34 protein-coding genes and 1 pseudogene (2 of these 35 running past the window's edge) are annotated in these 57,671 nt (G+C 53.7%); 22 read left to right on the plus strand and 13 right to left on the minus strand.

Translation table 11 applies throughout. The annotated features are described in order from the left end of the window. The 6 genes and pseudogenes from IX84_RS31350 to IX84_RS34195 all read left to right on the plus strand — a co-directional run. Positions 1–569, plus strand: partial view of an alpha-L-fucosidase gene (locus tag IX84_RS31350; protein ID WP_052516287.1) — the 3' portion only. The gene continues 562 nt to the left of window position 1, outside the view; 569 of the gene's 1,131 nt are visible here — the last part of the coding sequence; its start codon lies beyond the left edge, outside the window; the stop codon is at positions 567–569. A gap of 10 nt (positions 570–579) precedes the next feature. Then, a complete protein-coding gene (locus tag IX84_RS21780) occupies positions 580–2,535 on the plus strand; it encodes an FAD-dependent oxidoreductase (protein WP_081968882.1) in 1,956 nt (651 codons plus the stop codon). Continuing rightward, positions 2,435–4,249, plus strand: coding sequence for a hypothetical protein (locus IX84_RS21785; RefSeq protein WP_152605188.1), 1,815 nt, complete (start codon positions 2,435–2,437; stop codon positions 4,247–4,249). The genes IX84_RS21780 and IX84_RS21785 overlap by 101 nt, the downstream gene beginning before the upstream one ends. A gap of 57 nt (positions 4,250–4,306) precedes the next feature. Continuing rightward, on the plus strand, positions 4,307–4,657 hold the full coding sequence (locus IX84_RS21790) for a hypothetical protein (protein ID WP_044225806.1): 351 nt from the start codon (positions 4,307–4,309) through the stop codon (positions 4,655–4,657). A gap of 86 nt (positions 4,658–4,743) precedes the next feature. Continuing rightward, positions 4,744–5,904, plus strand: a pseudogene (locus IX84_RS34190) (beta-galactosidase); the annotation flags it as partial. Positions 5,905–5,949: 45 nt separating this feature from the next. Next, positions 5,950–6,762 (plus strand): beta-galactosidase trimerization domain-containing protein, encoded by an 813-nt coding sequence (locus IX84_RS34195; RefSeq protein WP_238578320.1) that lies wholly within the window; start codon positions 5,950–5,952, stop codon positions 6,760–6,762. 82 nt (positions 6,763–6,844) lie between these two features. Here the strand turns inward: IX84_RS34195 and IX84_RS21800 are convergent, their stop codons facing one another. Next, positions 6,845–8,248, minus strand: a complete 1,404-nt coding sequence (locus IX84_RS21800) for a Gfo/Idh/MocA family oxidoreductase (RefSeq protein ID WP_044225808.1) — start codon at positions 8,246–8,248, stop codon at positions 6,845–6,847. Positions 8,249–8,279: 31 nt separating this feature from the next. Continuing rightward, positions 8,280–9,521: a DUF4861 family protein gene (locus IX84_RS21805; protein WP_160213874.1), complete on the minus strand. Its 1,242-nt coding sequence runs from the start codon at positions 9,519–9,521 to the stop codon at positions 8,280–8,282. A 347-nt stretch (positions 9,522–9,868) separates the two neighbouring features. Here IX84_RS21805 and IX84_RS21815 point away from each other — a divergent pair, with 347 nt between their 5' ends. Beyond that, on the plus strand, positions 9,869–10,930 hold the full coding sequence (locus IX84_RS21815) for a hypothetical protein (protein ID WP_044225816.1): 1,062 nt from the start codon (positions 9,869–9,871) through the stop codon (positions 10,928–10,930). A gap of 338 nt (positions 10,931–11,268) precedes the next feature. After that, on the plus strand, positions 11,269–12,318 hold the full coding sequence (locus IX84_RS21820; protein WP_044225823.1) for a hypothetical protein: 1,050 nt from the start codon (positions 11,269–11,271) through the stop codon (positions 12,316–12,318). 29 nt (positions 12,319–12,347) lie between these two features. Here IX84_RS21820 and IX84_RS21825 read toward each other — a convergent pair whose 3' ends face one another. The 6 genes from IX84_RS21825 to IX84_RS21850 form a co-directional block, all read right to left on the minus strand. After that, positions 12,348–12,710: a hypothetical protein gene (locus IX84_RS21825; RefSeq protein WP_044225825.1), complete on the minus strand. Its 363-nt coding sequence runs from the start codon at positions 12,708–12,710 to the stop codon at positions 12,348–12,350. Continuing rightward, the gene (locus IX84_RS21830) at positions 12,671–14,215 is read right to left on the minus strand and encodes a right-handed parallel beta-helix repeat-containing protein (RefSeq protein ID WP_044225827.1); all 1,545 of its coding nucleotides are present in this window, start codon (positions 14,213–14,215) and stop codon (positions 12,671–12,673) included. The genes IX84_RS21825 and IX84_RS21830 overlap by 40 nt, the downstream gene beginning before the upstream one ends. 454 nt (positions 14,216–14,669) lie before the next feature. Next, positions 14,670–16,952, minus strand: a complete 2,283-nt coding sequence (bglX, locus tag IX84_RS21835; protein WP_052516290.1) for a beta-glucosidase BglX — start codon at positions 16,950–16,952, stop codon at positions 14,670–14,672. A 20-nt stretch (positions 16,953–16,972) separates the two neighbouring features. Further along, positions 16,973–18,814, minus strand: coding sequence for a glycoside hydrolase family 88/105 protein (locus IX84_RS21840; RefSeq protein ID WP_052516291.1), 1,842 nt, complete (start codon positions 18,812–18,814; stop codon positions 16,973–16,975). 6 nt (positions 18,815–18,820) lie between these two features. After that, the gene (locus tag IX84_RS31360; RefSeq protein WP_052516292.1) at positions 18,821–21,142 is read right to left on the minus strand and encodes a hypothetical protein; all 2,322 of its coding nucleotides are present in this window, start codon (positions 21,140–21,142) and stop codon (positions 18,821–18,823) included. Positions 21,143–21,310: 168 nt separating this feature from the next. Beyond that, positions 21,311–26,584, minus strand: a complete 5,274-nt coding sequence (locus tag IX84_RS21850; protein ID WP_044225829.1) for a DNRLRE domain-containing protein — start codon at positions 26,582–26,584, stop codon at positions 21,311–21,313. Between the two features lie 265 nt (positions 26,585–26,849). On the opposite strand from IX84_RS21850, the gene IX84_RS21855 reads away from it, so the two are divergent. The 6 genes from IX84_RS21855 to IX84_RS34360 all read left to right on the plus strand — a co-directional run bounded on the left by IX84_RS21855 (position 26,850) and on the right by IX84_RS34360 (position 37,447). Further along, positions 26,850–30,053, plus strand: coding sequence for a SusC/RagA family TonB-linked outer membrane protein (locus tag IX84_RS21855; RefSeq protein WP_044225831.1), 3,204 nt, complete (start codon positions 26,850–26,852; stop codon positions 30,051–30,053). A gap of 18 nt (positions 30,054–30,071) precedes the next feature. Then, positions 30,072–31,628, plus strand: coding sequence for a RagB/SusD family nutrient uptake outer membrane protein (locus IX84_RS21860; RefSeq protein WP_044225832.1), 1,557 nt, complete (start codon positions 30,072–30,074; stop codon positions 31,626–31,628). A 7-nt stretch (positions 31,629–31,635) separates the two neighbouring features. After that, the gene (locus tag IX84_RS21865) at positions 31,636–32,757 is read left to right on the plus strand and encodes an FISUMP domain-containing protein (RefSeq protein ID WP_044225833.1); all 1,122 of its coding nucleotides are present in this window, start codon (positions 31,636–31,638) and stop codon (positions 32,755–32,757) included. 176 nt (positions 32,758–32,933) lie between these two features. Continuing rightward, the gene (locus IX84_RS21870) at positions 32,934–35,111 is read left to right on the plus strand and encodes a ligand-binding sensor domain-containing protein (protein ID WP_044225834.1); all 2,178 of its coding nucleotides are present in this window, start codon (positions 32,934–32,936) and stop codon (positions 35,109–35,111) included. A 9-nt stretch (positions 35,112–35,120) separates the two neighbouring features. Next, positions 35,121–37,241 carry a hybrid sensor histidine kinase/response regulator transcription factor gene (locus IX84_RS21875; RefSeq protein ID WP_044225835.1) on the plus strand — a complete coding sequence of 707 codons (2,121 nt, stop codon included), beginning with the start codon at positions 35,121–35,123 and terminating at the stop codon, positions 37,239–37,241. 71 nt (positions 37,242–37,312) lie between these two features. Then, positions 37,313–37,447 carry a hypothetical protein gene (locus tag IX84_RS34360; protein ID WP_262501664.1) on the plus strand — a complete coding sequence of 45 codons (135 nt, stop codon included), beginning with the start codon at positions 37,313–37,315 and terminating at the stop codon, positions 37,445–37,447. 44 nt (positions 37,448–37,491) lie between these two features. Here the strand turns inward: IX84_RS34360 and IX84_RS21880 are convergent, their stop codons facing one another. Continuing rightward, positions 37,492–39,123, minus strand: coding sequence for a glycoside hydrolase family 28 protein (locus IX84_RS21880; protein ID WP_152605189.1), 1,632 nt, complete (start codon positions 39,121–39,123; stop codon positions 37,492–37,494). 189 nt (positions 39,124–39,312) lie between these two features. On the opposite strand from IX84_RS21880, the gene IX84_RS21885 reads away from it, so the two are divergent. From IX84_RS21885 to IX84_RS21920, 8 genes are all read left to right on the plus strand, one after another. Then, positions 39,313–40,185: an SMP-30/gluconolactonase/LRE family protein gene (locus IX84_RS21885; protein WP_044225839.1), complete on the plus strand. Its 873-nt coding sequence runs from the start codon at positions 39,313–39,315 to the stop codon at positions 40,183–40,185. A gap of 20 nt (positions 40,186–40,205) precedes the next feature. Continuing rightward, the gene (locus tag IX84_RS21890; RefSeq protein WP_044225841.1) at positions 40,206–41,405 is read left to right on the plus strand and encodes an AGE family epimerase/isomerase; all 1,200 of its coding nucleotides are present in this window, start codon (positions 40,206–40,208) and stop codon (positions 41,403–41,405) included. Then, a complete protein-coding gene (locus IX84_RS21895) occupies positions 41,402–43,405 on the plus strand; it encodes a beta-galactosidase trimerization domain-containing protein (RefSeq protein WP_052516294.1) in 2,004 nt (667 codons plus the stop codon). Before IX84_RS21890 ends, IX84_RS21895 begins: the two co-directional genes overlap by 4 nt. Positions 43,406–43,409: 4 nt before the next feature. Then, entirely contained in the window at positions 43,410–45,776 is a 2,367-nt protein-coding gene (locus tag IX84_RS21900) for an alpha-L-rhamnosidase-related protein (protein ID WP_052516295.1), read from the plus strand. After that, the gene (locus tag IX84_RS21905; protein ID WP_152605191.1) at positions 45,773–47,356 is read left to right on the plus strand and encodes a sugar porter family MFS transporter; all 1,584 of its coding nucleotides are present in this window, start codon (positions 45,773–45,775) and stop codon (positions 47,354–47,356) included. The genes IX84_RS21900 and IX84_RS21905 overlap by 4 nt, the downstream gene beginning before the upstream one ends. Beyond that, on the plus strand, positions 47,349–48,941 hold the full coding sequence (locus IX84_RS21910) for a glycoside hydrolase family 43 protein (RefSeq protein ID WP_044225844.1): 1,593 nt from the start codon (positions 47,349–47,351) through the stop codon (positions 48,939–48,941). The genes IX84_RS21905 and IX84_RS21910 overlap by 8 nt, the downstream gene beginning before the upstream one ends. A gap of 66 nt (positions 48,942–49,007) precedes the next feature. Continuing rightward, complete coding sequence (locus IX84_RS21915; RefSeq protein ID WP_052516296.1) at positions 49,008–52,208, plus strand: glycoside hydrolase family 2 TIM barrel-domain containing protein; 3,201 nt, start codon at positions 49,008–49,010, stop codon at positions 52,206–52,208. A gap of 1 nt (position 52,209) precedes the next feature. Then, complete coding sequence (locus tag IX84_RS21920; RefSeq protein ID WP_052516297.1) at positions 52,210–53,037, plus strand: glycoside hydrolase family 16 protein; 828 nt, start codon at positions 52,210–52,212, stop codon at positions 53,035–53,037. Here IX84_RS21920 and IX84_RS21925 read toward each other — a convergent pair. From IX84_RS21925 to IX84_RS21940, 4 genes are all read right to left on the minus strand, one after another. Beyond that, on the minus strand, positions 53,031–54,653 hold the full coding sequence (locus tag IX84_RS21925; protein ID WP_052516298.1) for an alkaline phosphatase D family protein: 1,623 nt from the start codon (positions 54,651–54,653) through the stop codon (positions 53,031–53,033). The genes IX84_RS21920 and IX84_RS21925 overlap by 7 nt on opposite strands. Positions 54,654–54,662: 9 nt before the next feature. Continuing rightward, entirely contained in the window at positions 54,663–54,980 is a 318-nt protein-coding gene (locus IX84_RS21930; RefSeq protein ID WP_044225846.1) for a T9SS type A sorting domain-containing protein, read from the minus strand. Further along, positions 54,934–55,935 carry a hypothetical protein gene (locus IX84_RS33590; RefSeq protein ID WP_044225853.1) on the minus strand — a complete coding sequence of 334 codons (1,002 nt, stop codon included), beginning with the start codon at positions 55,933–55,935 and terminating at the stop codon, positions 54,934–54,936. The genes IX84_RS21930 and IX84_RS33590 overlap by 47 nt, the downstream gene beginning before the upstream one ends. Before the next feature lie 116 nt (positions 55,936–56,051). Further along, positions 56,052–57,671 carry the 3' portion of a hypothetical protein gene (locus IX84_RS21940; RefSeq protein WP_044225856.1) on the minus strand. It continues 63 nt past the right edge of the window, so 1,620 of the gene's 1,683 nt are visible here — the last part of the coding sequence; its start codon lies off the right edge, out of view; its stop codon occupies positions 56,052–56,054.

The following is a 57,671-nucleotide window of genomic DNA, read 5'->3' on the forward strand; positions in this document are numbered from 1 at the left end:
TCGTGGAAATGTGGTTTGACGGCTTTTGGAAAAAACAGCAGACCGGCTGGTCAAAGAAAAATAAGGAACTGGAAGGCGAGGCCGAAAAGGAAGCCTTCAACGCCGCCCGCAATCAAAAATTCATTGAGGCCTGGCGCATGGAAGGTGCCTACCGCTGGCAGATGGACCATGTCTATCAGTTCATCAAAAGCCTGCAGCCGGATTGCCTGGTCATGAATAATTCCACCACCGCTTATCCCGGTGTGCCCCTGCATCCGGTTGATATCCGCAGCGGCGAGAAGTACACCGAAGTGGCGGATGACCAGAAAGTCTGGAACTGGCTGGGCAAAGACCGTTACCTGCCGCTTCAGATTGAGACCACGATGTCTACCAAAGGCGACAAAAAATTCCCTTCCGGCAACTGGTTCTGGCACGATTGGGACAAATCCGTCCTGGAAAAGGAGAAAATCCTGCACTACCTGAGCGTGGCCCAAAAGATGAAAGCCAACCTGCCGCTCAACGTAGGCCCAAGTGATCAGGGGCTGCTGCGGGAGGTGGATGAGCAGACGCTGAAAGGATTACGAAGCTAAAAACCGAGTGATGAAAAACGTTTGCCAATACTGGATATTTGCATTGTTGTTATGTAGCAGCGTGTTTCAGAGCACCGCACAGGAAGGCATTCTGCTGGAAGCCGAAAGCTTTCTGTACCCCGGTGGCTGGGTGGTCGACCCCCAGTTCGTGCAGCAAATGGGTTCACCCTACCTGATGGCGCACGGCATGGGGCAGCCGGTGGACCCGGCAAAAACTGCAGTTAAAATCGATAAAGCAGGGACTTATAATGTCTGGGCAGGTACCAAAAATTGGGCGCCTGGCAATTGGGCACCACCCGGTCAATTCCTTCTAAAAGTAAACGGCGAGGCTCTGCCTGACACACTGGGGAGAAACCCCGGCTGGGGCTGGGCGTACGCTGGCAAAGCCAAACTTCAAGCCGGGACTGCCAACCTTGAGCTGGTCGACCTGACCGGCTTCAACGGTCGCTGCGATGCCATATTCCTGAGCCAGGGAGAGGTGCCGCCGCCCGACTACGGCAAAAAGCTAGCCGAATGGCGCCGCCAAATGCATCAGGAACCTTTGGCTCCGGAAAGGGAGAAATCCTATGACCTGGTGGTAACCGGTGGGGGCATTGCGGGTTGTGCGGCTGCCATTGGCGCAGCCGAGCAAGGTTTAAAAGTTGCCCTGATTCACGATCGCCCCGTGTTGGGTGGAAATGCCAGCAGCGAAATCCGGGTGCACACCCTCGGGATTTACGGAAAATTCGAACGCATACTTCGCCTGCTGGATACCGAGCACTACCCGAATGGCTCTGCGGAAGCCAAAAAAGATCAGGAGAAGCGGGACAAAAACGTCAAAGCCTATAAAAATATCGACCTCTTTCTCAACTGGCGTGCCTATGATGCCGTATCCGAAGACAGCACCATTCAGTACGTGGACGCCCGGCATACTGCAACGAATGAAAGAATGCGATTCGGTGCCCCCTTATTTGTCGATGCCACGGGCGATGGCTGGATTGGCTACTGGGCGGGGGCGGAGTATTCCTACGGACGGGAAAGCGTCAACAAATACGGTGAAGAATGGGACGAGTGGGGCGAACTGTGGAGCCCGGAAGAAGCTGACAATTTTGTCATGGGCTCTTCCATACTCTGGCAAACCCATCAGGGAGAGGAGGCGACCGACTTCCCCCAACAGCCCTGGGCTGTTGCCGTTGCACGGGAACACAAGGCTACAGCCGGGGAGTGGTACTGGGAATTCTCCCGCAATGACTTGCACCAAATCGAAGATGGAGAAGAAATCCGCGATCACCTGCTGAAAGCCATTTACGGTTCCTTTGCCAATGCCAAGGCACTCCCGGAAAACAGCCACTATCAGCTGACCTGGGTGTCCTATCTGCTGGGGAAACGGGAATCCCGCCGGTTGCTGGGCGATCATATTTTCACTTTTCAGGATGTGGTCAATAATACCCCCTTCCCAGACTCCGTGGTAATGGAAGACCGGGCCGTAGACGTCCATTATCAGCGTAACCTGAGGGACGAAGAGAAGCCGGATTTTCTATCCGAAGCTCTTTTTTACCGGACCGACCGGTACTACATTCCCTACCGGAGTTTGTACTCCAGAAATATAGACAACCTGTTTATGGCTGGCCGCTGCTTTAGCTGTTCTCACATTGGGCTGGGCAGTCCCCGTGTTATGCGGACCACCGGGCAAATGGGCGCGGCTGTTGCCCCAGTATCATTTGATGACCCAAAATCAGCTAAAGGCCTATTTGTCTTTCTGGGAAGACCGGAAACTGCCGGCGGATGTCCGGAATCAATTGACCGAAGCGAGCCACAATCCAAATTACCCCTACGCCTATCTCATCGAACGATTTTTAGAAGCTCAGAAGACGCCTTAAACAATTATGACGAAATCAATCCTACTCAGCTTATGCCTGCTAATTGCAGTGGGCAGCCTACTGCCTGCACAGTCCGCCGTTTGGTCCGTAGACAGCTACCCCGATGAGCCCGGGCTGCAAATGCGCATGGCCCCTATGCTGCCCCGGATCGCTGCCGAAGGCTTTGCCAAACGCAGCCTGGCCAACTCCAAATGCCCGGACACCGGGCTGCCGCTAAAAACCTGGGCGGTAAAGGGCGAAACGATTTACTCGCCTTATACCGGCAGGGCCTATCAGCAGGGAGATACCGGCTACTTCGGCCCAAAGGCACGCAATGAAGAGGGTGAAATTTCTGCCTTCGGTGGCGACCCCCTGAAATACGAATTACAATCGGCTACGGCGCAGCTGCTGCTCCATCCTGGTGATGCACTTGCCCGCGGATTTCTAAGCATTCCCGGCAATCTCCGGCAGCAGTACCACTTTGCCTGCAACAACTGGGCGCGGTTCTATCCGTACCTGGCTGACGAAATGGGGGAGGACTGGAAAGCCCGATTCCATGATGCAGTAGCGGACTATGAGGAAACACGCCGTCCTTCCGATGGCAACCGGGAGTATGCACCGATGAGCCATCCCCATGATTTGGTAGGAGAGGAGGGGACTTTGCTCGGCGGCAATACCATTGAAGGAGGGACGGAAAACCACAAAACCATGTGGCGCACATCCTGCCTGGTGTACAGCCAATGGATGCCCGAAGGGGCCAAAATTTCCGGTTACGATTTGCCGGAAGCAGAGACGAGGGTGCGGGCTTTTCTCACCGAATACGCCGAACGCATGTTGCAAACCGGTAACGGAGAGTACGACTCCCAGATTTATTACCCCTATTCCATCGAAGGGTATATGAACCTTTACGATTTTGCCAAAAAGCCGGAGGACCGGGCATTGGCGAAATTCACCCTCGACTACTACTTCGCCACCACTGCCCTGAAGCTGGTAGACGGGCATATCGCTGGTGGGATGAAGCGTGGCTATTTGCCGAAAGGCGAGCCCGACAAAATGGAAAAGCTGTTCTGGGGCTATTTTGATGACGTCAGCCGCGATATGTCGGAAGCGGTGACCACCGTGCATCAGGCCACAACGCGCTACTGGCCCAATACCATTATTTCGAAGATTGCACGAGGAGAAGTAGCATTGCCCTACGAGGCCCGAATGCCCCGCCCGTTCTACCACATGGACCGTAAAAATGGTTTTCAGGAGTCCTTCTACCGGTCGAACACCTTCGGGTTGGGCAATGTGTACATGAGCATCGTCGACAACCCCAATCAGCAGATGGTCTGGTCCCTCATGGTGGAAGGGGAGGACGACCCGCTGGGCTTTACCGGTGGTCAGCCGCTGCGGTTGACGACCTCCGGGCACAGCCCGTACACGCAGACCCTGCACAGCAAAAACACCCTCCTTCTCCTGTCCGCTCCATCCGAATTGGATGAAAAACAGCATCCGGAATTTAATATTTCTGATAAGCGGATCAACCCCTGGCATCTGCCCGATAGCGCACAGGCCCGTGAGTTTGAGCTGGCCAACCGCTGGAAGTACGCCACGGAGCCCTTACAACCGGTAAGCCCACCCGCTGAAGATGAATTGGAAGCCTTTTGGGAGCAAAAGAAATACAGCGCTGCCTCCTGGCTGCTCATCCCCAAACAAGTGGAGCTGGTCAAGGAAACCGACCGGCAGCTGATTTGGAAAGCCCCGAATACCTGGGTGGCGGTCTGGCCCATAGGTACTGATTACTTTATGATTGACGCCTCTGCTGAAGCCATTGCCAAGGTGGAGGACAAAACCTGGTGAAGCGTACTGGAACAGTACATCGTCCTGGTCGTCACGGGGCAGCAGTCCGGGTACGCTTTGGAGGTGCTGGAAGGAGCCGGCCATCCGGATTTGAACGCCGTGCTGGCGAGCCTGAAAACTGCTGATTTGGAAACTCAGGGGCTCAAAAAGAACAAGACCCTCACTTACCAATCCACACTAGGCGAAAAGCTGGAAATGACCTACCGCCCTGACCGCCTGAAAGCCTACGGGCGCATTGATGGCACGCCTTTGGATTTTGAGAACTGGGCAGGGGGCGCTGTGTATGAAAGCCCCTACCTTCGCGTCAAAGACGGTGTAATGGACGTGGAAGACGGCACCGAAGGCTACTGGGTGTTTTTCCGGGACGGACAGCCCGTTTACGAATTACTGAACGAGAAAAACGACTAAGGTCCATGAAAAAGTTATTCCTTGCATGGTGTTTGATTTTTGGCTACAGCCTGCTATCGGCACAGCCCTATGATTTTGGGCATCCCATGCCCGTGGGGGCCTACTACTACCCGGAGCACTGGCCCGAAGCACAGTGGGACCGTGACCTGGATAAAATGGCGGAACTGGGCTTTCAGTTTACCCACTTCGGAGAATTCGCCTGGGCGATGATGGAACCGGAGGAAGGGCAGTTTGACTTTGAATGGCTGGACAAAGCGGTAGGGCTTGCGGACAAGCACGGGCTAAAAGTCATCATGTGCACCCCCACGCCAATGCCCCCCGCCTGACTCACCGAAAAGCACCCGGAAATCCTGACGGTCAACGATCAGGGTCTGACGCAGCACCGCGGGAGCCGCCTGCACGTATCCTACAACCATCCCACTTACCGCTACTACACGGAGCGCATCGTGCGCAAGCTGGCAGAACGCTACGGAAAGGACGAGCGCATCTGGGGCTGGCAGGTGGACAATGAGCCGCACTATGGCGTATTGTATGATTATTCCGAAGGGCACGAGCGGGCTTTTCAGGATTGGCTCAGAGAGAAGTACGGCAGCATCGATAGCCTTAATACTGCATGGGGCGCTGTCTTTTGCAGCCAATCCTACAACCATTTTGGACAAATCGAAATTCCCAATAAGAACCGGGCGCCACAGGGCGCGAATCCTCATGCGCTGCTTGATTTTCAGCGCTTCAATGCAGAGGAACTGGCCGAAGCCCTGAGGTTTCAGGCCGATCTGCTCAAAAGGTTGGTGGACAAGCGGCAGTGGGTGACCACGAACTACGCTTATTTCAAATTCCTGCCTTCTGTCGATCCCTCCCTGAATCAGGAGGACTTTGATTTTGCTGCCCACACCATGTACCTGACAAGCGGATATTTGAGCGATGAGGGCGGTCCCCTTGCCCATCGGTTGGGGAGTGGGCTGGAGCTGGCTTTTTCCCAGGAATTTGCGGCGTCGGTCAACGGCTACACCGGCATCATGGAGTTGCAACCCGGCCAAATCAACTGGGGCGTCATCAATCCGCAGCCGCTGCCCGGGGCGGTGCGTATGTGGGGCTGGCACGCCTTTGGGCTGGGCGATGAATTTGTATGCACCTACCGGTTCCGGCAGCCCCTCTTTGGCGGAGAACAAACCCACAAAGGCGTCATGGAAACCGATGGGGTGACGGTAGCCCGCGGCGGGAAAGAGTACGTACAGTTTATTGAAGAATTGCAACAGCTTACGAAAAGCGGCGACCTGAAAGCCGATGCGACTATGCCTGCCGCGCTTAAAGCCTGCAAAACCGCCTTTTACTGGGAACAGGACAACCTCTGGAGCCTGGGCAATCAGCCCCACCACAGCGACTGGGACAGCTGGGCCCACCACTATACCTACTACCAAAACCTAAAGCGGCTGGGCGCTCCGGTTACCTTCGTTAGCCCCGGCGAAGCGGTTGACCCTGAGGAATATCCTTTTTGGGTGGTCCCCGCCGCGCACATGATTGATCCGTCGCAGGTAAACATCTGGGAAGACTATGCAAGGGCAGGCGGCCAACTGATCCTGAGCGTGCGCACCGGTACGAAAGACCACAACAGCCATATTTGGGAAGCCCTGCTGCAGGAGCCCATCTGGGATTTGATCGGTGCCCGGGTGGAATACTACGACCACCTCCCAGCCAAATACCCCGCACAGGTGAGCATGGATGGCGAGACCTACCCCTGGCACATCTGGGGCGATGTACTGACTCCGATGGAAGGCACAACGGTACTGGCTAGTCACGATAGCGAGTACTACAAAGGCGCACCGGCGGTTGTTTCCCGCGATCTGGGCGCAGGCAGCGTGACCTACACCGGCGTATGGTCGGACAACTGGGAGCTGGAATACGAGGTGTTGCGGGCAGTCTATGGTAAGGCTGGTGCTAAAATCCTCAATCTACCCCCTTACGTCTTCACCGAATGGCGGGATGGGGTTTACATCGCCGTCAACTACAGTTCGAAGGCCGTGGAAGCGCCGGTGCCGGATGGTGCGAAAGTGCTGTTGGGCGGGCGGCAGTTGGAGCCGGGTGGTGTGACGGTTTGGGTGGAGTAGGGGGCTTCGTTTATTAAACAAACCCAAAACGGGCATCCGAAAGCCTTCGGATGCCCGCTGTTATTGTAGCTCAAAAAAAGTTTTAAATCCGCTTTGCCCGCGGCTGCAGGTCCGTTAGCTCGGCGATCCGTACCGGGCGGTCGGATTCAATGCTGTTGCGGGCGGCCACGCCAATGAGTACGGACATGGCGCCATCGCGTACGCCTGCGGCTCTTTCGTAGGGGTCTTCTTTTTCCGGGTGGACAAAGATTTTATCGTGCAGGCGCTTGTCGCCACCGCCGTGGCCGCCACGTTCGTAGCCGACCATGATACGCTCGTAGTCATTCCACAGGTTGTGCGCGATGAGGGGCTTGTAGTTGATTTCGCCGGCATTCTGATTCATTTCCTGTGCGTGCAGCTCTGCCTGACTCACATCCTGTTCTTCCACGTAGGGGATGTCCTGCCAGGCTTCCAGGCGGCCGTCGGTGCCGTTGAAGGCAATGCGCCAGCCTTCGAAGGGGGAGTAGGTGGTCAGGGAGTAGTTCACGAAGACGTTGTTGGCGTATTTGATCTGTGCCGACATTTTATCGTAAATGTTGATCTCCTCCCGGAACAGGCAGTTGTCCCGGATGTACCCGTCGTGGTGCTCGTTTTTGGTGTAGAGGTTGGTCAGGAACTCGTTTTTGGTGATATCCCAGTGGAATGCGCATTTGTCTTTGTGGGCGCAATCGCGGCAATTGTTGCCCCGGAAGGGCCCGTTGCTTCCGTAGTGCTCCAGGTCGCCGTAGGCAAAGACTTCCTCAGGGTCGGAATCGAGCCACCAGTTAAGCAAATCAAAATGGTGGGTGGCTTTGTGCACCCATAGCGTACCACCTGCCTGCCGCAGCCCGTGCCAGCGCCGGAAGTAGGACGCCCCGTGGTAGGTGTTCAGGTACCAGTTGAAGTCCACCGAGGTGACCTTGCCGATCTTTTCCTCCATCAGGAGTTCCTTGATCTTGGTCATGTACGGGCTCCAGCGGTAGTTGAAGCCAACGATCAGGTTCTTGTTGGACCGGCGCTCGGCATCAATGATCTCCTGGCATTTGAACTCATCGGTAGTCATGGGCTTTTCCGTTAGCACATCACAGCCCATATCGAGCCCCTTAATGATAAACTCGTGGTGGTTGGAGTCTTTGGTGGTGACAATCACCAGGTCGGGCTTCCTTTCCTGCACCATCTTTTCGAAATTGGCGTAGGTCGGGCAGCTCACCTGCATTTCCTTCAGGGCAAACTCCAGCCGGCCCGGGTTGATATCGCAAAGCCCCACAAATTCAAGGATGTCGGAATATTTTTCCACCAGCCTCCGCCCCCAGAAGGTGATGCCGCGGATGCCGGTGCCCACGAGGGCAATTTTGAGTTTTTCACCTTTTAGAATAGGGCTCCAAAGGGTGCTGCCCGCCACGGCGGTACCTGCGGAAAGGCTGCTGAGCATGGTCAGAAAATGTCTTCGGTTGATTTCGGTTGGCATAATTTGAATCGGTTTAGCTGTTTTCAAGGCACTATTTATTGCTTTCCATCCGGAAGGCTGTCCCCCACTGTGCTGCTTCCTGCTCCAGGTGTTCCCGGAATTCCCGGATGCCGCGTATTTGCATGGGGTCTTCTTCCCAAACCGCCATAAAACGATAGGTTGCGGCTTCGTTGCTGGCATTAAGGATCATTAGGTGGTCGAGTTCGCTATCGTAGAGTACGGGTTCCTGGGATTCCTTAGCCATTAGTGCGAAGCCGAGCTGCTGCCCGTGGTAGGACTGATTGTCCCAGTTGTAGTAGGTCTGTACGCCATCATACCGCTTGGCATTAATTTGGTCGGTATGCTTGACGATGCCGGTGGCAAACTTCATCCCGTCCGGCAGGGGTGTTTTAGATTGCATCCGCACCTCCGTCCACTGATGGCCGGCCTGTATTTCAAAATCCACCGTGAGGTCCAGCCGGAAAGTGTCCACCTCCAGCCCCTCAAAGTTTACCCGCAGTATGCTACGCAAAGGGCCGTTGGCTATAATATCAATATCTTTTTTTGCCGTTTTAGAAAGGGCATAGGCTTTTTCCCGGTACCAGATGGCGGGGCTGCCAATACCCAGAGAGTTGCCCACTTTGAGAATGTCAGAGCCCCAGTCCTTCAGGTCGTGGTAGTCCCAGCCCACCGTATCCATGACCATGTCCCGGACTTTCTTGCCGTAAATATCGGTGCGGAAGCGATCGTCCATATAAAAGCGGTAAGCCACCAGGTCGTTCTCCCAAACGGGTCCTTCAAACATGACCCACATGTTTTGGGGGGTGAGATCACCGGGTACGGTCAGGGCTTCCCGTTGGGTATAATCCGCGAGCATTTCCCGGGCCGTCTCCGGGGCAAAGGGGCGGTCCTGTACCTTGAAGACGATTTGCGAACGCTGGGAGGCCTCAAAGGAGTCTGGGGCTGGCTGATAGGAGAGGCTACGGGAAGATTTGCCCTTGAGGTCGGTCAGGAAGAATAAAGTTTCCGGCGTACCATCACCATCCAGATCATCCTGTTGTGCGGGCAGCCAGGCTTCAGCCCCGGCGTCGTAGAGTGCCCATCCCGGCTTGCTGTTTTCCGGGATAGCGGCCTCAAAGCCTGCATCTTTAAAAGTGGTGGTTTCCGGATTGGAAACTGTAATGGTATAGTCGTCGCTGTTGCCGGCCGCTTGATCAGCCCCGCAACTGCTGAGCAGGCTCAGGGCAAGTCCGGCCCCAAAAAAGCGTAAGTAAGAAAAAGATGGGATCCGCATATTCCGGTTGGTTTTGATGAGTGTGCTCCTAAAAATATTCATCCTGATTGGAATGGTGGTAAAAAAACAGACCATTCTTTGGGAGGGTAGCCTGCAAGGGGCTTTTGTAACCTATTCGGGCTTGTGTCGCGCATTTTTGGAGTGGCATGGAATTTTGCGAAGGAAGTAGTTGCACCAAAAGAGTAGGATGCAGTCCCAGTCTGCCCATTTCATACTTCTTTTTCGCGACAACATTGCAAGTTGATTTGAAATTTACTATCTTGTGTTGAGAAGAGTGCATCTCCGTAAAAATACCGGAATATTTATAGAGCGCGCAAACCATCTCTAATGCTATAAAATTTTACCAAATGAAAAAATTATTACTCCTCTCTTTGCTCAGTCTGGCTTCTCACGCATTGCTACAGGCACAAATTGAAAAAGGCGCGCTTACCTTAAGAGGGGCAGCCGGATTGGAATACTTATCTGCAGCCGAAGAAGAATATAGCGGGCTGACTTATGAACTAGGGACCAGAATTGGATGGATGCTCACAGACCATTGGCTGCTGGGTACAAGCCTGGGGGTAGTTGGAATCGGTGGCAGTGGTGCCGTTTACTTTGCTGCGCCGGAGGTGCGGTATTATTTCAATCCGGGCTCGGAAAAAAACAATTACTACGGTGGATTCAGATACAGCTTTAATTCCGAAGGGGGCGATTACTCCACCTATGAGTTCCAGTTGGGGTTGAACCGGTTTATAAACGAGCAGGTCGCCTTTGATGCCAATCTTGTTTATTCGGTACAACCCGAGGAGGAACATACCCTATTGCTGTCTATAGGGCTACAGCCTTTTATAAACAAAGCAGACAGAGCCGAATGGAAGTCTGCAGCCTCTGCTTTTAACAAAGGCGACTTATTGATTAATCCCAGTTTTGGTTCCGGCTCTTATAGAGGAGGCAGTTTCCTAGAGATGATGTTCAATCCTGATCTTGGATTGTTCCTTAGTGAGCAAACCTTGATAGGTGTAAACCTCAACGCCTCTTTTCTAACTGTTACTGGCAGTTTAAGAGAATTTAACCCAGCAACGATTACCGAGCTATCCATCGCCCCTTACCTCCGGCACTACCTCAGTAAGGAGCAAAACCACTGGCGTTGGTATGGTCAGGTGGGCTTCCTCTTTGCCGGGTCAAACTTCGAGTCATCGGTTTCTGAAAGGAATTCATCAGTTGCTCTTGTGAGTGGCCGCTTAGGCACCAATTGGTTTCTGACGCCTAATCTAGCTTTTGATATTGGGCTGGATTTGAGCCATCATCTTTGGGCGAATATGGAGGGGACCAGTGACAGGTCAGGTCCATTTGATGAGCAAATGCCTGACCGTGGGTTCCAGGTAGGGGCATCAATAGGCGTGCAGTACTTCCTGCAACGGGGAAATTAGACAATTGAGCCCAATTCAGAGCAGCCTGCGACAACCACCAAAGTCAAACATGCAATTTTGGAAATTGCCACCCAATGGGAGGTGCTCCCTGACGCGTTCAAATTTTGGTTAGTTTGCCCTGCCATTCGAGGGCATAACAAATTGCACAAACATCAATCCCGAGGGCAACCCTCTGCATTTAAGCGCTATGGCTGCTGGGGTAGAGCTTCCCGCTCTGCTCCAGCTTATCCAGGAAATTTTGGCTAATTTACCCTGTCTTTTATTGAGCATTGCTGATTGTATGGAGATTCAGTATCTTTCGCCGATAAACGCCCTCTATTGCTTTAAACGATTACCAAATGAAAAAACTAATACTGCTCTCTTTACTTTGCCTGGCGGCTAATACATTGCTCCTCGGGCAGATTGGAAAGGGCTCCGTCACAGTAAGGGGGGGAGCTGAACTGGATTATCTGTTTGCAGAAGAGGAGACCCGGACTGGCTTCAGTTATGATTTTTTTCCAAGATTTGGTTTGATGGTCACTGATCATTGGATGGTTGGTGCGGGTGTGTCGATTAGGGGTTTTGGTAATAATGTTTATCCATCTGAGGTCGCGCCAGAAATTCGGTACTATATTACCCCTCGTTCTAAAAAGAATAATTATTATGCTGGTCTAAGGTACATATTGGGGATCAACGAACCTGCACATTCTTCCTATGGGTTCAGGCTGGGATTCAACAGATTCCTGAACGAGCATATTGCGTTTAATGTGAGGGCCATTTATTCTGTCCGGCCACAAACGGCAAATATCATGTTATTGTCTTTTGGTTTACAGCCCTTTATGAATGGGTTGGGCAGGTCACAATGGCGGTCTGGTATATCTGCCTTCAACAAAGGAGATCTGATGATTGATTCAGATTTGGGCGGGGTCTCTGTCCAAAGTAACATCATTCGGTTGCGCTTTAGGCCTAAGGTGGGGCTTTTTCTCAGTGAGCAAACCTTGATAGGCATAGAGCTAAGTGCCAATTTTTCGCAACATTTAAACCGGGAAGTGCAATATACGGATAAAGGAATATCTATTGCTCCCTATCTGCGCCATTACTTCGGCAATAAGCAAAGCCACTGGCGTTGGTATGCTCAGGCTGGCTTTTTCTTTTCTAGTTCACGCTCAGAAGCATTTTCGTCGAAAAGAAAAAGTTTGATTTCCCTGGTGAGCAGCCGATTGGGGACTAATTGGTTCCTGACACCCAATTTAGCTTTTGACATGGGCCTCGGTCTGGATTACCATATTTGGACGAATGTCAATAGATCTAATCCATGGAATGGTTCCTTTGATGGACCATTGCCCAGCAGTGGGTTGCGGGTAGGGGCATCAATCGGAGTGCAGTACTTCCTGCAAAGAGGAAATTAGAACACCAAACCATTTAAGTAAGATTATTCCTACTGTCTGGGATCAATATCTATTTCCCGGCCTCCATTTCTAAGCGAGAACGGGCCTGCATCCCGATCGAAGGCAGGCTTAGTGGTCCATTCTAGCCGAAGCTCATCGGTATGTAAGACCGCACGGGCTTTCACTTTTTTACCCTGAGCTTCCCAACCAAAATACTCCTGCCAGGCTTTAAGGTCGAGCAGCAGGGCGGGCGGCGGATTGGTCAGTTTCAAAAAACCACTGGGCATTTGAGCGAAGAGGTTCCCATCTGTATGGTTGTGGGCATTCGGCAGCTCAATGGCGTGCTTGCGGCAGTCGATGAAGATATTGTCGGTTACGCTTTGCGCGCGGGCTGTTCCACCTCTGCCTGCCACAATACGGGTCGGATTGAGGTAGGAGCCGTAGCCGGTATTTTCGATGTCAATGGCCAGATTGTGGTGAAAATGGATGCTGTCTGAGCCATCCGTGTAAAAGGCGTTGCCCCCGCGCCGTAATCGCCGCTGATGCAGTATTGGCTGCGCAGTTGGTGGAAGACGTTGTGATCGACGTCTATGGCACCCCGGCTGACTTCCACATAAATGGCACCCCGGGCAGTGGTGATATCGGAAAAGATGTTCTTCGTCACCCGGCAGTTTTCGCTGGAAAGATAGTCCAGCCAAATACCGGGCGCATAGGTAATGCGGCGGAATACATTTCGCCGGATCAGCGTCCCTTTGGCGCGGTGAAATTTGATCGCACCGGATTCCCAGCCGTGCTCCGCATCGTGCCAACCGATGTGCTCAAAGAGGTTGTCCTCCACCAGCAGTTGACGGGCACCATTAGCCTGCAATCCGCCGGTGCCGCAGTGGCGAAAGGTATTCCCGCGCACGATGTGGTGGCCCAGCCCGGGCTGGGAATTGGTATGCCACATTTCGTTGCCAAGGTCGAGGGCGATGCTATTGGCCCATTCCAGGGTACAGTCCTCAATGACCCAGTGGTTGCCCCGCCGGGCAGAGACCATGCCGCGCTGTGGCATGGCAAACCCATTGCCGACCTTCTCAAAGTTGAGCCCCTTTAGCTTGATGTAGGGCAGGCCGTAGTCCTTTGGCGTAAAAACCTGCTCTTTCACCGTAGCCTCAATTGAGCTGTAATCGTTAGGCCCGGTACGTCCGGGGAAACGGACATGCAAGCGTAGCCCGTTGTGCTCAATCCAGTACGCGCCCTGCTCCGCTTTGGCAAGGTCTACCGGGTGCTCCGCCTGCTCAAGCAATTGTCCATCCAAAAACAGCCGACCCCGGCGCTGAAAGTGGGCGTGCATATTGATATTCTTATAGTCCACCCATTCCAAATCCTGCCCCAGGTTCCGCAGCGCAAAGGGGTTGTAGCCCATAAACCATTCCGGTGGCAGATCGTATTGCCAGATCTGTAGTGGTGGTTTCTCAGTATCTTCGTAGGTGTGCCGCTGCCCGGTATAGCGCCGTCCTTTGCCGGGTTCCCATCCTTCCAGGGGCAATTCCCAGGCACCACTAATCACTACCCGGTGGCCGGGCGCCGCCGCATACGTGATCATCTTCTCCGGACTTGTTCCACCCCGTGCAGGATGTACCGCTTCCCGGTATGTACCGCTTTTGATCAGCACCCGTTCTCCGGGCTGCAAAGCCGCTGCTGCTTTTCCAATAGTGCGCCAGGGCCGCGCCTCTGTACCCGGGTTGTCATCACTCGCCTTCGGATGATTTTGGTCCACGAAAAAAGTTCGGTCGGGCTCAGCTTCACTTTCCCAGCTTTCAAAAGCATTACCATGGGGCATCAGGCTGCTGTCAAAATCCCGGTAGGACGATTGACCAAACATGGAGCCACATAGTATCAGCATCAAGGGTAAAACAAAATAGCGAAAAGGCATAATAGGTATTCGTTGTAATGGCTTTAATAATTTGAACATTGGGTTTGTATTCTACAATTGACCCCGTTAGGGGTCTGATGTGGGTAAAAAAATCACACTAATATCCCGTGCCGTAGGTACGGAATGTAAAACTATGACTTACAGAAGTCTGGTTGATTGAGCCGTAAATACCTGACCATTTAATATGCAGTATTTGCAAGTGCTTCAGGAGCAAAAAAACTAACCACTAATTCGGCTTAGTCGCACTGTTGTCTTAATGTTGTTTACTTCCCTCTAGTGGTCTGTCAAGTGTTAATTTATGGGTTGAGTGGGAGCGAATTTTGAGGCTAATCAAGGCGGATGTTCCCGCGCATAGCAGCGCTACGTAAGGGGTTGTCCAACGAAGAGTAGTCTCAAAAGTCGCCGCAGGCAACCCCTAGTTTTAGCCTTGACAGACCACTAGAGTACCCAAGCCCTACCGGGGCGCAGCCAGCTCAAATTCCGCCTCCAGGTCCGCCTTAGAGCTGTTGCCTGCAAAGACCGAAAAGCGTCCCGGCTCCGCTTCCCACTTTCCATGAGCCGTATAAAAAGCCAGGTCAGCCTCCGTAAGCTCAAAGGTTATCTTGCGGCGCTGCCCGGGCTCCAGGAAGACCTTCTGAAACCCCTTCAGCTCCCGCACCGGAAGTGTACTGCTGCCCGTATGATCGCGCGTGTACAGCTGCACCACCTCGTGTCCCGCCCGGTTGCCGGTATTCGTAAGGGTGAGGCTGACTGTCAGTATTTCGCCCGGTGTAAGAGTCGAAGTGTTGAGCTTTAAGTCGCTGATTGTGAATTCGGTATAGCTCAACCCGTATCCAAAGGGATAAAGGGCATCCGTGCGCTCATCAATATAGCCCGACCAGAAAATATGCGGATGATTTTCGTCTCCGGGGCGGCCGGTGTTTTTCTGACTGTAGTAAAGCGGCAGTTGCCCTACGGAGCGGGGGAAGCAGACCGGCAGTTTCCCGGAAGGGTTATAGGCTCCGGTTAGTACATCGGCTATGGCGTGCCCGGACTGACTGCCTAAAAACCAGGTTTCCACGATGGCTGGGATGCGCTCGTCCATCCAGCTCAGGTCAAGCGGGCGACCATTCATAAGCACGAGGACGATGTTTGGATTGACCTCGTAAACCGCTTCCAGCAGCTGCTGTTGGACACCGGGCAGGTCGAGGTGCACCCGGCTGCGGGCTTCTGCCGACATAAAGCAGTCTTCCCCCAGTGCCAGCACCACCAGGTCGGCCTCCGCCGCCACCCGGCGGGCTTCCGCAAATCCCGAGGTGTCGTAGTCGATCGTCAGGCGGTCGCGGAAGCTACGGGCACCCGTTGTGATGCCACAGCCTTTGGCGTAGCTCCAGCGGGTATCCGGCCAGGCCGACTGCAGCCCTTCCCAAATGGATACAGCCGAGCTGTCTATGCCGCGTGCCCGCCAACTGCCCAGCGGATTGTCTTTGTCTTTAATCAGCGGGCCGATCAGGGCAATTCGATTTTGCCGGGATAAGGGCAAGAGCTCTTGCTCATTTTTAAGCAAAACAATGGACTGACGGGCGATCGACCGCGCCGCTTCCTGATGCTCAGGAGCAGAGAGCCAGCGTTTTTCCCGTTCAGCGTCACAGTAGCGATAGGGGTCATCAAAGAGCCCCAGCTCAAATTTGACGCGCAAGATTCGGGCCACTGCCTGATCGATGACCGATTCGTCCAATTGACCGGAAGCCACTAATTCCTGCAAGTGGTAATGATAGGTCAGGGAGCCCATATCCATATCGCTCCCGGCTTGGAGGGAAAGCGCAGCGGAACCTGATAAATCAGCTGCCTGTCCGTGACTCGCTACTTCCTTCACCGAGTTGTAATCGGAGACGACAAAGCCTTCAAAGCCCCAGTCTTCCCGCAGTACCTCCTGCAGCAGGTAGGCATGCGTGGTCACCGGCACGCCATTAAGCTCGTGATACCCACCCATGAAGGTCGCCACACCGGCATCCACGCAGGCTTTAAAAGGTGGCAGTACCACGTTATGCAGGGTTTGCCGGCTCATGTCTACAGTATTGTAATCCCGGCCAGCTTCCGCAAAACCATACCCGGCAAAGTGCTTGGCACAGGCTGCTATGGTCGCATTGGAGGACAGGTCATCGCCCTGAAAACCTTTCACTTTGGCAACGGCTACCTGCGCATTCAGGTACGGGTCTTCCCCGGCACCTTCCATGATCCGGCCCCAGCGGGCATCCCGGCTGACATCCACCATTGGGGCAAAAGTCCAGTGGACGCCGGCAGCGGCACTTTCCCGGGCGGTGATGCGGGCAGAAGTGGATATGGCTTCCAAATCCCAACTGCTGGCCTCAGCAATAGGGACCGGGAACAACGTCTCGTACCCGTGCAGCGCATCCAGCCCAAAGAGCAGGGGGATACCGTGGCGGTTGGCTTTCAGGTGCATTTCCTGAATGGCCCGGGTATTTTCGGTTCCGGTGATGTTCAGCATGGCACCCAGCAGGCCCTTGCTGAGTAAGTCGTACCGGATTTTATTTTCCCCTTCATCGGGGGGAGGGCCGGTGATGTCAAAGTGATTGCTGATTTGAGTCAGCTGTCCGATTTTTTCTTCCAGAGTCATGGCATCCAGAAGCGCCTGGATTTCAGCTTCGTAATGGGTTGTGTTATGGTTTGGGGTTTGGGCATTAAGCCATCCAATGGCAGCTACCCCAAAAATGGTGACTAAGGCTAATGGTTTCATGGCTAAGGCTTTCAGAGTTATCAGTTGTTCAGTAGTTTTTGGACTTCAATGCCGGCGAAGATGAGCCCCAGCAAGCCATGGGAGTCGTCTTTTACCACCGGGCGCTTGTAGTAGTACTGCACGTCTTCGGTGCACATGGTGCCCATGCAGATTTGGCTCACGGTCCCGTCTTCCCCGATGACGCTATCCAGGGCTTTCCAGCCCTTAAGTACGTATGGGCGGTACTCTTTATCCTTGATCCATCCCTGATTGATGCCACGGGCAATGGCCATAGTGAAAATGGCGGTGCCGGAAGTTTCCTCAAAGGAATCAGGACGATTGAGGACGTTGTGGTAAAAGCCGGATACAGGGTCTTGCATCTTGACCAGCCCGTCCACATGATCACGGTAAATTTTCAGGATGTCTTTGTACTTCAGATGGTCCTTGGGCAGGTAGAGCAGAACCTCCGTAGTTGCCCAGATGCCCCAGCCATTGGCACGGGACCAGTAGGGGAGCTTGACTTCGGGGCGCTCGGAGTACTGTGCGTGCATGTAGAGGTCCATCTCCGGGTCGTACACCCGCTTGTGGAAGCCTATCACCTGATTGGCGGCATCGTCGAAATATAGTTGCCGCTCTCCGGGCTCTTTGGCAAGCAATGCGGACTGCAGCAGGAACGGTATGCCCATGAACATATCATCCACCCAGGTAGTGTATTTGAAGGGCGTTTCCCTTGTGAACGTACCATCGGGCAGGCGGATTTGCTCCTTCATCAGATAATCCTGAGTGGCCTCCACCAGCGCCTCATATTCTTCCTGACGGTCAAAGTTATTGTCTTTGCGCAAGCGGTAAATAAAGGGCAGGGCAGGAGCGGAGGTGAAGTCCAGCAGGGGCGTATTCCAAAGATGAGTGTGGCGGGAATACGGCCGGTGCAGGGTATACTTCTCGTAACCGATGTACGGCTTGATATCAAACATGAAATTGCAATAAGTGGTCAGATAGTCCACATACTTTTGTTCTCCGGTAAACTCGCCCAGGTTTCGGATAGCCCAGGCGTAGCCCGCCGTATGGTAATTCCAGTCGTAGAGCGTGCCCCAGAGCGGATCCGCATCAATTACGTCTGCCAGGATTTCCACTTTTGGTAACTGCCAGGCGATTTCCTGACCGCCGAATTCGTACAAACGCCCAAGCACAAAACCTTCTTCCGGTGGATAAGTGGTGCTCAACCCGGCCCGGTCCGGGTTGGGGAAGGGGCCAATGACGAGCCAGTTGGACAGCTCTGCCACCTCTTCGGTGATATGCGGCAGGTAACCGATGGACAGCTTCATCCATTCGTTGTCCTGTTTTTGCCCTTCCGGCACTTTGGGGAAGCGGGGGCGCAGGAAGACTTTCCAGTCGGTGCCTGCTGTTTCTGATTTAATGAGCAACTCATTCCTGCCTTTCTGAATGGGCAGCTGAATTGTATTTTCCAGAAAGATATCTCGTTCTTCTTCCCGCACTACTGCGGGCCCGGTCTTCTGTTTTTCGTAGACGACTTTTCCATTGAGCCAGATTTTCAGCCCGTCGCTGTGGCTGACTTCCATGGGCAGCGTAGAAGTGCGTTCACTGTTGATAACGCTCAGTGCATAAGCCACGCCCGGTTTGCCCATTGGGAAAGTCCGCTCCAGGTTGAGCGTGTTCATACCCCGGAAGTAGGTGCCCGGTTTTTGAAGGATTGCCCGGAAAGCGAAAGGAACTTCCCGCAGGGTCTTATCCGCCACTGCTTTTACCGCATCCACCGGCTGTCGTTCAAAATCCTGGGCAAAAGCGAAGAGGGTGGAAAAGAGCAGGCACCCCATCAGGAACACCTGCTTTCTAACAATACGTCGTGTATGAAACTTATTCATGGTTGTTTATTTTTTGAACTGAAGGGTGCGGCTTTCACCGGGCTTCAGGGTTGTTGTTGAAGTATTCCAAAGGGCAAGCTCACCAAGCGGGCGGGCCCGGTCGGCGGCATTTTCCACCAGTATCCTGACGGTGGCTATACCTTCGGTGGGATTGTGAAGGACGACCTCCAGGGCTTCCGCCGTTTCGGTTTGGCTCCTGACTTCCACGTGGTCAAAGGGTATGCAGATACCCCGGTCGGGCTGCACGTAGAGCCCTGGTATTTCCACGTAAGTGAGCATAAGCGCCGTCTCCGACCAGGTTGTGAGGTAGGAAATTTCCCCAATGCCTTCCAGCCAGTCGGTGGTGCTGACCCGTTCGCACATCCAACCTTCCTTTGTCCCTTCGATGGGGTTGAGAGGATGGGGAAGGTACTGTGGCATATTGCGGGCGATGTCCTGCAGCAGTTCGGCATAAAAAGCATCGCCGGTCGCCCGGTAAAGCTTGAGCAGCGCCTGCCCGGAGTGGGTGCAAATGCCGGGTGCGCCGTGTTTGTTTTGGGTATTGGCGTTGACTGCGCCCATGGAGTGCATCCCTTCCCTGCCGAACAGGGAGTTTTCCGGAAAAGGATAGTCGTAGGCAATGACCCATGTGGCAAACTGCCGGGCGATATCTTCACCCATTTTCAGCCATTCTGTATTGCCGGTGGCTTCGTAGAGACTGGCGTAGGATTCGATCAGGGCATAGCAGGACTCGCTGTCGGGGTTCTGCATGGCGTCGCCCGGGCCGCCGTTGGTCAGGCCGCGTTGTATGTAATTTTTGTAGTAGTAGCGGCCGGCCGCTTTCGCTGTTTCCAGGTAAGCAGGTTCGTTAAAGTAGGATGCGGCCAGGGTGAGGGCTGCCGGGATAATGCCCCCGCTCGTGGAGCCGCCTACAACGACTTCCCCGGAAGGGTTGTCTACGAAGTGCCCAAACTGCCCGTGGTCGTCCCAAATCTTCACCAGGGCATCGGCTACGCCCTGCGTACCGGCAACCCAGTTGGGCTTTGGGGTAATCCCCAGGCTGTCCATCAGCATCAGCTGCTTAAGGACGTAGTAGAGCCCATCCCCACTCTTACGAATCAGGTGCCAGTTTTTGGTGTGTGGCTTGCGAATGTCGCCGCCGTACCATTGATCACCATGTTCTCCGGAGTCCCAGAACAGCCCGGAGGGGGCAAGCCCGTCCGGAAAGAGCCAGTCGAATTGCCGGAGTACCCGCTGTCGGGTGGTATCATGCCCTTCCCACAGCAGGGGTAGGGTGGAAATCATACCGCCCGTCCAGCCGATCTGCCAGTCTTGGAGGAACATATTGCGGGGGCCGACCGAATAATACCCATGCTCGTCCTCCCAGTTCAGCCGGTTAAATTTGGCTTCCTGTACGGGAAAGGCCTCGGAAAAGGGCAGAATTAGCCGGTGCTTACCTGCCGGCAGATAGCTTTTGCGGATATGGGTGTAGTAATCGAATAGCCCTTGCAGTTCAGGCGCTGAAAACAAGTGCAACTGAAAGGTAATCTGAACGGTGTCCCCCGCAGTGAAATCCGCAGGTATATCATCGGAGGGCCAGCGGCTATCCGTAATCCGGTATTTATATTGCTCACGCACCACAGGAGCGGTGAGGCTAATGGTCGCTTTGTCCCGGTCCCTGTTCTCTGTGATGTCTATGCCGGAATCGCCAAGCCGGGTCTGTGGCGGGGTCAGCAGCCATACGCACTGTTGTTTTTCCGGGTGATGGAACCCAATAGCGGGCAGGGTCATATCGCCCGTCCGCTGTTGGATGCGCGAGGGCCCGTCGCTTACGTTGAGCTTGGGCACATCGCTGATGATTGTGGGTATGTTGGGGCCAATATCCCTTGGGTCCAAAAGTTTGGGCGAGTAGCGGATGCGCCGGTAAGGGAAGCGGTTTCCATTGTAAACGGCTCCCGGCATCAGCACATAGTTGTCGGTGGACCAGTCAGAAAATTCAAAATCGATAGATACCGAGGCGGAAGGCGTTTGCCCGGATTGACAAATAAAGGTGGCGGTGCCTTCCAGTATATCTGGCTGACCGGGAAGGGGTTCCAGGTCTAGCTGAATGGCCCATGCGCTACCGGGTAAGGCAAGTGGATTACTCCCGGCTTGCAGCGGTGTGCTGTACCGGTTTGTCAGCAGATTGAAGTGTTCCGCATCGTACTGATTGACCCGTGCGTGCAGCTTCAGATCAGGAGGTAGTTTTGGGGCCTGAGCAGGCAGGAGGCCCATACCACATAGCAAAAATGCCAGGATCAGCGGGATAGGGATATTGCCCCAAAGGCGTTTTGGAAAATACAGAAGCATATCCAGAGAATTAAGAGGTTGAAAATCAGGATTGTCAACCAAAGGATAAGCAGTGAAGCGTATTGTAATGAGGTAAAACTGCTGGTAACGAGCATTTCACAAAAGAGAAGGGTGCTCTTCCGAAGACGGAAAAGACACCCTTCTTCTTCTGCGATTAAGTACTTATTGTTACTGCTTAATCAGTTTGCGGATCGCCCGGAACTTGCCTTCCTGCATCACACGCACGGTGTACATGCCATTAGGCAGGGTGTTCAGGTTCAACGTTTCCTGTAGTACGGTGCCGGCTTTGTCTACGCGGATGGCGCGGACTTCTTTGCCGGTGTAATCATATACGCCGATCAGGATAGTACCCTGAGCGTCGTTGTCGATGCGGATGTTTACTGCATCCCCGTTGTTTGGGTTCGGGAATACGCGGAGCAGATCGGAATGATCCACTTCAACTGTACGGGTCAGCGTACCCAGGCGGTACTCACCGGATTGTAAGCCATCCACGGCAAACTTGACGGTGCCAGCGCCGGCAACAGGTGCCAGGCCGGTATCGGTCCATTCTTCACCATCGTAGTAGAGCAGTTTGAGGTTGTCTACCGATCCCGGTGCATCAACGCCCGCGGCTTCAAAGTCGAAGATCATGTCTACATTCGGGCTGTTGCCAATGACCTCTACGTGCCAGATGCGTTCCCAGTTGTTGGCGGTGGTGACCGGCAATCCGTTATGGGCAGCCATTACAAAGTCATCTACCGCAAATGGGGAGCGTACATCAATCTGCAGGCCAGCGCCGGAGGCAGAACGGTGTTCCTGCTCGGTAGTGCCGTCGATATAGAGCGTCTTACCTACACCGATCAGGTCCTCAGTATAATCTGTGTTCGTGTACAGCTTCAGGTCGGTATCGCCTTCCATCAGCTCCAGTCCGTACTTGACGGCCAGGTAGTTGTGTACGATGAGGTTCTGAGCGGCATTCAGGCCTTTTTTGTAAACCACGAGCTCAGGAATGCTGACCGGCTGGAAGCCACCAATGATAGCCGGGGCATCTACCGCCGGAATAATACCGTTGAAGCTGTTGATCTTCTCAATGCCACCATTGCTGCGCAGGATAACCTGTGAAAAGTCGCCCTGCAGCTCTGCATTCGCGATGTAGTAATCCTGGTCATTAAACTCAGAGTCACTGCGCAGGAAGAGCGACCGCTCAATCACGAACTGCAAGGTGTGCGGATTAGAGCCACCGTTGAATTCAATTACGTAGGCTTGTCCGGGGGCACCGGCAGTAATGTCCCGCTTTTGGAAGACTGCTGCGAAGTCCGCATAAAACTGATTCCGCTTGAACACGGTAAAGATGGAGATGCCCGCACCGCCGTCAAGGTTGTCCGCATCATCAATGATGAGGGAACGGTTAAGCGGAGTGGAACCGTCGTCCAGCCCAAATTGAAGTACCGGCTTTCCATTTAGCCCATCGGCTATGTAGGTAGGAGCAGGCTTCTGGCTTTCGCCGGTGTTTGGAATACCGTTGTTGCCGCCTTCCACGTAGGTGTTGTAAGCATCGTTACCGTTTCCTGAACGGTCTTCCCAGGTGAAAACCTGTTCGCCATCGGCTACATCTGCAATGGCATCAGCGCGGAGCCAAAGAGCGTTTTCGGGCTGTCCGGCAATCGCGTTGTCGGAAGCGCCCACACCACCAGGTCCGGTACCGGTACCAGGTACGGTATTGACAACCGTATAGGTTGCTTCAAGGATAGGCCCAAAGGCAGTGCCTTCTGAATTTACGCCGCGTGCACGGATCGTCGTCGTCTCGGTCAGTAGGATGCCGCCGCCCGGATAGGGTGTCAGTGGGTCTCCGCCTTCATCTGAATAGAAAACGAAGGCATCATCGGGCTGTATGTCGATTGTTACGTTGACCGCGTCGTTGTACTCCACCAATGGAGTAGGGGAGAATACTGGTAATCCAACGGGCGCAACGTTGTATGTTGCAGAAACTGTACTACTCGCTACGAGCCCATCTGCAAATGCGCGGGCGGTAACGGTTGCCGTATCAGTCAGCAGAATGCCGTCTTCGTAAAGCAGGCTTTCTTCCGTAGGCTCAGTGCCATCCAGGGTGTAGTAGATGGTGGACCTCGGCGTTTGGGGTACAATTTCCACAGTCACTTCAGGGACATAGTCTCCGGCAGGAGTAAGGATAGCCGGTGCTGCCACAATCTGACGGTAGTCGAGGAACAGGCGGGCAGGCTGCCAGCCTTGATCGGAAATCCAGACATTGGAGCCCGGTGTGTTGTCCCGGCCACGAACTACGAATGAGACATATTCATTTCCCTGGCTGATGGCGTTCTTGACAAAATCAGTCAGCTCAGGTCCTGAAAGATCATGAAAACCGCTTTCGGTTACGTTGTAGGCTGTGAGTGGGCCGGTAACGTCTTCTGGCCGGTTATTCCAGGTCACCGTGGTTTCATCCCACGAATTGTCGGTCGTTCCGTACACTTCAATCCAGAAGTTGTCAAGTGGGATACCGGTGTTTTCCTGATCCCCTCTAAGGGTCAGCGTTGCAGTCACGACATTGGAGCGCGCACCATCGAGGTCAAACTTAACGAGTGTTTCCCGATCATTATTAGCATCATCATCCATAGCAACCTGCATGGCGGTAGTGCCATCGTAGTTCTCGTCCGGTGCGCCTTCTGCCACGTAGGAATCTTCAATCACCCGCTTATCTTGTGTAGAGTAGTCGAGTGCCAATTGGGCAGGTACCCAGTTTTTGGAGGAGATCCAGCCCCGGAAGGCGGTCTCGTCCCGGCCACGGACCACGAAGGTCAGGTTTTCACGGCCCGCCTTAATGGCTTCGTTGACGTAAGTCGTCAGCGCATTTCCCTGAACGAGGTGAGTGGCACTTTCTGTGATGTTGTACTCGGCCAGTGCTTCCGTGGTGACAGCCGGGGTGGTATTCCAGGTTAGGGTGCCTTCCGACCAGTCATCGCTATCGGTGCCGTAGATTTCAATCCAGAAATTCTCGTCCTGTGAAGGCGGGTCTTTCTGTGCACCACGGAGCATAAGCGTAGCTGTGCCAATGCCATTTTTGGAGGCACTGATGTTGAACTTCAGGTAAATGTCCTTGCTCTCGTTGGTGGAGGCTGCATTGATGACGTGCATATCGGCATCCGCAATCTCAAAGTTGGTATCCGCTTCTGCTTCGGATACGAATACGTCTTCAATAACTGTTAGCGTGTCATTTTCCAAACGGAACAGGTTCGGGCGGCTAATGTCCAGTACCGGGCCATAGTTGCCGTTCTCCACACCACCGATCCACATATTGGAGGTAGAGTCTTTGGCAGCAGACCGTACCAGGAAGCTGACCGTTGTTGCGCCTTTGCGGATTTCTTCATTGATGTATTCCACGAGGCGGCTTTCGGTATTGATAAAATCTTTGCGGGCAGAGCTGCTGTTGAGCAGAGAAGTAGCCAGGACTTTGTCTTTTGCCGGGCGGTTGTTCCAGGTGACGGCTTCCGGATCGAAGTCGGCTTTGACGCTTTGCAGTTCCAGACCGAATTCTTCTTCAAAGTCCGCGGCACCGGTTTTGCCCCGGTAGCTGAAGGAAGCGGCTTCAATTTGTTCGCCATTTAGTCCGCTGAGGTCGTACTTCACATAAGACTGCACGCGCTGTAGCACGCCGTCTACAGATTCGCGGTAAGCGAGGATATTCCCGCCCACTTGCGACTGATCGAGGGTGGAGTCCGGGTGCATTTCGAGCACTACTGCATCACCAATACCGTAGGCGCTGGCCATCGGTTTGGTACCGTACTCCAGGATTGGGCCGTAGTTGCCATTGCCGGCACCACCGATCCACATGTTGGAGGTAGAGTCTTTGGCGGTGGAGCGTACCATAATATGCAGCTCCGTTGCGCCTTTGCGGATTTCTTCGTTAATGTAATCCTGGAAGTTGGTACCTTCGTTAATAAAGGCTTTACGGGCAGAGCTGGCGTTGAGCGTGGACGTGGCCAGTTTCTTATCATTCTGGGGTTTATTGTTCCAGGTGATGGTATTGGCATCATAAGCCGCTTTTACGCTGAAGGCTTCTAATCCGAACAGCTCTTCAAAATCAGCTGCACCGGTCTTGCCCCGGTAGCTGAAGCTGACATTTTCCACCTGCTTGCCGCGCAGACTGCTGATGTCGTAAGTGACATAAGACTGCACGCGCATCAGTCCCCCATCCACAGATTCGCGGTAAGCCAGGATGTTGCCGCCGATATTGGACTGATCAATGACGGAGTCCGGGTGCATCTGCATGACTACAGCATCCGCAGCGGCATATTGGCTGCCCTTAGGCGCGATGGTGTAATCCAGGATTGGTCCGTAGTTACCATTGTCCACCCCACCAATCCACATATTGGAGGTGGAGTCCTTGGCAGCAGAGCGCAGCAATAAGCCTACTGTGGTATTGCCTTTCCGCAGTTCTTCATTGATATAATCTACAAAAAGGGTGCCTTCATTCACGAAGGCCTTGCGGGCGGAACTGGCATTCAGGGTTGTAGTGGCCAGCTTTTTGTCTTTCTGAGGTTTGTTGTTCCAGGTGAGGTTGTCGGCATCAAAGTCACTTTTAAGGCTGTGGATTTCCACTTCAAACAAGTCTTCAAAGTCAGCCGCCCCGGTTTTGCCCCGGTAGCTGAGGCTGACGGTTTCGAGTTGCTGCCCGGCGAGGTGGCTGATGTCGTACTTGACATAAGATTCCACACGCTTGAGTTCGCCATCCACGGATTCACGGTAAGCCAGGATATTGCCGCCGATATTGGCCGGGTCGATAATGGAATCCGGGTGGACTTCCATAACGACTGCATCGCTGTGGGCGTAGCCGCTCTTTTCCGGTGAGATAGTGTATTCCAGAACCGGGCCATAGTTGCCGTTGCCAATACCGCCAATCCACATATTGGAGGTGGAGTCTTTGGCAGTGGAGCGGATCAGTAAGCCGATAGTGTTTTCTCCTTTACGGGCTGCCTCATTGATGTAGTCCGCAAAACGGGTGCCTTCATTAATAAAGGCTTTGCGGGCGGAGCTGGAATTGAGTGCAGAAATGCCAAGCAATTGGTCCTTCTGCGGTTTGTTGCTCCAGGTGAGGGTCTCGGCGTCGAAGTCGCTCTTGAGGCTATGCAGTTCCAGTTCGAATAACTCTTCGAAGTCTGCTTCACCGGTTTTGCCCCGGTAGCTCAAGGAGGCACTTTCGATTTGAGTGCCGTTGAGGTTGCTGATGTCAAATTTGACATAAGAATATACGGCGTAGAGGTTGTCGCCTTCCCGGTGCTTGTACGCGAGTATATTATTACCTACGTTGGATTGATCTATGATGGAGTCGGGAAAAGCTTCCATCACCACTGCATCCGCCTGCCCGTATTTGGATACGGTTTGCCCCCACATCGGACTAAGGGACAACAGACAAAGGAACACAGCGGAAATCAGGTATCTGAATAGCATGCCTTTTGGTGTTTGGTTAAGAATTATTGATTGGTCACCAAGTTGGGCAGCTCATCAGAATTTCCTGTGTAGAATCGTCCCTTTCAACCGTGACAATTGTCCCAGAATGGCATTATGCACAGCAGATTTGAAAGGTTGGTACGTTTGTCCCGGTTCATCGGGATGATATTGCACATGCCCGATATAGCCGGAAAGTATATTTGGGGATACAACCTAACCGGTGCCCGGGCAGACCGGGTGCTACCATACCAAAAAAGACACAACCATGAGGCATTTTTTATTCCTGTTCCTGCTCTTGCTGTCTGCTCACACCTACGCGCAGCGCACCCTTACCGGGCAGGTGACAGATACGGATGGGGAACCGCTTATCGGGGTAAATATTCTGGTGAAGGATACTGAAGTGGGCACGATTACGGATTTTGACGGGCAGTATTCCCTGCGTGTCCCGGAAAATGGGAAAGTACTGGTGTTCAGCTATATTGGCTATGCTTCCGAAGAAGTGCTGATTGGCACACAAACGCGCATTGACCTCAAAATGTCCACCGATGCGGAAGCTCTGGACGAAGTTGTGGTTATTGGCTACGGTACCAAGAAAAAACGCGATGTGATTGGCTCTGTGGCCACCGTTAAGTCGGAGGACATCACAAAACTGAAGACCACTTCATTTGTGGATGGCTTGCAGGGGCAGGCTTCCGGTGTGCAGGTGGTCTCCAACAGCGGGGTCCCGGGTGCGCCTTCCACCGTTAAAATACGGGGCATCAGTTCGATCTCTATCGACACCGACCCGCTATGGATTGTGGACGGTATGCCGATTTATACCGGCTCTTCACTGGGGGCCAGCAATGGTGCTACCGCACAGGACCCGATGAGTATGATCAACCCCAACGATATCGAATCCATTCAGGTGCTGAAGGATGCGGCCGCTACGGCCATATACGGTTCCCGGGGCTCCAATGGGGTGATCATCATTACCACCAAATCAGGTAAAAAGGGGCAGGGTTCCATTACCGTTGACTATTCGGCGGGCCTCACGGAGCCTTCCCGAACGGCAGACGATATCGGATTTGCGAATACCGAAGAGTGGTTCAATCTGGTGGAAACCGCCCGTTTCAACTCCTTTGGCGGAGAAGAGGAGGCACTGTTTGATCCCAACTCCATCCTGAACCTTTTCCAGGACGACCCCATTGCCCGTCTGAGCCGGGAGGAAGCCCTGGCGGTCAACACCAATTGGTTTGATCAGATCCTGGATCAGGGTAATTATCAGGACATCAACGTTTCGGGTACAAAAGGCTTTGAAGGGGGCAATATGTATGTCTCCTTCGGTTATCGCAACGACAACAGCGTGCTGCGTAATAATGGGCTTGAGCGCTATTCCGTGCGTTCGAACCTGCAGTTCAATCCTTTCGAAAACCTGAGCGTGGAGACTCGCCTTAACTTCAGTTATACGAATAACGACCGCGTAAAGCAGCAGGTGGGCGGTGCGCTTGGCAACAACAGTGGTGGCAACAGCGCCGGCTGGGGTAATGCCAACCGGAATGCGCTGCCCTGGTACCCCATCTTTAATTCCGACCACCCCACAGGCTACTGGAACCCCATGTCAGGCAACAACCTGGTAGCCGCCATTGACCGGGATATGCTGGTGGATGAGGTGACGAGTTACCGTGGAATGGGCGGGCTGGCGCTGGAGTATCAAATACCGGCGATCCGGGGACTGTCTCTCCGGGCAGAGGGCTCCTTTGACCTGCTGCAGTCCAATACCCTCAACTGGGTGACTGCTTCGTTGCGGGAGTTTGGCTCCTTTGCTTCTGATGAAAGCCGGGTGCGCCAAAGCATCAACTACAACGTTTACGCCAAATACAACCGCGACTTTGGCAATCACGGCATCAGTCTTACCGCCGGTACGGAGTCGCAGTCCATTAATCAGCAGCTGCGCCTGATGGAAGGGCAGAACCTCACGGGCACCTATAAGGAAATTGGGAACCCGCAGGACCTGCTGACCCTCTCCGGCGGGCTTTCCTATGAAGAATACCTGCGTGCCTTTTTCGGCCGGGCAGACTACAAATTTTTGAACCGTTACTTCCTTGGGCTGAGCTTCCGGCAGGATGGCTCTTCCAAGTTCAACGAGGACTACCGCTGGGGTACCTTCCCGGCTGTTTCTGCCGGATGGGTAATCAGCGATGAGCCTTTCTGGAACAACCGGACCTTTAGTACGGTAAAGTTGCGGGGCAGCTTCGGGCAAACGGGCAACAAGAACATTCCCAGCAACCGCTTTGTGACCACCTATACCAACCGCACCGACTGGCGCTACGGCCCGGCGGATGTGATTCTGGAAGGTACCCGCATCACCAATATCGGCGTGCCTTCCCTGACCTGGGAGACCACGAGTAGCTACGATGCCGGGGTGGACTTCGGGTTGTGGGACGGCAGAGTAGCCGGTTCAGTGGCTTATTATCAGCAGAATGTTTCGGATTTATTGTTAGCTTCCCCCCTGGCAACTTCTGCAGGATTGCAGGGTAATAACATCTGGGGCAATATCGGGGATATGTCCAACTGGGGGGTTGAACTGGAGCTGAATTCCACGAACATCCGGCGTAATGATTTTACCTGGACTACCGATTTCAATATCACCACCAACCGCAACCGGGTGGACCGGCTGACACCTGATCTGGACCGCTCGGGCCGTGGATTATTGAGCGGCAACCGGGTTTCTCAAACTGGTGGCCGCCTGTGGGCCTACTACATGGCTGAGGATGCTGGTGTGGATCCCGAACGCGGGGTCAATATGATCTGGGAGATTGATATCGACCACTTCGAGGCAACCGGGGAGACGATTAAGACCGGGCGCAAAATACCGGCTACCCTGAACAACCTACAAAACCACCGTATCATCCATAAAGACAAAACCGCCGTGCCTACAGTCTTTGGAGGGCTCAGCAATACCTTTAAGTATAAGGGTTTCGACCTGTCCGTTTTCATGAGCTTCTCCGCCGGAGACTACCTCTACGATTACGAAGAACAACGGACCACGGATGTTCAATACGGGCAGGTTGTGCTTCGCTCTGACATGATTGGCAATACCTGGACTCCCGATAATCCGGATGCCAAATACCCTGAATTGCGCTGGCAGGGCGCTTACCCCTATGGCTGGGACCCTGATGTGGAAAATCCTGATTCTCCAACCGGCAAAGGCGACTGGACTGAGGCTACCGGTAACTATAAAACAGAGACCGTCAACTGGACAAAGTACCTCTACCGGGCGGACTTCCTTCGGCTGCGAAACCTGCAGTTGGGCTATACCTTCCCCAATGAAATGGTACAGCGCTGGCGTTTGCAAAGCCTGCGGGTATACCTTACTGGTACGAACCTCTGGGCGTGGGCACCGCATTACGATGGCTGGGACCCCGAGTCCGGCGGTGGTGTGCTGCCTCCGCTGCGGATGTACGCCGGAGGGATAACTGTGAAATTCTAACCTGAAAAGAGCCAAATTATGAATACCATAAAGCAACGCATCCTGGCCCTGAGTTTACTACTGGCATTTGCCGGATGCAATAACGATGATTTTTTTGAGCTGCAGAACCCGCCTGAGTTCCCCTGGCTGAACATGGAGGAGCTGGAACGGGGCGTGGTGACGCCTTATAACTATGCCTTCACTTCTTCATGGAGTAATTTTTTCGGGGACGACCGGTTGATTTTCGACTGTATGTCGGATGCTGTATATCTTCTGCCCAACACCTCCGCTGACATCCCCTTTGAGGAGATGTACCTGCGGACCACGGGCGTGGAAATGACCAAAGCGAACTCCGGTTTTTCGCTGGGCTATAAATGCATCACACATGCCAACTCCGTGCTCGACTTTTTGATAGAGAATGACTACCGGCCATTCGATAATCCTACGGAGCGCGACCTGGCCAATCTGGACCGCATTCAGGGTGAGATGCAATTCATGCGCGCCTACGCTTATTTCTACCTGACCCGCAGGCATTGCCCTGTGCCCGGAGCACCTAATTTCTCTACAGAGGAAATCCTGCCGCTCCGGTTGGAAACCCCATTGTCCGCTGAGGAGGCCAATAGCCCCCGGTACGTGACCACAGACGTCATTTACAATCAAATCATTGATGATCTGAAAGCTGCAAAGGGGCTACTGCCGGAAGCCTATGACGCCGGTATTCACCATCCTTCCTATGTGCAGGGCCGGGCAACACGCTACGCTGCTGCTGCGATGCTGGGCAGGGTGTATTTCCAAATGGGCGAGTTCGAACTGGCTGAGGCGGAGCTGGACTACGTCATTAGTGGCCCTTTCACGCTGAGTGAAGATCCCATAGAGGCCTTCAACAAGGATTATGCGGAGGACGGAGCCGAGGTCATCTGGGCCACCAACAACCACGACCCCGAGATCATCCGCCCCAATAAAGTGCCAACGAGCATGAACTGGAGCGACTACCGGGCGACCAACGGCGGACGGGGCGAATACCATAAGCGCTGCACCTGGAATCAGTTCCCGATGAGCCATACCATCCTGAAACAGGTAGGCTGGATGGATGAAAATCTTGGTACTACAGAAGCGGCGCTGCAAGACAAGCGTTATCAGCAGCTGTTCTGGCGCATTGAGGGTAATCCGGGCACCAACTCGGCTGACCCCACGCAATACGAAATGCAATACCCGCACATCAAAGACCCACATGTCTGGGGCGACAAATACTACCGGGCTACGGATGGGCAACGTTCGAATGTGCCCGTGATCCGTCTGGCGGAAATGTTGCTGACCCGGTCCATCATCCGCTTTAGATCGGGTGATGCAACAGGCGCAGCTGAAGACCTTAATCAGGTGCGGGTGCGGGCCGGATTAGAACCGCTGGCAAGCATTACGGAGCAGGATATCCACAACGAGCGCATTAAGGAAATGGCATTTGAGGGCGACCGTTTCCATTACCTGCAGGCGTTGCAATTGCCGATTTATCCCGGTGACCGGGAGGCTGCACCGATTGAGTACCCATACACTGATTTATACTGGAAATTACCACAGTCTGAACTCGACTTTAAATAAAACCAACATGAGAAAAACAACCCTTTTTATCCTTTCGGCTGCGGTAGTCATGTTCATGGCTGTGGCCTGCAATAAGGATACGATCAATATCCCGTTCATCACCATTACCGGTGAAGCCATGCAGCCCAGCGCGTTTGGTGCAGCTGATGGCGCAATTGACATAGCCGTGGAAGGCGGTGCGCCGCCCTATCAGGTTTTCTGGAGCCACGGGCCGGACACCGAAGATGTTTCCGGATTGCCAGCCGGTAGCTATACCGTCAAGATTATCGACACCAAGTCCACGGTAGCTTCGAAGACCTTCGAATTGCTGCAACCTGATGCAACACCCCTTGACCTTAATTTCACCGTGGAAGAAGTCACCTATTTCGGTGGCAACGACGGTACGGCAACCGTTTCGGTCAGCGGAGGCACAAGCCCCTACACCTTCCTTTGGAGCAATGAGGAAGACACCGAGCGCATTGAAAAACTCACCACCGGCTGGTACACCGTTACCGTCACTGATAGTGGTGAACCCGCCATAACTACTATCGACTCTGTGCTGGTTGGGCAGCCGGAATTTGTCTGTGGCCGCGACAGTATCACCGATGTGGATGGCAACAAATACCCAACCGTTGACATAGGCGGACAATGCTGGACCACGCAAAACCTGCGCACCGAACACCTTTCTGAAAATCCGGAAGTCGCGATAGAGGGCCGCTTTTGCCAGGACCTTAATTGCACCAACGCCATGGGCGCCCATTACACCTGGGATGCCGCCATGAACGGTGCTGAATCAGCAGCGGGCGAGGAAGAAGTACAAGGCATTTGCCCCTGCGAATGGCACCTGCCCACCAAGGAAGAATGGGAAGCCTTCAATGCCTATCTGTCTGTAGACGGACAGGGCGGAACGGGGGTGAACGTACCCAATAAGATCCGGGGCGAAGGCAGCCCTTCCGGCTTCGATGCCTTGATGGCTGGTAATTGGGGATACTCGGTTTTTGAAGGTGAAAACGCCGTGTTCTGGACAGCAACCCAACAAGCTGACGGCAGAGCCTTTTACCGCCTGGTCAATAATTTCCCACTGCTCGGACAGGGGCATGTGGTGAAAAACAGTGGCCTAAGCGTACGCTGTGTGAAGGACCGGGAATAGTCTGAAAAAAGCCCTGTTTTCAACCCAAAGGAGTGACTTTTGTCATTGCTTTGGGTTGTTTTGTTTTGGGGAGAGCTGTCTTTGGTGATTTTTGTTGGGTGGAAATAGGGTATAATGAAATTTTAGTTAAATTATAGGCAGTGAACATCGTTTCCAATTTCAGACAAACAGAAAACATGCGAAGCCTAATTGCCACCACCATCCTCCTGATCGCCTGGAGTGCTGTGGCCACCCAGAATTACCGGTTTGATCAACTCAATGTTGCCGATGGACTGTCTCAGAATACGGTAAATACCATATTGAAAGATTCACGGGGCTACATCTGGATTGGTACCAATGATGGGTTGAACCAGTACAATGGGTATAGTTTCCAGGTATTCCGCCATCAGAACGCAAATTCCAACGCTCTAAAAGGCAATAAAATCCTCACGCTGCTGGAAGATACAGAGGGGCAGCTGTGGGTGGGGACCGCAAGTGGTTTGTGCACCTACGACCCTGAGCAGAGTAAGTTCGACCCGGTCCACCTTTCATCTGATCCCTCTTCCGGGCCTGGTCATCAGTACATCCGGACTATTGAGCAGGACCGGTCTGGCCGAATTTGGGTAGGTACGCTGAGTGGCATGCTTTACGTAAGGGAAAAGGAGAGCGTTGGCTTTAAGCCAGTCTTGTTCGCTTCACAGCCGGTCGCTGATGTCAGTGCGATTTGTGAAGACAAGCAGGGGACCATTTGGGTAGGGACTGATCATGCGGGGCTGTATTATAAGTCAGCGGGTTCAGAAGGCTGGGCTTTCTTACCTATTGAAGTGCTAAGTGGAGGGCAGGGGCTTGCCAAGACAATAAAGGAAGATAAGGTTGGTCAGCTTTGGGTAGGCACGCAGGGAGCGGGCCTGTTTAAAATCAGTACCGACCGGTCAGGGCTGTCTCACTACAGCGCAGCCGGGACACCCGGGCTGCAAAACGATCTGATCAAGAGCCTTGCCTTCGGGCCCCATGGAAAACTATGGGTGGCTACGGATGGCGGGGGGCTGTCAATCTTTGAACCACAAACGGGTGCCGCACAGCACCTTGGGTATAACCCTTACGATCCGCAGTCTGTTGCCAGCGACGCTGCCTACGCTCTGTTCAGGGATGAGGAAGGCCTGGTCTGGGTCGGTACGTTTGACGGAGGAGTTAGTATTTTCAATCCCAACCACAAAGCTTTTCACCACATCGGCCGTAGCCTGGTCAACAGTAATGGGTTGAGCCATCGCTCTGTGTTGTCCTTTCTGGAAGACCGGAACGGGGATATCTGGATAGGTACCGATGGGGGTGGGCTGAATATCTGGACACCTGGTGCCGATCAGTTCCGGGTACTCACTAAGGCCGATGGATTGAGCAGTAAAGTGGTCACGAGCTTGTGCCAGGGCCCCGCCGGCCAAGTTTGGATTGGTACCTATCGTGGCGGTTTGCAGCAGTTCAATCCCGAAACTGGTCACCTGGAAACCTACAAATACCAGTCGGGGAATCCGAAGGGCATCCGCAACGATAATGTCTGGGCTTTGCTGCCGCAGGGCGAACAGCACCTTTGGGTGGGCACACTTGCCGGGCTGGACCGTCTGGATTTAGCTACGGGCTCTTTTGAGCATTGGTCTACCTTCAGCCCGGAAGGAGAGGAAGCCTATGCCGAGCGGGTGACTACACTTTACCGTGGTCCTTCCGGTATGGTTTGGGTAGGGGGTAAGGGTGTCCGGTATATCTCAGAAGATTTAGGTGAATTGGTCCCACTTGAGGTATCCTCCGGAAGCACCCTTAATCAGTTTGACAGCAGGGCTTTCCTTGAGGATGCAGCCGGACGTCTGTGGGTTGGCACGGAAGGCGGTGGGCTTTTTATCCGATCCGCCAATGGAAGTGAAATCCGCAACTTCACCATGTCAGACGGGCTGCCCAGCAATGCCATTCATACGTTGTACCAAGGTGAAGATGGCGCCATTTGGATGAGCACGAACAAAGGGCTTTCAAGGGTATGGCTGGAAAGCGAATCCGGAGAGTTGCGATACCGAAATTATTGCAAGCAGGATGGATTGCAGAGCAATCAGTTTTCCTACAATGCCGGGCTGCAAACCCGGGACGGGCACCTGTACTTTGGAGGCATTAACGGTTTTAACTATTTCCAACCCGGTTTGATTCAGGACAACCCCCATGCACCTGAAGTGGCTTTGACCGGGCTTAAGCTCTACGATCAGTACACCACGCCGGAGGACGAAGACTCTCCACTGCAAAAACCGATTAGCCAGATGGAGCGGTTAGTACTAAGCCATCAGCAAAGCCAGTTGTTTGCACTGGAATTTACAGCACTAGTGGTCTGTCAAGGCTAAAACTAGGGGTTGCCTGCGGCGAATTTTGAGGCTACTCTTCGTTGGACAACCCCTTACGTAGCGCTGCTATGCGCGGGAACATCCGCCTCGATTAGCCTCAAAATTCGCTCCCACTCAACCCATAAATTAACACTTGACAGACCACTAGGCTACACTTCCAGCGAAAAGAATCAGTATGCCTATAAACTCGAAGGCTTCCTGGAGGAGTGGAGCTATATCGGTGACCGCCGGAGTGTGTCTTTCACCAACCTCAATGCGGGCACCTACACCTTCAAGGTCAAGGCGGCCAACAACGATGGCGTCTGGAATCCCGAGCCGGTTGCTCTGAAGATTGTCATCAAGCCACCCTTTTGGAGAACGCCCTGGGCCTATGCGTCCTATATCCTTATTTCTGTGCTGCTGCTTTTTGGCTTCCGGCATGCGTTGCTCATGCGCGAACGGTTCAAAAACAACCTCCGGCTTAAAGACCTGGAGCGTCAGAAAATCGAAGAGGTTAACCGGCTGAAGCTGGCTTTCTTTACCAATGTCTCCCATGAGTTCCGGACCCCGCTTACCCTGATTTCCGGCCCGGTGGAGCAGCTACTGGAATCCGGGCAATTTGGTGGGCGCGCTGCCCGACAGCTTCAGATCGTACAGCAAAATACAAAGCGTCTGCTAAGGCTGGTGAATCAGCTGCTGGAGTTCAGGAAAATAGATGAGGATCAGGTACAATTGTCTCCAAAGTCTTCTGATATGGTCTCCTTTGTACAGGGGGTAAAAACGGCTTTCGATGGATTGGCAGAAAACCGGGGCATCAACTATCAGCTGAATACTTCCCTGCAGCGCATCCCCATTTGTTTTGATCCGGATAAGATGGAGAAGATCGTATACAACCTCCTCTCCAATGCCTTTAAATTCACCCGTCAACGAGTGGAGGTGCAGATCAGGCAGGATAGGCGGGTGGTTCAATCTGGGGAATCTCCAAAACCAGTAGTGCTGATCAGCATCGAAGATGATGGGTCAGGTATCTCGCCCCAGCATCAGGACCGAATTTTTGAACGCTTTTACCAGGTACAACCTGGGGAGGAGCCAAAGCGTGAAGATTTGCCCCAGGGTACCGGTATTGGGCTGGCTTACGCCAAAGCGTTAATTGAAATGCACGGGGGCGGCCTGGAACTGGAAAGTACGGTGGGAGAAGGCAGCCGGTTTACCATTTGGTTGCCACTGGATGCACAGGGCCTGGATTGTGGGGAGCAGCAGTGGGAAATGCCTGAGTGGGGCGTGGAACAAGCGACCGAAGCAGTGCACCCGAGCCCTGCTGTTGCGCTACCGGAGCAGTTGGTCAAAAGCGGGACAAAACCCACCTTGCTCATTGTGGAGGACAATGAAGATGTCCGCCACTTCCTGCGGATGAGCTTTGAGCCCTACTTTACCATTGCCGAAGCTGAAAACGGTGAGAAAGGTATTGTTAAAGCACTGGATTTGCTGCCCGATCTCATTCTCAGCGACATTATGATGCCTCAAAAGAGCGGCATTGAACTGTGTCAAACCCTGAAAACCGACGACCGGACAAGCCATATCCCAATCGTTTTGCTGACCGCCAATCAAAGTGAGGAGAAACTGGTGATTGGGCTGGAAACCGGCGCAGATGATTACATCACTAAACCCTTTAAGTTCCGCCTGCTGAAAGCCCGCATCTTCAACCTCATCCACAACCGGGAGATGCTTAAGCAGCGGTTCAGCCAAAACATTTTGCAGCCGGAGCCCGATCAGCCACCTTCCCCGGATGAGCAGTTCCTGCAAAAAGCCATCCGGATTGTGGAGGATAACCTCAATGAAAGCGATTTTGGGGTCAGTGATTTTGCAAAAGCGCTGGGCATGAGCCGGTCGGTCCTCTACCGAAAGTTCAGTGCCCTGACCGATCAGTCGGTGAAGGAATTCATCAATATTATCCGTCTCAAGCGGGCCGCTGAGATGCTTAAACTTGGGATATGCGATTCTATTTCGGAAGTGGCTTACTCCGTAGGCTTCTCAGATGCACAGTATTTTAGCAAAAAATTCAAAAAACACTACAACATGACCCCAACAGCTTATATGTCGGCCAATCAGGAGAAGGCTACAGCTGATAAGGGCACAGAAGGACATTTGTAACGGGCATTTGGAACGAAATTCCACACGCTTTTTCCGGTTTGCGCCTATGTTAGGCACCTAATCAGAAGCCTATGTGGAATATTATCATCAATTGGGCCCGAAAAAAGACGCTGGAGAAACCCTACTGGCACTGGGTGGTACTGGAATACTTTTTCTTTGCGTTGCTGATCGGGATGCTGATCCTGTTACTGGTATTTATTGGGTAGCAGCCTGCTTAAAGCCATGCATCCGTCCCCTAACCCCCAAGAGCCTACTTCAGGTTGATTTCCTCCTTTTCAACCTCTTTGCCGGTTGCTAAAAATTGAGCGGCTATGCCCATAGGGTCATTATCCCGGAACACCAAATTACGGCTTTCAGCGCCCGAGACCTCAAATAACGTAGCCGTGCCCGGCTGAGGCAAGGTGTTGGTGATGTAGGCGTTTTGTACTTCCGTAAGCCGGATTGCGCTCCCTTTAGCAGCCTGTTTGCCCCGTACGCGGTCCATCTCCACGTTCTTCACCCGCTGAAGCGCTACCGCTGCATCCCATTTGGGTTCTGTTCCTTTCGAGTTATCCCAGTTGATGGTAAGGTCAGAAAGGACGAGCCCGTCCACATCGTGGGCTTCAAAACCGTGGGTCGCGCGTTTGTCGGGTTTATCTTCAGCTTCCATGGTGAGTTGGACGTTGTACAGCCGGATGTTTTCCAGCATTTGTTCGCCGGGGTAGCCTTCGATTTTGCTGGTGCCCTGCCCGCGTGCCTGAATGTTTTGAAAGGTCACATTCTGAATTTTGCCAAGTTTGGAATCCGGGAACCGGCGCTTGAGCACCAGCCATATCGGATCGCCATTGCCCCACCAGTTGAAGTGCTTACGGTCGCACTCAATGGTGATATTGGAAAACAGCACATCGCTTACGGTTGCCCCGTCCCGTACCACGATGCTTAACCCCCGGTTGCTGTTGCGGATCACGCAGTTGGAAAAGGTGATGTGGCGGAAGTCGCCGTGGCTTTCGGTACCTAATTTCAGCCCGGTGGAGGTGGAGACTAAGGAACAGTTCGTTACCGTAATGTTCTCACAAGCCCGGTAATCCTCACCGGTGATCGTGGACTTCAGTACGATGGAATCATCACCAGTAATGATGGTGCAGTTGGAGACCACTACATCCTTACTGCCGTCAATATCAATCCCATCGGCATTGACGCCCTGCTCCAGGCTGGAGAAAATATAAACGCCATCCACAAACGCCCGCTCGCACCATTTAAAGTGCAGGGTCCAATCGGTGGACTCAATCATAGAAATATCCTGAATCCGGATGTCCGTGCAGTCCTCCAGGAAAACCATACAGGTGTAAGGCTTTACCTTGTAGTACATTTTCATTTCCACACCGGAATTTCTGGCGTTCTCCGTATCCTCCGCGATGAAGCCATCTACACTTTTCAGAGGCTCGTACGTCCGGCGGGCCTGCCCGTGGATCGTCCCCTTTCCGGAAATGCTGATGTTTTTGGCACCTTTCGCGTAAATCAGTACAGGCGTACCCTCGCCCGGCAATTTACCGGAGTCGTTCTTTTTGTAGACCACGAAGTCATTCTCATAGTCTTTTTCCCGCTGACTGGCGAAAAGGGTGGCGCCCGGTGCCAGGTGGAAATCCACATTATCTTTTAGTACGATGGTGCCGGTGGTATAAGCTCCGGCAGGCAATAGCACCTGTCCGCCGCCCGCGGCATGGCAGGCATTAATAGCTTTTTGCAGATAAGGCTGCGCATATTGAGCGGAATCTCCGCTTGCTCCGAAGTCCCGTACATTAAAAACGGGGGACTGAGCACCAAGTGAGAAGCTGGAAAACATCAGGAACAAACACAATAAAAGCGGGCTATTGCCAATTGAACAGTCTTTGCGAACCATCATCTTCTTTGGGAAAAAGAGCAGTGCAGGACCTAGCTGTAACCCCTGCCGGATGATAAGATCGTAACTCCTGACAGGCTTCAGTCGGCTTTTGATTACAAGCCAAAGAACAAGCCCTCCTTTCCCAAAGGGCTTCTCGAAAAATAAAATACACAATTGGTTTTGTTCCACTATAAAGGATTTCGCTGACTTATGAAGTACGCTATTCAACCGCTTTTTGAGGTCCGTTGCCACCACGGCGAAGGGCCGGTCTGGGACCCGCAGGCACAGCAGTTTTACTGGGTCGACCTCATGCAGGGGCAGTTCTTTATTGGCGACTGGGAAACTGGCCGGGTGGAAACCCACGTGGTTGGGCAGCCGCTTGGTGTACTGGCCCTGCGTGAACGGGGCGGTGTCGTCATGGCGTTGAGGGATGGCTTCTTTACCTACGATACCCACAGCCGTGAGCTGAAGCAAGTATCACCCACTGAAGCCGACGTACAAGCCACCCGTTTCAATGACGGCGCGGTAGACCCTAAAGGCCGCTTTTGGGCCGCCACCATGACTTACGATGGCACGGAGCCGGTCGGCAACCTGTATTGCCTGAACGAAGCGGGAGCAGTGCAACGCCACGAGCAAAACCTAATGCTCCCCAACGGTATGGGCTGGTCTGCAGACCGGAAAACCTACTTTTTCGCAGATACCGAGCGCCATGTTGTTTATGCCTACGACTATGATTTGGAAACGGGCCGCCTCAGCAACCGCCGCAACTTCATCGAGTTTGGCCCCGAAGGCTTCCCCGATGGCCTTACCGTTGATACCAACGACCACCTCTGGGTCGCTATGTGGCAGGAAGGCAAGATCAGCCACTTCGATGCGCAGGGGAATAAAGTGGATGATATCGAATTGCCCGTTTCTCACCCCACAAGCTGTTGCTTTGGCGGACCGGAAATGCAGCACCTGCTCATCACAACCTCACAGCGCCCCTTATCTCCGGAGCAGAAAAAAGCCCAGCCCCTGGCAGGGGTGTGCCTGCAAATACAGACCAACACAACCGGGCAGCCGGAGCCCCGCTATTTGGGTTAACCTTTGTCAAAATTCATCACATGAAATATTTCCCGTTCTTTTTAATCCTCCTGTTGGCGGGCAGTTGTGCGGAACCTGCCGGGGAGGCAGACGCGCAGCTGTTGGAGCCGGCATTCGACCTCGACAGCCTTACTGAAGTTGCCGCCCGGCAGTACGCCAAAACGCTGGAAACCTTACCGGACACCAACCGTATTCCCCGCAATGCTCATCCGGATGGCACCTGGAACCTCGTCAAAAAGGGCAGCTGGGTCAGTGGTTTTTATCCCGGTGTGCTTTGGCACCTCTACGCCCTTACCGGTGATGAAAAGTGGAAAGAAGCGGGTGAGGCCGAGTTGCTGAAGCTGGATTCCGTTCAGTTTTTCGATTACGACCATGATATCGGCTTTCGGATTTTTAACTCATTTGGCAGTGCCCTGCGCTTTACAAAAGACTCGAGTTATGTCCCGGTGATTGTGGACGCTGCCAAAACCCTGAAAACCCGCTACCGGCCGGTCACCGGCGTTATCCGCTCCTGGGACTGGCACGATCAATGGCAGTATCCGGTGATCATCGACAATATGATGAACCTGGAATTGCTGTTTTGGGCAGCCCGGCAGACTGGAGACGCGGAAATGGAAGCGATAGCCGTTTCCCACGCCGAACACACCATGGACAATCACTTCCGGGACGATTACAGCACCTACCACGTCCTCGACTACGACACCCTCAGCGGTTCCGTGCGGGAAAAAGTCACCTTTCAGGGGTATGCCGACAGCTCCATGTGGGCAAGGGGGCAGGCCTGGGCCATCTACGGATTCACCCTGACGGCCCGGGAAACCGGACGGGCGGATTTCCTGAAGCAGGCACAAAGCGCAGCGGATATCTTCCTGAAAAGGCTGCCGGAAGATGGGGTGCCCTACTGGGACTTTGACGCCCCCGGTATTCCCGACGAGCCGAAGGATGCATCTGCAGCAGTTATTGCCGCTTCTGCATTGCTGGAGCTTTCCCAGTTGGTGGAAGCAGCCGACGACCAATACCGGTACCACAACGCAGCCATTGCCCTGCTCAATGCCTTAGCCACACCGGAATACCTGGCAGCATTACCCCAGCAGGGCTTACTGCTTCATTCCACGGGCCACAAACCCGGCAACAGCGAAATTGATGAGCACATTATCTACGCCGACTACTACTTTTTGGAAGCCCTGCTTCGACTGAAGGAACTTCAACCGCCAACAGAATGAAAAGCAACGTATTAATTTTTAGCCTGATCTGCTGGACGCTTTGGCTTGGGGGGCAGACTCCGCCTTCCATCGGTGCGCAGGTGTACATCGAGCCCGGACAAACAGCAGAAGAAATTGAAGGTTGGTTTTCCATCATGGCAAAATATGATATGACCGTTTGCCGCATCCGGATGGACGAAACGCATATGGCGCAGGCTAACGGAAGCTGGGACTTTACGCTGTACGATGCGGCCTTCGACGCAGCTGAGCGGCATGGTGTCCGGGTATTTGCCACCCTCTTTCCGGCGAATACCGGCACGGGCGTGGGCGGCTTTAAATTCCCCAAAGATGCGGCTCACCTGGCTTCCATCGAACGCTACATTGGAGCCGTGGTGCCTCATTTCAGCAAGCATCCGGCGCTTTTTGCATGGGTGTTGCAGAATGAGCCCGGCGTGGGTGGGATTTTGCCGAAAGGCGAATACACGGAACAAGCCTGGTCGGAATGGGAAGCCTCCAATCCGCTGCCAGCTGACCCCAATGGCTTCATGCGGGAAGACTTCCGGGAGCCGGAGTTCATTCGGCAGCATACCACTGCTTACCTAAGCTGGATCGCGGCGGAAATTGAAAAGTATGACTCTGGCCGGCACCTGCACGTTAACAGCCACATGCTCTTTGTGACCTTGCCGGAGTATGAATTCCCGGCCTGGCGGAAGCTGCTTTCTTCCTTTGTTGCCTCCATGCACCCGAGCTGGCATTTCGGCTACTTTGAACGCGATCAGTACCCGGTGGCGATGGGCGCGAACAATGATATCATCCGGAGCGGTGCCGGAGAGAAGCCCTTTTGGATCACCGAATTACAGGGTGGCAACAACAGCTACAGCGGCTTTAACCCCATGACACCAAGTGCGGAAGAAATCGAGCAATGGCTGTGGGGCAGCCTGTTCAGCGGAGCCCAGGGCATCATCTTTTGGTGCCTGAATCCCCGGAAAGCCGGGTTGGAAGCCGGCGAGTGGAGCTTGCTGGATTTTCTGGACGAGCCAACGGACCGGATGGAAACGGCGGGAGGCATTGCGGATTGGCTGAAAAATCACCCGGATTTTGCAAAGGCGCGACCGCAGACGGCAAACATCCACGTCCTCTACAACCGGGAGTCCATGTACCTGCAGCGCGACCGGGAAGTCCGCTCAGTAGAAGTGGAGCAATACTTTGAAGGCCGGTTGCCCGGAGCTACCATCAAGTCGGTTCTGGCGCACTACGAGGCACTGCTCGAGCAGGGCATCACGCCTGAAATTGGCAGCATGGATGACTTCGACTGGAAAGCAAGGGGCAGGGCAGGGGCAGCGGTGATCATCCCACATCAGATTGTAATACCGCGACGGCACTGGGAAGGGTTAAAAACCTTTGTTGCGGAAGGCGGGCAGTTGTTGTTGACGGGTTTGTCTGCTCATTTTGATGAGTATGGCCAGAATATCATGACGGGTGGTTTTCCTTTTCGGGAAGTACTGGGCGGGCAGGTGCGCGAGTTCCGGGTGATGGGCAATACTTTTTCGATGTCTGTCAACGAGAAGCAGTTACCGGCCCACCTTTGGCAGGGCACACTGGCGGTGGACGAAGGTGAGGTGCTAAGCTATGCACAGGATAGCCTGCCTGTCGCATTGCTGCATCAATATGGAAAAGGGCGCACCCTCTGGATTCCATCTCCAATTGGGTTGGCAGCCTGGCAACAGGATAACACGCCACTGGCTCAGCTGTTGCAAGCCTGGTTGGCAAATGGGGAATCCACGCAGGTGCGTTTCACAGGTCATCATCCCGGCGTCACTATGAAAACGATGGTCTCCGAGTCCGGGCTGTACACGATGCTCATCAATACAAATGACTATCCAAAACAGGTAGCGCTTGAATTTGCTGAGCTGCGGTCAGGGCAAATCCTCTACGATTTTGCTGGGGCCGAATATCAGGAAAATAGGGTGTTATTACCACCGGATGCTTGTGTGGTATTATTTTGGGAGAAACAAAACTGATTGTATGCAACGATTTCTTCCTGTGTTATCGCTGATTTGCCTGTTGCTTTCCCCTGCAATTGCTCAGGCTCAGGAACAGTTTAATCTGGAGGGCCAGCCCTGGCCTGCACAATGGGTCACCCATCCTATCGCTGATACAGAGGCGTTTGGGGTATACCTGTTCCGGCAGGAAATGAATGTGGAGACCGTTCCGGAGACCTTTCCCATCCGGATCTCGGCGGATAACCGCTACAAACTTTTTGTGAACGGCCGATATGTCGGCAAAGGGCCTGCCCGGGGCGACCTTCTGAACTGGCGCTTTGAGACGTACGATCTGAGTCCTTATTTGCAGTCCGGGGCGAATGTGATTGCAGTACAGGTATGGAATTTTGGAAAATATAAGCCCGTCGCGCAAATCTCAAGAGGCACCGCGCTGATCATTCAGGGGGAGGACCGCAATAGCGCCCAACTCAATACCGGCACCGGGCAGTGGCGGGTCCACCGGGATACGGCTTATGCGCCCATTTCCATCGACCGGGAACAGGTGAGGGGGTACTTTGTAGTTGGCCCCGGAGAATATATGGATGTGGAGGCGCACCCCTGGGGCTGGAAAGCAGCAGGTTTTGAAGAGGAAGGTTGGCATACTCCCGAGGCATTATTTCCCGGAATTCCTGCGGGCGGCACCTTCGCACACGGTGGTGTACCGGCTTATCAGTTGGTCCCCCGCCGTATTCCAGCTATGGAAGAAAAGATTGGTCCCCTGGGGCGTATCCGCCGGACCAGCCTCAAGCTGCCCGATGAGGGGGTAGTATACGTGCCAGCCAATACCAAAGCATCAGTGCTCATTGATCATGGAACGCTGACCACCGCTTACCCGGAGCTAAAAGTCACGAGCGGAGGAGAAGCAACCCTGCGCCTGTTCTACGCAGAAAGCCTGAAAGATTCTACTTTCAATAAAGGGCACCGGGACAGCATCAACCATAAAGCGCTCTTTGGCTTTCATGATGCCTGGAAACTTGCAGAAGGCAGGTACGATCTGACTACCCTCTGGTGGCGCACCTTCCGTTATATTCGGGTGGAAATTGAAACGAAAGATGCGCCGGTATCCATTGATCAGGCCCAAAGCCGCTTTACCGCCTACCCCTTTGAAGAGCGGGCGGTTTTTGATAGTGATAAGGAACTGCTGTCTGATATCTGGTCCGTCAGCTGGCGTACGCAACGCTTATGCGCCGGCGAGAACTACTTCGACTGCCCGTACTACGAGCAATTACAGTACGTCGGCGACACCCGTATTCAGGCGCTCATTTCCTACTACGTCTCGGGCGACCACCGGCTGTTCCACAAGGCTGTGTCTGATTTTTATGAGTCCCGCATGCCCTTTGGCCTCACGCAAAGCCGTTATCCCAGCCGTGATGAACAGATTATCCCGCCCTATTCCCTGTTTTGGATTGCGATGCTGCATGACTATTGGATGCATGTTGGGGAACCGGAGTGGATTGCCAGTATGTTGCCTGCCGTAGCGGATATTCTACAGTGGTATGAAGACAGGATGGGCGAAAACGGCTTGCCGGGCCCAATGGAATGGTGGAACTTTGCTGATTGGGTGATTGGAGAAGACGGCTGGAAAAGCGGGGTGCCACCGGGCGCCGAATCAGGAGGTTCTGCCCTTATCGGTCTGCAGTTGTCTTACAATCTGCAACTGGCGGCTGATTTGTACGAAGAATTCGGCGAGCCGGAGCGGGCAGCAGCGTATCGCGCCCGGGCATTGGGCATCAATAAAAGCCTTCGTAATCTCTGCTGGGATAAAGACCGTCAGCTATTTGCAGATACGCCAGCAAAAACCACTTTCAGTCAGCACGTCAATACTATGGCGGTGCTCACCGATGCCCTGCCCGAGGCAGAACAACCCGCACTATTGGAGCGGCTGCTGAAGGATACCACTTTGGCCCCTTGTTCCTACTACTACGCCTTTTACATCACAGAGGCGCTATGGAAAACCGGGCTTGGGGACACCTACTTTGAGTATCTCGGCCCGTGGGAGGAGCAACTAGACCTTGGCCTGACCACTTTCGTGGAAGCCCCCGGAAAGACCCGCTCGGATTGTCATGCCTGGAGTGCTTCGCCGGCCTACCACTTCCTGTCACTGGTGGCGGGCATCCGTCCGGCAGCGCCGGGCTTTTCCAAAGTAAGCATTATGCCCCACCTGAACGGGCTAAGCGAACTCCGGGCTAATATGCCGCATCCAAATGGCACCATTGAGGTGGAATACAGCGAGGCAGATGGGCGTTTGGAAGCCAAGGTTACTCTGCCTCCCGGATTGGAAGGCACCCTAAACTGGAAAGGGCAATCGCAAACCCTGAAGAGTGGGCCCCAATCCATTAAACTCCGATGATGATGCAAAACAAAACGAGCAGTGGGCAGATGACCCGCCTCGCCCTGATTATTTCTCTGGGCGGTTTCCTCTTTGGCTTTGATGCCTCGGTAATCTCCGGAGCTATCCGGTTTCTGGTGCCGGAATTTGGGCTGTCTGACCTGGCTCTGGGTTGGGTGGTGGCGTCCCTGACTTTTACTTCCACGCTGGCCATGATGGTCGCCGGGCCATTGAGTGACCGGATAGGGCGGAAGAAGCTGCTGCTGATCATTGCTTTCATGTATGCTTTCTCAGCCCTCTTTTCCGCCATAGCTCCGACCTACGGCATATTGGTTGCTGCCCGAATGCTGGGCGGACTGGCGGTAGGCGCAAGCCTGATCATCGCCCCCATGTATATCGCAGAGCTGAGCCCTCCGGAAAAGCGCGGGCGCATGGTCTCTATCAATCAGCTGAATATCGTTATCGGGTTTTCGGCGGCCTATTTCTCGAACTACTTCCTGTTGCAGGCCAGTGGCTCGGGCGCGGAATGGGTACAAAGCATGGGCATAGATACCAACACCTGGCGCTGGATGCTGGGCGTTGAGCTATTGCCTGCGCTGGCCTACTTCGGGACCCTTTTTGCGGTACCGGAGAGCCCCCGCTGGCTGGTGATGCAGGGCAGAGAGGAGGAAGCCGCTGTGGTCATCGGGCAACTATCGGGCGAAGCGGAAGCCACGGCTCAAATACAAGCGATTAAGGAAAGTGTACAGGCTAAAGATGCCGGGGATTCGCTGGGGCAGAAACTACGGCGGCTGTTCCGGCCAACGCTGCGGAAGGTCCTCTGGGTGGCTGCCATCGTGGGCATTTTGCAGCAGCTGACTGGCGTGAATGCCATTTTCTTTTATGCCCCTTTCATCTTTGAGCAATCCGGTATTGGATCAGACGCGGCTTTTTCCCAAGCGATCTATGTTGGGCTGCTCAATGTGGTCTTCACCCTCATCGCGATGAGCCTGATTGACCGTATTGGGCGCAAACCTTTGCTGCTGGTGGGCTTATTGGGCATTGCCCTCAGTATGGGGCTGGTCAGCTATGGGTTTCAGCAGGCGACTTATGAGCTGACCACAGTGGCTGTCGCCGGACTGCCGGAAAGTATTGACCGGTCTTTGCTGGCTCAGGTGACCGACGTGGCTTATGAGGATGACCTGGCTTTCAAAACTGCGCTCAAAGCAGTCTTAGGCCGTACGGTTTATGTGGCGAATGAAGCAGTCATCCTGCAATCCGCTGCCAATATCAACCCTACCTTGATTTTGACGGGCATCCTGGGCTTCGTAGCCTTCTTCGCCGTTTCCCTGGGCTCGGTCATGTGGGTGCTCTTTTCGGAGCTTTTCCCCAATTACATCCGGGCGGTAGCCGTCTCTTTTGTGGGTTTTATCAACTCCGTCGTGAGCTTTTCGGTACAGCAGTTTTTTCCGTGGGAGCTGGCGAATCTGGGCAATGCTCTGACCTTTGGCTTATTCGGTGGTTTTGCCGCAATCGGCTTTCTGCTGGTCTGGCGCTTGTTGCCGGAAACCAAATCCCGCTCATTGGAAGAACTGGAAAAAGAACTCATCACCGATGATTAAAATTGAGAACCCTGTCTTGCCGGGCTTTCAGCCTGACCCCTCCATTATCCGGGTGGGGGAGGATTACTACATGGCTACCTCAACCTTTGAATGGTTCCCGGGCGTACAGATTCATCATTCCCGGGATTTGAAGCACTGGCGGCTCATTGACCGCCCCATCAATCGCCTGTCTCAACTGGATATGGCCGGCAATCCCGACTCCTGCGGGGTGTGGGCGCCCTGTCTAACCTACGACAAAGGGACTTTCTACCTGGTGTACAGCAACGTGCGTTCCTTCGATGGGGTCTGGAAAGATGTCCATAACTATCTGGTCACGACTCAGGACATTACGGGCGAATGGTCAGACCCCATTTATCTCAACAGCAGCGGATTTGATCCTTCTCTTTTCCATGCGCCTGATGGTCGGAAATGGGTAGTCAATATGCTGGCCGACCACCGGGACAACCGCTTATTTGGGGGCATCGTACTGCAGGAGTTTGATCCGGATGCCGGTAAAATGACCGGTCCGGTGCATATGATTTTTGAAGGTGAGGGGATAAAGAATGTAGAGGGCCCGCACCTGTACTACCGCAACGGCTATTACTATCTGCTCATGGCTGCCGGCGGGACAGAGTACGACCACTGTGCGATTCTGGCCCGCTCCCGGGACATCACCGGCCCCTACGAAGCCCACCCCGGTAATCCGGTTTTGACCACCAAAGGGCACCCGGACTGGCCCCTGCAAAAAGCCGGGCACGGCGACCTGGTCGAGGCGCCGGACGGGCAGTGGTACATCGCTTTTCTGTGCGGCCGGCCATTGTCGAAGCTGGGGCGCTGTACTCTGGGGCGGGAAAGCAGCCTGGCTCCGGTGGAGTGGAGGGATGATGATTGGCTGTACCTTACCAACGGCAAACAAGTGCCAGACCCGGCATTTTCGATTCCCGGTGAAGAGGTGCCTTGCCCTCAACCAACGGAACGCCATGATTTTGATACTACGGAGTTGCCGGAAGACTTTCAGTCCCTGCGCGTACCGGTTACTCCGGATTGGGCTAACCTGGAGGAGCGCCCCGGTTTCCTGCGCCTGTACGGCCGGGAATCGCTGAGTTCTTTTCATTACCAAAGCCTGTTGGCCCGGCGGTTGCAGCACTTTGATGCCACAGCAGCAACAGCCCTTGAGTTTCAGCCAACAACTTTTCAGCAGATGGCTGGATTGGTCGCCTACTACAATACCGGGCATTTTTACTATCTGCACATCACCGGGAACGAGCACCGGCAAAAGCGGATACTCGATCTGATTGCCTGCGATCATTATGCGATGTCTCACCCCATGAGTCAGTGTATTGATTTACAGGTGGATGGCAGGGTGGAGCTCAAGTTGCACTTCAATCATGCCGAGCTTCAGTTTTTCTACCGGGAAGAGGCAGGGGACTGTCAAAAAGCCGGCCCGGTTTTGGACGGGAGCATTCTATCAGACGACTACATCATGGAACAGTGCGGGCGTTACCGGTCGGCATTCACCGGGGCTATGGTTGGTATTTGTTGTCAGGATCTGATGGGCAGTCGTAAGCCCGCTGATTTTGACTGGTTTGAATACAAAGCGGTTTGAAAGCGATAAAGGGGGCGAAGTGTCCTGATTTTTTTTAGTTTTAAGCACCTGAAAAAAATAACTGATATGCCATCTTATTATGCTTACCGCAATTTAGCGGTTGTACTGTTGCTCACCTTGAGCACGGCCTTTGCCGCACAAGCCCAGATACAACCCTGGGAAGACCCCGCCGTCAACGGGATCAACCGCATGCCGGCCCGGGCAACGTCCTATTCTTACCCGGATGAAGCTACCGCGCTTATGGTGGACCGCGAAGCCTCCGGGCGTTACCTCAGCCTGAATGGAAACTGGGCGTTTGCCTTCGCTGAGGTGCCCGAAGCCGCTCCGAAAGACTTCCACCTGCCAGATTTTCAACCCAAAGGATGGGCGCAGATTCCGGTGCCTTCCAACTGGGAATTGCAGGGCTACGGCACGGCGATTTACACCAACATCACCTATCCCTTTGTGCCGGTAGACCCGCCATACGTTCCCGATGAGGACAACCCCACCGGCTGCTACCGCCACACCTTTGAGGTGCCTTCAGACTGGGATAATCAGCAAGTAGTGCTGCACTTTGGAGGCGTGAGCTCCGCGTACTATGTGTGGGTGAACGGGGAGATGGTCGGCTACAGCGAAGACAGCCGGGTGGCTACGGAATTTGACATAACGCCTTATGTGAAATTTGGAGAAAAGAACCTGCTGGCGGTAAAGGTACACCGCTGGTCTGATGGCAGCTATCTGGAAGATCAGGATCACTGGCGCCTGAGCGGTATTCACCGGGAGGTGATGCTGCTGGCGCAGCCCCGGACACACATTCAGGATTTCTTTGTCAAGGCAGGCCTGGACGAGGGCTACAGTTATGGCAATCTTACGGTCAAGCCCCGGCTTAACCACAGCCGATTATCCGATTTAGAAGGCTGGTCCTACGAAATTGATGTGTACGACGATTCGGGGCATCCGATGCTGGAGCAGCCCCTCAATGCCACGGTCAGTGAAGTGATAAAGGAGGACCTCCGGGTTTACCCACGGGGAAGTACGGTGCTTTCGGCTACCGTTTTCAATATTAAGCCCTGGACAGCGGAAACGCCCAACCGTTATACCCTGGTCATTGCCCTTAAGGATGAAAATGGGCAAACCGTAGAGGCCCGAAGCAGCCGCATTGGCTTTCGGAATATCCAAATCGGACCGGAAGGAGAACTGCTCATCAACGGAGAATCGGTGGAGTTGTACGGAGCCAATCGCCACGACCACCATCCGGTTACGGGCAAAGTGGTCTCGGTAGCGGATATGGAAGAGGACATCCGCCTGATGAAGCAGCTGAACTTCAACGCCGTGCGGACTTCCCACTATCCCAATGACCCCCGCTTTTACGAACTCTGCGACCGCCATGGTTTGTATGTCATTTGCGAAGCCAATCTTGAGGTCCACGGCATTGGCAGTTTGTTGACTAAAGACCCACGCTGGTCGAATGGTTTTGTAGAGCGCGCTGTGCGTATGGTGGAGCGCCACAAAAACCATCCCTCCATTATTTTTTGGTCACTGGGCAATGAGTCTGGTGCCGGAGCCAATCACGCTGCGATGACCGGCTTCATACGCGAGTACGACGATACCCGCCTGGTGCACTACGAGGGCAATCACGAATTTCCGCACACCAAAGCCAGCTACGTGGACATGTACAGCCGGATGTACTGGTCTATCCCCGAGATGGTCAACCTCAGCCGTCAGTCAGATTTGAAACTGCCCATCATGTGGTGTGAAATGGCGCACTCTATGGGCAATTCGACAGGTAATCTGTTCAAATTCCGGGATGTGATACAGGCGGAACCACAAATCGTAGGGGCATTTGTATGGGACTGGGTCGATCAGGGGCTGGTCAAGACCACCGAAACCGGCGAAAGGTACTTTGCCTACGGAGGTGATTTTGGCGACACCCTGATCAATGATGAGAACTTCTGTCTGAATGGCGTCGTGGACCCCGACCGCCGCGTGAAGCCCGGTGCTAAAGAGTGGAAAAAGGTCTTCCAACCGGTACACCTGACGACTCAGGTGCCACAGGAGGGCAAGCTTACGTTGACCAACCTGTATGATTTTACCAATCTTGAAGGGTATACGCTTTCCTGGCAGCTTATGGAAAATGGCGCGACCCTGCGTTCCGGATCCATGGCCCTTCCGGATTGTCCGGCGGGTGTTGCTGTGCCACTGCAATTGGGGCAAATGTCGCCCAAGGCACCAAAGCCCGGCGCCGTTTACGCCCTCGACCTCCGTGTTACGCTCCCTGAAGCGCAATCCTGGGCACCGGCGGGTCATGAGATTGCCACTGCGCAATTTGTGCTGCCGGACGTGGCGGATAACCGAAGCTTTAGTGTGCCAGAGGGCAAGCTCACGCTGGAGGAGAATGAAAAGCAAGTCAAAATATCAGGTGCCGATTTTATAGCAATCGTGGATAAAATTACCGGAGCACTTTCCGATTATAGCACCGGTAAAATCAGTTGGCTGGAAGCCCCCCTGAAGCCCAACTACTGGCGTGCCCCGACCGACAACGACCGACGGGGCTGGAAAATCTACCGCGAAGCTGTGGCCTGGAAAACGGCGGCTGAAGAAGCCAAAGTTCAGGGCGTGCGCGTACAGGAAGCGGCCGGCTACGTGCAGGTGGAAGTGCAAAGCGCCATCCTGGAGGGCAAAGCCAGCCAAAAGACGGTGTACACCTTCTACGCGGACGGGCAGGTCAAGGTCGATTACCATTTCAAAAAAGAAGGCGACTACCCGGAACTGCCCCGCATCGGAATGCAAATGGCGATCCCGGATGCCTATGATCAGATTGAGTTTCTCGGGCGCGGACCGCATGAGAATTACATCGACCGGTTGTTGAGTGCCCAATTAGGCCGTTACAGCATGCCTGTGGACAGCTTTTTCGAAAGCTACATTATGCCGCAGGAGTGCAGCAACCGAACCGGCGTGCATTGGATGGCCCTTTCCTCCGGGCGTGGCAGTGGATTGCTGGTGCAGGCTCAGGATAGCCTTAGTATGAGCGTCTGGCCTTACAGCATGGCCGATTTGGAAGCCGCGACGCACACTCCGGAACTGCCCGAACGAGACTTCCTGACCGTCAATATTGATCATCAGTTACTGGGCGTGGGTGGGGACAATACCTGGTCGAAGGAATCCAAAGCGCATCCGGAATTCCGGTTGAATGCGGCAGAATACCAGTATGGTTTCGTATTACGCCCTTTTAGCAACAAACAATCTTTGCAAACGTGGCTGATTACACCTGTTCCAAAAACCAATTAACATGAGTACCTTCCTTTTGCCCCTGTTCTTTTTCCTGTTTGCTCAATCAGCTGAGCTGCCTGCCCCCTCTGCCATGAAAGGCTGGAGCGATGAGTTCGACCGCCCAGCCATTGATACTAACCTATGGAATTTTGAAGAAGGCTTCATCCGCAATCACGAAGGGCAGTACTACACCAACCGTCCGGAAAATGCCTATATCGAAGACGGTTGCCTGGTGCTTGAAGCCCGCCGCGAGCCCTTTTCCAACGCCCGTTACAATCCCGAAAGCGACAGATGGCAGGATCAGTGGGAAACCGCAGCCTACACCTCCGCCTCTTTGCATACGGCCGGCAAGCGGGAGTTCCTGTACGGCAGAATAGAAGTCCGCGCCAAGCTGCCCGCTGGGCGTGGGGTATGGCCAGCCATCTGGACACTGGGCAATAAAATGGGCGGGGACGTGCCCTGGCCCGACCGTGGGGAGATCGACATCATGGAATTTGTAGGGTACAATCCGGGGATGATCTACGCCAACGTCCACACCGGCGCTTACAACTGGGTGGCGGGGACGAACAAAGGGGATTCCATCCGGATTGAGGATGCCTCCACAGCCTTCCATGTTTATGCCATCGACTGGACGCCGGAGCGGATTGACTTTTACGTCGATTCCACCCGGTATTTCTCCTTTGAGCGGGATGCAGAAGCCGACTTTCAGCGCTGGCCCTTTGACCGCCCGCAGGCCCTAAAGCTCAATCTGGCCATTGGTGGCAATTGGGGCGGCCGGCAGGGGATTGATACGACGATTTTCCCTCAGCGGTATTACATTGACTACGTGAGGTATACGCCTTATTGATCTTCCGACCGCCAAATAAATTCATTCACCACCACATTATCAATATTAATGATGCGGTAAGTGACCTCGGGAATGTCTCCGGTAGTATCAAAAAGGAGCTGTCCAAAGGAGCATTTCTCGTTGTAGCCGTATTCGCTGCCCGGCATGATTTTGTGCGTATGCATATTGGTTAGCTTGGAGCTCTCAAATTCGTACAGCGGGTAATCATTTGGCCGGTCGATCTTCCAAATGTCGGATCGGTGGCGGTCGGCGGAAAGTAGAAAAACGCCTTTGATGTTGTTTTCCGTCAGGAAGTCAAAAATCTCGGTGCGCTCCTCTTTGTAACCGCCCCAGGTGTCAATGCGGCCTTCCATTTCCGGCTTGGCATCAAAAGCCCAGGGCACGGAGGAAATCAGGACTTTTACCTTAGCATTAGATTCCAGGAGGGCGGATTTCAGCCAGGCCTTTTGCACCTCGCCCAGCATACTCAACGGTTCTTCGTGCACCGCACCCACTTCACTGGGTTGGCGGTAGTAGCGGCAGTCCAGGAAGAAGAAGTCCACATCGGCGATTGAATGCTTAAAGAATACACCAGGCTTGCTCGTTCCATCTCCGTAGCCGGGGTTGACCCACTGCCGTTTAAAGAGCTCAAGTACCGGCCGTTTCCAGGCGGGGGAATCAGGGTCGGGCGTACCATACTCGTCGTTGTCTCCAAAGTCATGGTCATCCCAAATGGCGTAGGTAGGGGTTTGGGCTACCAGCTTTCTCCAGTGGGGCTCCGACTGCCGGCGGTGGTAACAGTACTGCTGCAAATAGGGCTGCTCCGGGTAGTCGATGTACACATTATCGCCCAGCATGAAGAGCGCATCGGGCCGGTGCGACTGAATGGTGCTCCACATGTAATGCTGCCAGGGGATGTAAGCTGCCCCGCCTCCGAATACAACAGAAAACTGCCCCGGTTTTCCAGCCTTAGGGTGGGTGGTGAACTGATAGGTGCCTTCGGTGGGTTGTCCATCCACGGAGAGCCGGTAGAAATAGCTCAGCCCGGGTTTCAACCCGTTGACGGTCAGCTCAGCCGTGTGCCCGTCTGCGGATTGGGTGCGCCCGGTAGCCGATTTGACTTTCCGGAAGGATTTGTCCCGGCTGACCTCCACCTGCACTTTCCGTAGCTGATCTGTACGGCACCAGAAAGTAGCGCTGTTGCCAGTTACATTGCCAACCATGGGGCCATGTACCAGAGGAGTGGTATGCTTTTCAGCAAGGGCCTTAAAGCCCGGTAGCTCCACCAGCGGTTGCATCAACTTCGAAGGCCTAGCCAGATAGCGGCCAAACGGCATTTCCTTTTCCAGAGAAGCTTTGACATAGCCCAGTGACTTTTCGGTCTCACCAATGTAGGCGTAGGCCAGGGCCCTGACAAAGTCGGCTTCCACATCGCCCTCCCGGGCATTCGCCAGCGGTAAAACCTTCTCCGGTTCTCCTTCGTAGATATGCCGGAGGTAGGTCGTAATGGCTTTACGGTTGTACCAGTCTTCGGCATCACGGCAGAAGTACTCGCCCTCGCGCGGGACTAATTCCTGGGCTTGCAGGGTGATCGTGTTACAAAATAAAAAGCAGAAGGGTAAAAGTAACAGGCGCATTTTTCGAAATTATTGAATGATGATTTTCTGTATTTGCTGTGGCCCGTAGGCAGCCCGCAGGTAGTAAATGCCGGGTGGCAAGTGACCGATGTCTATTTGTTGCACCGGTTGCAGTAGTTGCCCCTGGTGTACTACCTGTCCAAAATTATTGAATAACTGCGAAGGTACAGCAGCTGTACCGGGATGGGGCTGCTCTACGTAAAGTACGGAAGTTGCCGGATTCGGAAACACCTTAAGCGGCAGAGACTGATCGGGCGAACGGACAGCCACAGGCTCGCCCTCAAACCGGTGATGTACTTCCAGATTGGCCAGGTAGGCTTGGTCCACCCCCCCGGAAATAGAGGCGAAGCGCTTCAACCTGTTCAAACCAGTGGTACAAGGCAGGCGGCTCGTTGATATCAGTGCCATGCGCTTCATTCAGCTGACCGACGATGAGCCCCTCAAACTGATCCGAACGCGGTGTTTCCATAAGCATCACCAGCTCATTATCGCTTTCGGGCGCCAGCGCATCCCTTTGGTAAAAGGACAGGCGGTTGGGGGCAATGACCCAGGTATAATGCATCCAGTGGGTAGTGGAGGCCAGTGCCAAACCTTCATTCTTTTGGGTGGGGCTCAGAGGATAAGGATCGCCCTGCCCGGGTGTACCCCCGCCGGCCTCACTGGAAAAACCAGGCAGCCAGTAGCCAAAGGCCTGCTCAATCTCCCCTTCCAAATCCTCACCTCCGCCGTACAGCATCAATCCGCCAGACTGGAAAGCGCCGGTGTTCTCGGTGTTGCGGAGGCGCATATTGTAGGCCGGCCGTCCAAAGGGGGCTTCCGCCGACAGGTCATCAATGGCGCCAAACGGAATACCATTTTCGGGATAATCATGCAAAAGCGTCACCACTATCCGCCCGGACTCGCCCCAGCCGGGGCTGTTCAGTGCATCCCAAAGGGCATCGAATTCCACGATAAGGGTGTCTGCTTCCCGGGATACGGGCGTGGGAAACCGAAAATCCACCGCCTGCGATGCCCGGATGGTATTGGGTTGATAGCCTGCATATTCCATGGCTTTGGGCGTCATGTGTATGGCCTGGTTGATCAGCCCCCGGCTATCCTCGATGGAATCGTGCTGAAAGCCGCTTTCCACTTCGGTATTGTCGCCCCAGATCAGGAGGCGGGAAAGATCGGTGAAGCCGGAGGTGTCGGAGAAGTTTTCTTCGATTAGGAGCGTATCCTGAAAGGATTGAGCGGTAAGCAGACCCGGAATTAAGGCCAGTAACAGGTAAAACAGTCGTGCCATGGTAACAGCGCTTTGATAAAGGTAGCTCAGTACCGGGCGCTGTAATGGTATTTGGCTTCCGGGTTCTTTGCAGACTGTAAAAGGCCTGTTTCCGGTCAGTATCAAAATACAGCGTATTAATCCTCGGACCGGCAAGTCTCCAGGATACTTTTAAGGGTTGCCCGCGCAATTTTAGTCGATTCAAGATCTGAAAACAGGATAGTGAAGTCATCCTTAAAGCCCGGGTCTCCATCTTCGTAGTATTTGATGATGTCCTCTTTTCCGATGGTTTCCAGTTCCAGCCCCACTTCGCTGCCGGAGATATCGATATCCGCTTTTTCGCCGTTGATATCGTAAAGGTTGAATTCAAAGATTTCTTCTTCCCCTTTTTCAGTTTCTATTCTTGTGAAGGTGATTTTGCAGGGATCTTTGTCTGCACCAGCCTGTAGGGCCAGTTTTTGCTCCAGCATTTTGGGCGCTCCTTCAGCTACAGCTGCCTTTAGCCATGCCCAGTCTTTGACCGGAACGGGGCGTACTGCCGTCTCTTTAGCCAGGTAGGTGAGCAGTGCCTGCAGCTGCCGGGCATTCTCTACATCAGAAGCCCGGAACCGGAGGTCGGAGTCAAAATCGTCGGGTTCCTCGTTCTCAAATACCTGAATAAACTTGTTGTTGCCCTTGACTTTGACTTCCACGGCAATAGCCGTTTTATCCACATCAATCTCAATTTCAGCGGGGTCAAAATCCCCAAAATCAAAGCGGTAGGCCCGCTTTTCGGCATCCTCTTCTTCCTGCTCCGTGAGGGTGTAATCTGTCGTGGAGCCTATTTTGATCTCCTGAGTTACTTTGGTTGCCCCGCGGGAAAAGCTGTTCAATGCGCTTTCAAAAAGGGCGACAGCATCGTCGTAATCAGCAGGTACGGGTAGGCGATTTTCCACTTCCTGCCTGCCAAATCGGATAAGGGTATCCAAAACCGAAGCCATTTGCCTGCCCAGGTCTACATCCGGGAGGTAAACGCGGAATTCGTCTTTCATATCGTCGAGCACATCATTTTCATAGTACTCGATGTAATCGGTTTTTTTCCGGGTTTGTCCCTCCACAAACAGGGCCTCATTCTTGATTTCAAACTGCAGGGACTTAGGGTCAAGGTCCGCAAGGCTAAATTGCATGGCGGTGGAAGTGGCGTCCTTGCTCGACTTTTGGTGGATTAGGATTTGATCCTTTCTGTTTTCATCAAATTCCGCAGCCTGACGGATGGCTTCATCTTCGTCAACAGCGGTTTCTTTAATGTTGCTCACCAACCACTTCCGGAGATCGGTATCAATGGCTTCAACTCCATACTGAGCGGACCAGGCGATCTCAGCGGGGGGGATGGCAGCATCCAGCAGTTTTTCAATAGCCCGGGCTTCATCAATATCCGTTGCCCAGATTTTTATTTCATCGGTGTACCCATCGAATTCTCCTTCCTCATAGTATTTGATGAGGTCTTTCTTATTTTTTGTCTTCACCTCCAGGGGCAGTTCCTTCTTACTGTCCTCTATACTGATCGTGTACCGGTCCAGGTCGCCCAGGTTGAAGGCATAGCGGTAGGTGGTTTCCCTGGCTTTACGGTCGGTTTCCACGATAGTGAGATTGATCGCCCAGGGTCGGCTGGCATCGGCCTCAAAGTTTTGCTGATAGACTTCTTTGGCGGTTTCTACTGCGGTGATGGCGGTGTTTAGGGCTTGGGTGAGGCTGTCGAGGTTCGCGGGACTCTGAGC

The sequence above is a fragment of the Phaeodactylibacter xiamenensis genome, assembly GCF_000759025.1.
In the GTDB taxonomy this organism is placed as follows: Bacteria; Bacteroidota; Bacteroidia; order Chitinophagales; family Saprospiraceae; genus Phaeodactylibacter; species Phaeodactylibacter xiamenensis.

Bases quoted from the DNA above. Each gene is read 5' to 3' on its own strand.
- IX84_RS21780 (WP_081968882.1), top strand. From the start codon at position 580: ATGAAAAACGTTTGCCAATACTGGATATTTGCATTGTTGTTATGTAGC.
- IX84_RS21785 (WP_152605188.1), top strand. From the start codon at position 2,435: ATGACGAAATCAATCCTACTCAGCTTATGCCTGCTAATTGCAGTGGGC.
- IX84_RS34195 (WP_238578320.1), top strand. From the start codon at position 5,950: ATGCCTGCCGCGCTTAAAGCCTGCAAAACCGCCTTTTACTGGGAACAG.
- IX84_RS21800 (WP_044225808.1), bottom strand. From the start codon at position 8,248: ATGCCAACCGAAATCAACCGAAGACATTTTCTGACCATGCTCAGCAGC.
- IX84_RS21805 (WP_160213874.1), bottom strand. From the start codon at position 9,521: ATGCGGATCCCATCTTTTTCTTACTTACGCTTTTTTGGGGCCGGACTT.
- IX84_RS21815 (WP_044225816.1), top strand. From the start codon at position 9,869: ATGAAAAAATTATTACTCCTCTCTTTGCTCAGTCTGGCTTCTCACGCA.
- IX84_RS21820 (WP_044225823.1), top strand. From the start codon at position 11,269: ATGAAAAAACTAATACTGCTCTCTTTACTTTGCCTGGCGGCTAATACA.
- IX84_RS21830 (WP_044225827.1), bottom strand. From the start codon at position 14,215: ATGCCTTTTCGCTATTTTGTTTTACCCTTGATGCTGATACTATGTGGC.
- bglX (WP_052516290.1), bottom strand. From the start codon at position 16,952: ATGAAACCATTAGCCTTAGTCACCATTTTTGGGGTAGCTGCCATTGGA.
- IX84_RS21840 (WP_052516291.1), bottom strand. From the start codon at position 18,814: ATGAATAAGTTTCATACACGACGTATTGTTAGAAAGCAGGTGTTCCTG.
- IX84_RS31360 (WP_052516292.1), bottom strand. From the start codon at position 21,142: ATGCTTCTGTATTTTCCAAAACGCCTTTGGGGCAATATCCCTATCCCG.
- IX84_RS21850 (WP_044225829.1), bottom strand. From the start codon at position 26,584: ATGCTATTCAGATACCTGATTTCCGCTGTGTTCCTTTGTCTGTTGTCC.
- IX84_RS21855 (WP_044225831.1), top strand. From the start codon at position 26,850: ATGAGGCATTTTTTATTCCTGTTCCTGCTCTTGCTGTCTGCTCACACC.
- IX84_RS21860 (WP_044225832.1), top strand. From the start codon at position 30,072: ATGAATACCATAAAGCAACGCATCCTGGCCCTGAGTTTACTACTGGCA.
- IX84_RS21865 (WP_044225833.1), top strand. From the start codon at position 31,636: ATGAGAAAAACAACCCTTTTTATCCTTTCGGCTGCGGTAGTCATGTTC.
- IX84_RS21870 (WP_044225834.1), top strand. From the start codon at position 32,934: ATGCGAAGCCTAATTGCCACCACCATCCTCCTGATCGCCTGGAGTGCT.
- IX84_RS34360 (WP_262501664.1), top strand. From the start codon at position 37,313: ATGTGGAATATTATCATCAATTGGGCCCGAAAAAAGACGCTGGAGAAA.
- IX84_RS21880 (WP_152605189.1), bottom strand. From the start codon at position 39,123: ATGATGGTTCGCAAAGACTGTTCAATTGGCAATAGCCCGCTTTTATTG.
- IX84_RS21885 (WP_044225839.1), top strand. From the start codon at position 39,313: ATGAAGTACGCTATTCAACCGCTTTTTGAGGTCCGTTGCCACCACGGC.
- IX84_RS21890 (WP_044225841.1), top strand. From the start codon at position 40,206: ATGAAATATTTCCCGTTCTTTTTAATCCTCCTGTTGGCGGGCAGTTGT.
- IX84_RS21895 (WP_052516294.1), top strand. From the start codon at position 41,402: ATGAAAAGCAACGTATTAATTTTTAGCCTGATCTGCTGGACGCTTTGG.
- IX84_RS21900 (WP_052516295.1), top strand. From the start codon at position 43,410: ATGCAACGATTTCTTCCTGTGTTATCGCTGATTTGCCTGTTGCTTTCC.
- IX84_RS21905 (WP_152605191.1), top strand. From the start codon at position 45,773: ATGATGATGCAAAACAAAACGAGCAGTGGGCAGATGACCCGCCTCGCC.
- IX84_RS21910 (WP_044225844.1), top strand. From the start codon at position 47,349: ATGATTAAAATTGAGAACCCTGTCTTGCCGGGCTTTCAGCCTGACCCC.
- IX84_RS21915 (WP_052516296.1), top strand. From the start codon at position 49,008: ATGCCATCTTATTATGCTTACCGCAATTTAGCGGTTGTACTGTTGCTC.
- IX84_RS21920 (WP_052516297.1), top strand. From the start codon at position 52,210: ATGAGTACCTTCCTTTTGCCCCTGTTCTTTTTCCTGTTTGCTCAATCA.
- IX84_RS21925 (WP_052516298.1), bottom strand. From the start codon at position 54,653: ATGCGCCTGTTACTTTTACCCTTCTGCTTTTTATTTTGTAACACGATC.
- IX84_RS33590 (WP_044225853.1), bottom strand. From the start codon at position 55,935: ATGGCACGACTGTTTTACCTGTTACTGGCCTTAATTCCGGGTCTGCTT.